This window comes from Streptomyces sp. NPDC048473 (assembly GCF_043200155.1).
Taxonomy (GTDB): Bacteria; Actinomycetota; Actinomycetes; order Streptomycetales; family Streptomycetaceae; genus Streptomyces.
The window spans coordinates 1-56,109 of sequence record NZ_JBICXE010000008.1 but is presented as its reverse complement, the minus strand read 5'-3'; the positions used below and the strand labels follow the sequence as shown (position 1 = coordinate 56,109).

Annotated in this window: 51 protein-coding genes and 1 pseudogene (1 of these 52 only partly in view); 25 read left to right on the top strand and 27 right to left on the bottom strand. The window is 69.3% G+C overall.

The genetic code is table 11. From position 1 onward, the window contains the following. From ACGFU7_RS16270 to ACGFU7_RS16245, 6 genes are all read left to right on the top strand, one after another. A protein-coding gene (locus ACGFU7_RS16270; RefSeq protein ID WP_393696279.1) for an ABC transporter substrate-binding protein crosses the window boundary here: on the top strand, positions 1 to 99 show its 3' portion. It extends 1,209 nt beyond the left edge of the window; only the last 99 of its 1,308 coding nucleotides appear in the window; its start codon lies off the left edge, out of view; it ends in the stop codon at positions 97 to 99. Next, positions 96 to 1,058 (top strand): carbohydrate ABC transporter permease, encoded by a 963-nt coding sequence (locus ACGFU7_RS16265; RefSeq protein WP_393696277.1) that lies wholly within the window; start codon positions 96 to 98, stop codon positions 1,056 to 1,058. The genes ACGFU7_RS16270 and ACGFU7_RS16265 overlap by 4 nt, the downstream gene beginning before the upstream one ends. Then, on the top strand, positions 1,055 to 1,930 hold the full coding sequence (locus ACGFU7_RS16260) for a carbohydrate ABC transporter permease (protein ID WP_393696275.1): 876 nt from the start codon (positions 1,055 to 1,057) through the stop codon (positions 1,928 to 1,930). Before ACGFU7_RS16265 ends, ACGFU7_RS16260 begins: the two co-directional genes overlap by 4 nt. Positions 1,931 to 1,939: 9 nt before the next feature. Continuing rightward, positions 1,940 to 6,037, top strand: a complete 4,098-nt coding sequence (locus tag ACGFU7_RS16255; RefSeq protein WP_393696274.1) for a hypothetical protein — start codon at positions 1,940 to 1,942, stop codon at positions 6,035 to 6,037. Positions 6,038 to 6,152: 115 nt separating this feature from the next. Beyond that, positions 6,153 to 6,419 carry a hypothetical protein gene (locus ACGFU7_RS16250; protein WP_393696272.1) on the top strand — a complete coding sequence of 89 codons (267 nt, stop codon included), beginning with the start codon at positions 6,153 to 6,155 and terminating at the stop codon, positions 6,417 to 6,419. Between the two features lie 62 nt (positions 6,420 to 6,481). Continuing rightward, positions 6,482 to 7,255 carry an IclR family transcriptional regulator gene (locus tag ACGFU7_RS16245; RefSeq protein WP_393696270.1) on the top strand — a complete coding sequence of 258 codons (774 nt, stop codon included), beginning with the start codon at positions 6,482 to 6,484 and terminating at the stop codon, positions 7,253 to 7,255. Positions 7,256 to 7,290: 35 nt separating this feature from the next. Here ACGFU7_RS16245 and ACGFU7_RS16240 read toward each other — a convergent pair whose 3' ends face one another. Further along, the gene (locus ACGFU7_RS16240; RefSeq protein ID WP_393696268.1) at positions 7,291 to 7,575 is read right to left on the bottom strand and encodes a hypothetical protein; all 285 of its coding nucleotides are present in this window, start codon (positions 7,573 to 7,575) and stop codon (positions 7,291 to 7,293) included. Between the two features lie 126 nt (positions 7,576 to 7,701). Between ACGFU7_RS16240 and ACGFU7_RS16235 the strand changes: the two genes are divergently transcribed. Next, positions 7,702 to 8,199 carry a cupin domain-containing protein gene (locus ACGFU7_RS16235; protein WP_393696266.1) on the top strand — a complete coding sequence of 166 codons (498 nt, stop codon included), beginning with the start codon at positions 7,702 to 7,704 and terminating at the stop codon, positions 8,197 to 8,199. A 434-nt stretch (positions 8,200 to 8,633) separates the two neighbouring features. Here ACGFU7_RS16235 and ACGFU7_RS16230 read toward each other — a convergent pair whose 3' ends face one another. Continuing rightward, entirely contained in the window at positions 8,634 to 9,089 is a 456-nt protein-coding gene (locus tag ACGFU7_RS16230) for an ABC transporter permease subunit (RefSeq protein ID WP_393696264.1), read from the bottom strand. Between the two features lie 231 nt (positions 9,090 to 9,320). Between ACGFU7_RS16230 and ACGFU7_RS16225 the strand changes: the two genes are divergently transcribed. Next, positions 9,321 to 10,325, top strand: coding sequence for a LacI family DNA-binding transcriptional regulator (locus ACGFU7_RS16225; protein ID WP_393696262.1), 1,005 nt, complete (start codon positions 9,321 to 9,323; stop codon positions 10,323 to 10,325). Between the two features lie 282 nt (positions 10,326 to 10,607). Next, the gene (locus ACGFU7_RS16220; protein WP_393696260.1) at positions 10,608 to 12,434 is read left to right on the top strand and encodes an alpha-L-fucosidase; all 1,827 of its coding nucleotides are present in this window, start codon (positions 10,608 to 10,610) and stop codon (positions 12,432 to 12,434) included. 353 nt (positions 12,435 to 12,787) lie between these two features. Here ACGFU7_RS16220 and ACGFU7_RS16215 read toward each other — a convergent pair whose 3' ends face one another. Both ACGFU7_RS16215 and ACGFU7_RS16210 read right to left on the bottom strand, forming a co-directional pair. Then, positions 12,788 to 13,255, bottom strand: coding sequence for a hypothetical protein (locus ACGFU7_RS16215; protein WP_393696258.1), 468 nt, complete (start codon positions 13,253 to 13,255; stop codon positions 12,788 to 12,790). A 73-nt stretch (positions 13,256 to 13,328) separates the two neighbouring features. Further along, positions 13,329 to 13,880 carry a hypothetical protein gene (locus ACGFU7_RS16210; RefSeq protein ID WP_393696257.1) on the bottom strand — a complete coding sequence of 184 codons (552 nt, stop codon included), beginning with the start codon at positions 13,878 to 13,880 and terminating at the stop codon, positions 13,329 to 13,331. 349 nt (positions 13,881 to 14,229) lie between these two features. Between ACGFU7_RS16210 and ACGFU7_RS16205 the strand changes: the two genes are divergently transcribed. Continuing rightward, positions 14,230 to 14,508, top strand: a complete 279-nt coding sequence (locus ACGFU7_RS16205) for a hypothetical protein (protein ID WP_393696255.1) — start codon at positions 14,230 to 14,232, stop codon at positions 14,506 to 14,508. A 294-nt stretch (positions 14,509 to 14,802) separates the two neighbouring features. On the opposite strand, the gene ACGFU7_RS16200 is transcribed toward ACGFU7_RS16205, so the two are convergent. From ACGFU7_RS16200 to ACGFU7_RS16180, 5 genes are read right to left on the bottom strand one after another with little or no spacing between them, the layout of a single operon-like run. Then, on the bottom strand, positions 14,803 to 16,965 hold the full coding sequence (locus ACGFU7_RS16200; RefSeq protein WP_393696253.1) for a trehalase family glycosidase: 2,163 nt from the start codon (positions 16,963 to 16,965) through the stop codon (positions 14,803 to 14,805). A 14-nt stretch (positions 16,966 to 16,979) separates the two neighbouring features. Next, the gene (locus ACGFU7_RS16195) at positions 16,980 to 19,013 is read right to left on the bottom strand and encodes a beta-galactosidase (RefSeq protein ID WP_393696252.1); all 2,034 of its coding nucleotides are present in this window, start codon (positions 19,011 to 19,013) and stop codon (positions 16,980 to 16,982) included. Then, on the bottom strand, positions 19,010 to 19,867 hold the full coding sequence (locus tag ACGFU7_RS16190; protein ID WP_393696250.1) for a carbohydrate ABC transporter permease: 858 nt from the start codon (positions 19,865 to 19,867) through the stop codon (positions 19,010 to 19,012). Before ACGFU7_RS16190 ends, ACGFU7_RS16195 begins: the two co-directional genes overlap by 4 nt. Then, on the bottom strand, positions 19,864 to 20,790 hold the full coding sequence (locus tag ACGFU7_RS16185) for a carbohydrate ABC transporter permease (protein WP_393696248.1): 927 nt from the start codon (positions 20,788 to 20,790) through the stop codon (positions 19,864 to 19,866). The genes ACGFU7_RS16190 and ACGFU7_RS16185 overlap by 4 nt, the downstream gene beginning before the upstream one ends. Before the next feature lie 4 nt (positions 20,791 to 20,794). Beyond that, on the bottom strand, positions 20,795 to 22,132 hold the full coding sequence (locus ACGFU7_RS16180) for an ABC transporter substrate-binding protein (RefSeq protein ID WP_393696246.1): 1,338 nt from the start codon (positions 22,130 to 22,132) through the stop codon (positions 20,795 to 20,797). A gap of 145 nt (positions 22,133 to 22,277) precedes the next feature. Here ACGFU7_RS16180 and gcvPA point away from each other — a divergent pair, with 145 nt between their 5' ends. The 8 genes from gcvPA (at position 22,278) to ACGFU7_RS16140 (ending at position 30,587) form a co-directional block, all read left to right on the top strand. Continuing rightward, the gene (gene gcvPA / locus ACGFU7_RS16175; RefSeq protein WP_393696244.1) at positions 22,278 to 23,669 is read left to right on the top strand and encodes an aminomethyl-transferring glycine dehydrogenase subunit GcvPA; all 1,392 of its coding nucleotides are present in this window, start codon (positions 22,278 to 22,280) and stop codon (positions 23,667 to 23,669) included. Beyond that, complete coding sequence (gcvPB, locus tag ACGFU7_RS16170; RefSeq protein WP_393696242.1) at positions 23,666 to 25,258, top strand: aminomethyl-transferring glycine dehydrogenase subunit GcvPB; 1,593 nt, start codon at positions 23,666 to 23,668, stop codon at positions 25,256 to 25,258. The genes gcvPA and gcvPB overlap by 4 nt, the downstream gene beginning before the upstream one ends. Next, complete coding sequence (locus ACGFU7_RS16165) at positions 25,255 to 26,688, top strand: ATP-NAD kinase family protein (protein WP_393696240.1); 1,434 nt, start codon at positions 25,255 to 25,257, stop codon at positions 26,686 to 26,688. Before gcvPB ends, ACGFU7_RS16165 begins: the two co-directional genes overlap by 4 nt. Before the next feature lie 38 nt (positions 26,689 to 26,726). Further along, a complete protein-coding gene (locus ACGFU7_RS16160; RefSeq protein WP_393696238.1) occupies positions 26,727 to 27,473 on the top strand; it encodes an SDR family NAD(P)-dependent oxidoreductase in 747 nt (248 codons plus the stop codon). A gap of 49 nt (positions 27,474 to 27,522) precedes the next feature. Then, positions 27,523 to 28,164, top strand: coding sequence for a GntR family transcriptional regulator (locus ACGFU7_RS16155; protein WP_393696236.1), 642 nt, complete (start codon positions 27,523 to 27,525; stop codon positions 28,162 to 28,164). 152 nt (positions 28,165 to 28,316) lie between these two features. Continuing rightward, the gene (locus ACGFU7_RS16150) at positions 28,317 to 28,583 is read left to right on the top strand and encodes a hypothetical protein (protein ID WP_393696234.1); all 267 of its coding nucleotides are present in this window, start codon (positions 28,317 to 28,319) and stop codon (positions 28,581 to 28,583) included. 170 nt (positions 28,584 to 28,753) lie between these two features. After that, positions 28,754 to 29,473 carry a lysophospholipid acyltransferase family protein gene (locus tag ACGFU7_RS16145; protein WP_393696233.1) on the top strand — a complete coding sequence of 240 codons (720 nt, stop codon included), beginning with the start codon at positions 28,754 to 28,756 and terminating at the stop codon, positions 29,471 to 29,473. Positions 29,474 to 29,537: 64 nt separating this feature from the next. Then, the gene (locus ACGFU7_RS16140; protein WP_393696231.1) at positions 29,538 to 30,587 is read left to right on the top strand and encodes an NAD-dependent epimerase/dehydratase family protein; all 1,050 of its coding nucleotides are present in this window, start codon (positions 29,538 to 29,540) and stop codon (positions 30,585 to 30,587) included. Between the two features lie 75 nt (positions 30,588 to 30,662). Here the strand turns inward: ACGFU7_RS16140 and ACGFU7_RS16135 are convergent, their stop codons facing one another. The 8 genes from ACGFU7_RS16135 to ACGFU7_RS16100 form a co-directional block, all read right to left on the bottom strand. Continuing rightward, a complete protein-coding gene (locus ACGFU7_RS16135; protein ID WP_393696229.1) occupies positions 30,663 to 32,240 on the bottom strand; it encodes an alpha/beta hydrolase in 1,578 nt (525 codons plus the stop codon). 157 nt (positions 32,241 to 32,397) lie between these two features. Next, positions 32,398 to 33,171: an urease accessory protein UreD gene (locus ACGFU7_RS16130; protein WP_393696227.1), complete on the bottom strand. Its 774-nt coding sequence runs from the start codon at positions 33,169 to 33,171 to the stop codon at positions 32,398 to 32,400. After that, complete coding sequence (gene ureG, locus ACGFU7_RS16125; protein ID WP_393696225.1) at positions 33,168 to 33,845, bottom strand: urease accessory protein UreG; 678 nt, start codon at positions 33,843 to 33,845, stop codon at positions 33,168 to 33,170. Before ureG ends, ACGFU7_RS16130 begins: the two co-directional genes overlap by 4 nt. 27 nt (positions 33,846 to 33,872) lie before the next feature. Next, positions 33,873 to 34,535 (bottom strand): urease accessory protein UreF, encoded by a 663-nt coding sequence (locus ACGFU7_RS16120; RefSeq protein WP_393696223.1) that lies wholly within the window; start codon positions 34,533 to 34,535, stop codon positions 33,873 to 33,875. A 13-nt stretch (positions 34,536 to 34,548) separates the two neighbouring features. Further along, positions 34,549 to 36,270, bottom strand: coding sequence for an urease subunit alpha (locus ACGFU7_RS16115; RefSeq protein WP_393696221.1), 1,722 nt, complete (start codon positions 36,268 to 36,270; stop codon positions 34,549 to 34,551). After that, a complete protein-coding gene (locus ACGFU7_RS16110; protein WP_393696219.1) occupies positions 36,263 to 36,574 on the bottom strand; it encodes an urease subunit beta in 312 nt (103 codons plus the stop codon). Before ACGFU7_RS16110 ends, ACGFU7_RS16115 begins: the two co-directional genes overlap by 8 nt. 15 nt (positions 36,575 to 36,589) lie before the next feature. Beyond that, on the bottom strand, positions 36,590 to 36,892 hold the full coding sequence (locus ACGFU7_RS16105) for an urease subunit gamma (RefSeq protein ID WP_393696217.1): 303 nt from the start codon (positions 36,890 to 36,892) through the stop codon (positions 36,590 to 36,592). A gap of 138 nt (positions 36,893 to 37,030) precedes the next feature. Then, the gene (locus ACGFU7_RS16100; protein WP_393696215.1) at positions 37,031 to 37,651 is read right to left on the bottom strand and encodes a TetR/AcrR family transcriptional regulator; all 621 of its coding nucleotides are present in this window, start codon (positions 37,649 to 37,651) and stop codon (positions 37,031 to 37,033) included. Positions 37,652 to 37,758: 107 nt separating this feature from the next. Between ACGFU7_RS16100 and ACGFU7_RS16095 the strand changes: the two genes are divergently transcribed. Beyond that, complete coding sequence (locus ACGFU7_RS16095; RefSeq protein ID WP_393696213.1) at positions 37,759 to 38,748, top strand: ABC transporter permease; 990 nt, start codon at positions 37,759 to 37,761, stop codon at positions 38,746 to 38,748. Positions 38,749 to 38,832: 84 nt separating this feature from the next. On the opposite strand, the gene ACGFU7_RS16090 is transcribed toward ACGFU7_RS16095, so the two are convergent. Beyond that, complete coding sequence (locus tag ACGFU7_RS16090; RefSeq protein ID WP_393696211.1) at positions 38,833 to 39,117, bottom strand: type II toxin-antitoxin system Phd/YefM family antitoxin; 285 nt, start codon at positions 39,115 to 39,117, stop codon at positions 38,833 to 38,835. Between the two features lie 695 nt (positions 39,118 to 39,812). Here ACGFU7_RS16090 and ACGFU7_RS16085 point away from each other — a divergent pair. After that, positions 39,813 to 41,156 carry an endonuclease domain-containing protein gene (locus ACGFU7_RS16085; protein WP_393696209.1) on the top strand — a complete coding sequence of 448 codons (1,344 nt, stop codon included), beginning with the start codon at positions 39,813 to 39,815 and terminating at the stop codon, positions 41,154 to 41,156. Between the two features lie 711 nt (positions 41,157 to 41,867). After that, positions 41,868 to 43,487 (top strand): polyprenyl diphosphate synthase, encoded by a 1,620-nt coding sequence (uppS, locus tag ACGFU7_RS16080; RefSeq protein ID WP_393696207.1) that lies wholly within the window; start codon positions 41,868 to 41,870, stop codon positions 43,485 to 43,487. A 20-nt stretch (positions 43,488 to 43,507) separates the two neighbouring features. Here uppS and ACGFU7_RS16075 read toward each other — a convergent pair whose 3' ends face one another. After that, entirely contained in the window at positions 43,508 to 44,152 is a 645-nt protein-coding gene (locus tag ACGFU7_RS16075; RefSeq protein WP_393696205.1) for a hypothetical protein, read from the bottom strand. Positions 44,153 to 44,709: 557 nt separating this feature from the next. After that, complete coding sequence (locus tag ACGFU7_RS16070; RefSeq protein ID WP_393696203.1) at positions 44,710 to 45,543, bottom strand: PIG-L family deacetylase; 834 nt, start codon at positions 45,541 to 45,543, stop codon at positions 44,710 to 44,712. A 623-nt stretch (positions 45,544 to 46,166) separates the two neighbouring features. Between ACGFU7_RS16070 and ACGFU7_RS16065 the strand changes: the two genes are divergently transcribed. Beyond that, positions 46,167 to 46,976 carry a hypothetical protein gene (locus tag ACGFU7_RS16065; protein WP_393696201.1) on the top strand — a complete coding sequence of 270 codons (810 nt, stop codon included), beginning with the start codon at positions 46,167 to 46,169 and terminating at the stop codon, positions 46,974 to 46,976. On the opposite strand, the gene ACGFU7_RS16060 is transcribed toward ACGFU7_RS16065, so the two are convergent. Continuing rightward, entirely contained in the window at positions 46,942 to 47,205 is a 264-nt protein-coding gene (locus tag ACGFU7_RS16060) for a hypothetical protein (RefSeq protein ID WP_393696199.1), read from the bottom strand. The two genes, ACGFU7_RS16065 and ACGFU7_RS16060, sit on opposite strands and share 35 nt — an antisense overlap. Before the next feature lie 674 nt (positions 47,206 to 47,879). Between ACGFU7_RS16060 and ACGFU7_RS16055 the strand changes: the two genes are divergently transcribed. Then, positions 47,880 to 48,464 (top strand): GNAT family N-acetyltransferase, encoded by a 585-nt coding sequence (locus ACGFU7_RS16055; RefSeq protein ID WP_393696197.1) that lies wholly within the window; start codon positions 47,880 to 47,882, stop codon positions 48,462 to 48,464. Here ACGFU7_RS16055 and ACGFU7_RS16050 read toward each other — a convergent pair. The 4 genes and pseudogenes from ACGFU7_RS16050 to ACGFU7_RS16035 all read right to left on the bottom strand — a co-directional run bounded on the left by ACGFU7_RS16050 (position 48,461) and on the right by ACGFU7_RS16035 (position 50,845). Then, positions 48,461 to 48,859, bottom strand: a complete 399-nt coding sequence (locus tag ACGFU7_RS16050; protein WP_393696195.1) for a hypothetical protein — start codon at positions 48,857 to 48,859, stop codon at positions 48,461 to 48,463. The two genes, ACGFU7_RS16055 and ACGFU7_RS16050, sit on opposite strands and share 4 nt — an antisense overlap. Beyond that, positions 48,856 to 49,317: pseudogene (locus tag ACGFU7_RS16045) on the bottom strand (transposase); the annotation flags it as partial. The pseudogene ACGFU7_RS16045 and the gene ACGFU7_RS16050, both read right to left, overlap by 4 nt. Positions 49,318 to 49,426: 109 nt before the next feature. After that, entirely contained in the window at positions 49,427 to 49,591 is a 165-nt protein-coding gene (locus ACGFU7_RS16040; RefSeq protein WP_393696193.1) for a hypothetical protein, read from the bottom strand. A 168-nt stretch (positions 49,592 to 49,759) separates the two neighbouring features. Continuing rightward, the gene (locus tag ACGFU7_RS16035; protein ID WP_393696620.1) at positions 49,760 to 50,845 is read right to left on the bottom strand and encodes an integrase core domain-containing protein; all 1,086 of its coding nucleotides are present in this window, start codon (positions 50,843 to 50,845) and stop codon (positions 49,760 to 49,762) included. Between the two features lie 300 nt (positions 50,846 to 51,145). On the opposite strand from ACGFU7_RS16035, the gene ACGFU7_RS16030 reads away from it, so the two are divergent. Then, entirely contained in the window at positions 51,146 to 51,580 is a 435-nt protein-coding gene (locus ACGFU7_RS16030; protein WP_393696191.1) for a transposase, read from the top strand. A gap of 120 nt (positions 51,581 to 51,700) precedes the next feature. Here ACGFU7_RS16030 and ACGFU7_RS16025 read toward each other — a convergent pair whose 3' ends face one another. Further along, a complete protein-coding gene (locus tag ACGFU7_RS16025) occupies positions 51,701 to 53,287 on the bottom strand; it encodes an MFS transporter (protein ID WP_393696189.1) in 1,587 nt (528 codons plus the stop codon). Between the two features lie 113 nt (positions 53,288 to 53,400). Between ACGFU7_RS16025 and ACGFU7_RS16020 the strand changes: the two genes are divergently transcribed. Beyond that, positions 53,401 to 54,300 carry a helix-turn-helix transcriptional regulator gene (locus tag ACGFU7_RS16020; protein ID WP_393696187.1) on the top strand — a complete coding sequence of 300 codons (900 nt, stop codon included), beginning with the start codon at positions 53,401 to 53,403 and terminating at the stop codon, positions 54,298 to 54,300. Between the two features lie 243 nt (positions 54,301 to 54,543). On the opposite strand, the gene ACGFU7_RS16015 is transcribed toward ACGFU7_RS16020, so the two are convergent. Continuing rightward, on the bottom strand, positions 54,544 to 55,896 hold the full coding sequence (locus ACGFU7_RS16015) for an MATE family efflux transporter (protein WP_393696185.1): 1,353 nt from the start codon (positions 55,894 to 55,896) through the stop codon (positions 54,544 to 54,546). Positions 55,897 to 56,109: the final 213 nt, after the last annotated feature.

The following is a 56,109-nucleotide window of genomic DNA, read 5'->3' as shown; positions in this document are numbered from 1 at the left end:
CCCGCCCATTTCGCCGCCGTACAGAACCTGCTCGCAGGAAAGACGGACGTCGACGGCGCCCTGGGACAGATGGACGAGGCCTACGGGAAGAAATCGTGACGCCCACGTCCGAGCAGACCGCCTCCGGCACGGTCGGCAAGGCCGGAGGCAAATCGCAGACCGGCTCCGGCCGCCCGGTCCGGCACCGCGATCACACCGCCCCGACGTGGATCTTCGTGGTCCCGGCGCTCGTCGTCTACGGCGTCGTCGTCCTGTACCCGAGCCTGGCCGGGGTGATGTACGCCTTCACCGACTGGTCCGGCATCGGCGGCTTCTCCTTCACCGGCCTGGACAACTTCCGCGCCCTGCTCGACGACAGCCGGGCACTGGAGTCCGTCGGCAACACGCTGCTGCTCACCATCGCCGTGGTCGTCGTCCAGAACGGCGTCGGCCTGCTGCTCGCGCTCGGTGTCCACGGCAACATCAAGTCCCGCGCGCTGCTGCGGCTGATCTTCTTCGCGCCCGCCGTCGTCAGCCCCGTGATGGTCGCGATCCTGTGGAAGTACGTCTACAACCCCGAGAACGGCGCCGGTCTCAACGGTGTTCTCGGCGCGGTCGGACTCGGCGGTCTGCGTCAGGACTGGCTCGGCGATCCCTCGCTCGCCCTGTGGTCCGTCGCGGCGATGGTCGTGTGGCAGTACGCCGGCTACTCGATGGTCGTCTTCCTCGCCGGTCTCCAGGGCGTACCCGCCGAACTCCACGAGGCCGCGAGAATCGACGGCGCCGGTTCCTGGCAGCGCTTCCGCCATGTCACCTGGCCGCTGCTGGCCCCGGCCCTGACGATCAACCTCATGCTGTCGACCATCGGCGGACTCAAACTCTTCGACCAGGTCTACGCCGCCACCAACGGCGGCCCCGGCACCTCCAGCGAGACGCTGTCGACCGTGCTGTACAAGGAAGCGTTCGTCTACGGGAAGTTCGGCTACAGCACCGCCGTCGCCCTCGTCCTCGCGCTGTTCGTCGCCGCGGTCTCCCTGGTCCAGCTCCGCTACCTGCGCGCGAGGGAGGTCACCGCATGAGCACCGCATCGACCCGCGGACCCGCGAAACAGAAACCCCGGCGCAGAGGCCGCAGGCCGCGGTACGGGCAGTACGCCCTCGAACTGGTCATGATCGCCGTCGCCGTCGTGTTCCTGTTCCCGGTCTACGCCCTGATCACCCTGGCGATGAAGGATCCCCAGCAGATCTCCGACTCGCCCCTCTCGCTGCCCTCCCCTCCCACCTTCGCCAACTTCGGCAACGCCTGGTCCTCCGCGTCGCTGGGGCCCGCCCTGCTCAACAGCACGGTCATCACCGCTGTGAGTCTGCTGCTCCTTGTCGTCCTGGGCTCCACGGGGGCCTACTACCTCGCGCGCCGCGCCCGCGGTATCGGCTACGGCCTGTACATCCTGTTCCTGCTGGGCATCGTGCTGCCGTTCCAGCTCGGCATGATCCCTCTCTACAAACTCGTCGACGACCTGGGCTGGCTCGGCACGTACCAGGGCATGGTGTTCTTCTACACGGGCATCCAACTGCCGTTCACCGTCTTCCTGTACACCGGATTCATCCGGGCCCTGCCGCAGGACTACGCGCAGGCTGCACTCATCGACGGCTGCAACCACCGGCAGGCGTTCACCCGGATCGTCTTCCCCCTGCTGCGCCCCATCACCGGCACCGTGATCATCCTGAACGCCGTGTTCATCTGGAACGACTTCTTCACCCCGCTGCTGTACCTGGGTGGCTCCGACAAGGAGACCGTGCCCGTCGGTGTGTTCGCGTTCGTCGGCCAGTACGTCTCCGACTACGGACTCGTCTTCGCCGGGCTGGTGCTCGCCGCTCTGCCGATCCTGGTGGTGTTCGTGGTCCTCCAGCGTTATGTGATCAAGGGCTTCGCGGGCGGTCTCAAGGGCTGAGGACATCTCATGACACACCCGGTGCACCCAGCACTCCCCCCGGGCATCGCGGCGGTACTCGCCGAACCCCCGCGCGCCTTCTCGCCCACAGCCATCTGGTGGTGGAGCGGGGAACGGCTCGACCGCGCACGGCTGCGGGCGCAGCTGGAACGGTTCACGGAGGGCGGTGTGCACAACCTCGTGCTCCTCAACCTGGCGCCTTCGGGACCCCTGTTCGGCTCCGACGCCGACGACCCGCCTTTTATGTCCGATGCGTGGTGGGCCCTGCTCGACGGCGTGTGCGACGACGCCCGCGAAGTCGGCGTCAGCCTGTGGTTCTACGATCAGCTCGGCTTCTCCGGTGCCGATCTCCAGGCGCGCCTCGTCGATGAACAGCCCGCCCATGCGGGCCGTCGGCTCGACCGCGTGCGTGCCGTCGTCGACTCCACAGCGATACGGACGGCAGAGCTGCGGTGTCCCCCGGACGGCCGGCCTCTCGCGGGCCGCGCCGAACCGGTCGACGCCGCCGGCCGGCCCGTCGGCCCGGCGGTCCCGGTCGCGGTGGACGACGGAGTCGTACGGGCGCCGGGCCCGGGACGCTGGCACCTGACACTCCATCATCATGCGAAGGTCGGCTTCGACTACCTCGGCGCCGAGGCGTGCGCGGCGCTGCTGGACCGGGTGCACGGGGAGTTCGAGCGCCGCCTCGGTCACCGGCTCGGCACCGTCGTCGTCGGCTCGTTCCAGGACGAGCTGCCGTCCCTGCCCACCTGGTCCACCGGTTTCGCCGACGCCTTTCTGCGCCTTCGCGGGTACGACATCACCGCACGGCTCGACGCCCTGTACGACGACAGCACGGATCCGGACGCCCACCGGATACGGCGCGACTATCAGGTGACCCGCGCCGAGCTGGCCGAGGAGGCGTTCTTCCGCCCGCTGGCCGCCTGGCACGACCGGCACGGCCTGCTCATCGGCTGCGACCAGCAGGACCCGGCCCGTGCCGGACACCCCGTCGCGGGCGTGGAGTTGTACGCCGACTACGCGCGCACCCACCGCTGGTTCTCGGCTCCGGGCTCCGACCACCATGGGGACGCCCGTATCCATTCCTCGCTCGCCCATCTGTACGGCCGTCCCCGCACCTGGATCGAGGCCTTCCACTCCACCGGCTGGGGCGGCACGCTGGAGGAGACGTTCGACTGGCTGCTGCCCTGGCTCCGCGCCGGTGCGACCCTCTACAACCCGCATGCCGTCTACTACACGACCAAGGGCGGCTGGTGGGAGTGGGCACCGCCCGCAACCGACTGGCGTCAGCCGTACTGGCGCCACCACCGCGTCTTCGCCGACGCCGTGACCCGGCTGTGCGCGATCCTGAGCCTCGGCCACCATCTGTGCGACATCGCGATCCTGCTGCCCACCACCACGGCCCAGGCAGGTACCGCTTTGGACGGGGTCACGGATGCGGCGGCGCGGGCTCAGTCGACGTATCTCCAACTCACCGGTGACATGGCCTGGTTCCATACCCGTCCGGGCGTCATGGACCGTCTCGGCCTCGACGCCGATGTCATCGACGACGCGTCCGTGGCGCGCGCCCGGGTAGCGCCGTCCGACGGCGGCGTACGGCTGAGGGTCGCGGACGAGGCATACACCACGATCATGCTGCCGGCATGCACAGTCCTGGAGCGGGACACGGCACATCGGCTCACCGAATTCGCCGCCGCCGGTGGGAAGTTGATCGCGCTCGGCACCCTCCCCGAGCACGTCATCGGCCCCGGCGCAGCCGGCGTGCTTGCCGAGCTGCGCGCGTGCTTCGCGGACGGCCGGGCCGTTTTCGTCCCCGCATCGGACGATCCCGCCGACTCGCTCGCCTCGGCGCTGGCGGGGGCGCACCCGGCGGTCCGGGCCCCGGTCCCCGCACTCGCGCGTCGTGTGGACGGTGCCACGGTGGTGTTCCTGACCGCCGCCGCCCCACGGGCAACGCGGGCGGCCGTCGCGGCTCCCGACGAGCGGGGCGCCGCATTGGGCTGGCTGGATGTCCGATACGACTTCGACCAGGGCCGCTACGCGCGCGCCGCAAGAGTGCGGGTGCGGGACGTGGCGGGCCCGGCCGTCCTGGTGGACCCGTTCGGCGGCGCTTCCCGGACGCTGCCGGTACGTCCCGCCGATGACGGTGCCAGGTCCGTCGAGGTCGATGTCCCCTTCGATACGGGCCCCGCAGCGGTGCTGGTCTTTCCGGCGCGGACCCGGGCGACGGCCACGACCGAAGCGTCCGGCGCACCCGGCCCGCCCGGCGCCGCACCGGCCGTCACCACCATCGAGATCCCTGCGGACGCGGTCTGGGACATGACGCTCGTGCCGACCCTCGACAACACCTGGGGCGACTTCGCCCGACCCGCGAGTGGCCCACCCACAGGCCCGGCCGTCACCGAGTGCCGGACCTTCCGCCACCGGGTGGAAGCGGCCGGAGAGGACGGCGTACGGGATGGTTGGGCCATGCCGGACGGCGCCGATGAGCTGGTCAGAGACACGGTCCACGCGACGTTCGGGCCGCACGCGGTCGTGCTCCGCGGCGGCCCCGGCCACGACGTCCTGTCGGTTCTCGAATGGTCCGACACCCTGGGTGTGCACAAGGATCCGATCCACCGTGCCGCCCTGGGGCCCAAGGGCCATGTGCCGGAGGAGTTCGTACATATCGGCCCCACCGCCGCCGGAGAGATGACGCGGCTGCGCGTGGAGCTGCTCCTCGACGAGGCCTTCGACGGACACCTCGCGATCGGGGCCGCGGCGACGAAGCGGGCCCGGCTCGACGGCTCCCCCGTCGCCCTGGACGACGGGGGCCACCTCGCGATGGGCCCGGCAGGAGTGGAGGCCGGCCGCCATCGGCTCGAACTGGAACTGACGCCTGATCAGGACGTGGATCTGCGGGCACATGTGGCGCTCGTACGTGATCCGGAGCGGTACCGGCGGCCGGAGTGGATTTACGCGTCCGGGACGATGGGCACGACGCTGCATCTCCCGGCCCGCCCCGGCCGGGCCGTCGTCCAAGTGGCCGCGCGCGTGACCTGCGTACTGCGCGTCAATGGACAAGTGGTGGGCAGGCAGGGCGGATTCGACCCCTACGCCGAACATACGATCCCACGCGTGCGACGGCATGACGTGGCGGCGGCCCTGCGCATCGGTGACAACGACATCACGGTGGAGACGTCCGGGGGCGGCGACCGCGCGGTCCTGGTGGACGCGGTTTTCGACGACGGGACCGGCGACCGTGTCACGATTTTGCACAGCGACGCCCGGTGGTGGGCCGAGAGTACGGCAGGACGCATGCCGGTCACAGTGCGACGCGAGCCGGTGGGTGACCCGGCCGCCCTGTATCTCCGCCGCCGCCCCCATCCGCTGCCGGGCGCCGCCTGGCTGGACCCGGACGCGGACGACGGCACGGTGGTGCCGGTCCGGTTCGCGGCCCCGGGGCGCCGGGAATCGGTGGAGTGGCTGTGGTGCGAACTGCCGCCCGGTGCCACCCGGTTGACGGCGCGCGTGCACGGCGAAACGACTGTCTTCGTGGACGGCTCCGAGTGCACTGCACCCGACACCGCCGTCGACCCCCGGGGCGTGCTGACTGTGACGGTCGACCTGTCGGCCGGTGGCCCGTCCGGGCCTCGAACCGCGGCCCTGCGCATCCGGACGCGCCCCGGGTACGAGGGTGGCGCCGCCCTGGCCGGTCCGGTGCGCTGCGAGGCCGGACCCGGGCGGATTCGCGTCGGTGACTGGGAGACGCATGGGCTCGCCGAGTACAGCGGCGGTGTGCGGTACCGCCGCGTGGTGACCGTGCCCGCCGACCTCGCCGCGGGGCATGTGTCGCTCGACCTCGGACGGGTCCGCGGGACGGCGGAGGTACGGGTCGGCGGCGCCGCCGCTGGGGTGCGGGTGTGCTCCCCGTACGTCTTCGATCTGACGGGCCTGGCCGGGCCGGGCACCAATACCCTCGACATCACCGTGTTCGGGACGCTGGCACCGCACCTGGACGCGACGAGCCCGACCCACTTCGTCTTCCCGGGGCAACGTGTCAGCGGCTTGCTGGGTCCCGTACGGCTGCGGGTCGGTGACTCCGACGGGGGTCAGGGGCAGTCTTGACACCGCCCTTGCCCACCCCGTCAAGAACGCGTGAAGAGATCACGGTGATCGTCGCGACCGGCTCCGCCGTGGCGGGATCCATGTCCATGCGACCTTCGTCCCGGTCCCCCCGCAGGTGTTCTTCGTCCGCTCGGTGGTCCTCGATCCGTTGGTCGGAGCGCTGGCGGGACTCGTGCGGCCGGAAGGCATCCGGTCGGCGAGTGGTGTGATGGTGGTGGCCGTCATCGCGCACTGGATCGTCAACCGGCCGCGGTCGCAGGAGGGTCCCGCGTGGCTGCTGCGTCCGGTCGGCCTGCTGCCGATCACGCTCTTCGGCCTGTTCGTCGCGTCCTCGGTCCCCTTGACTCGAGCCACGGCCATTGCCGGGCCAACCTCGCCATGAGTAGCCTGTGTTCGTCATATCGGGCGACTGTTGAAATACCGAACGCGAAGGAGGGGCCCTTCATGGGACGCCTCGTACCGGCCGTGACCCGGGCTCTGGACATACTCGAGCTCTTCCTGGAAGGCGACGGCACACTCTCCGCCCCCGACATCGTCCGCAAGCTGCAGTTGCCCCGCACCACGGTGCACGAACTGGTCACCACACTCGCCGTACGCTCCTACATCACCCCGGTGCCCGAGCGGCCGGGCTACTACCGCCTCGGTGTACGCCCCTACCAGCTGGGCAGCCGGTACGCGGAACAGCTCGACCTCGCCGCCGAGGGCCAGGCGGTCGCACGCTCCGTCGCCGAGACCTGCGACGAGACAGTGCACGTGGCGATCCTCGAAGACACACACGTCATCTACATCGCCAAGGTCGACTCCACGCACGCCGTCCGCATGGTCTCCGCCACCGGGCGTCGGCTGCCCGCGCACTGCACCTCTGTGGGCAAGGTGCTCCTCGCCTCGCTGCCCGAGAAGGAGCTCAGCTCGCGCGTGCCCGACGGTGCCGAGCTGGTCGCCATGACACCGCACAGCATCACCGATCCGGGCGCCCTGCGCGAGGCGCTCGCCGCCATCCGTGAGCGGGGCATCGCCGTCGAGAGCCGTGAGTCCAACCCTGACGTGAGCTGTGTCGCCGCGCCGGTCCGCGACCGCTCGGGTCGGGTCGTCGCCGCGCTCTCCGTCTCCGTACCGATGATCCGCTGGAGCGATGCCCGCCAGGAGGAACTGGCTCAGCTCGCCACGAAGGGCGCCGCCGATCTGTCGCAACGTCTCGGGTACCGGGACGGCAGCTGACGGCCTGCCTCGAGGCAGCCGTACAGGCAGGCGCCTCACTGGGCGAGGGACCGACCTGGGACTCCGGCACCCGACGGCTGATCTGCGAGGGCCTCGCAGGACATCCAAGTGGTCCGGAACTTGCGGCCCTTGGTGACGTCGGCCGGCACCGGGAACGGGCTCGGCACCCCGGTCGGCTCCGGCGGCAGCGCGAGAGTCTCCCAGGGCAGCAGGTAGGCGAACTCCCGCAGCCGCAGCCCTGTGGACAGCGCGAGTCCCCGACCGCAGCACTGCGGGCAGCTCCCTCCCGCGGAAGCCGGTGCAGCGGCGTTGTCGGCCATCGAAACCGGGGCGTGCCCGCCCGACCGTTCGGCTGGTGGGTGATCACTGTCCGGCAGAAGCCGCTGTGGCCTTCGACCAGGCACATGGCGTACGTTTCGGCGGGATCAAAAATTCAGGAGTAAGTGATGTCTCTCTTCATCCCGGACTTCGACGAAACCGTCGTCGTACGCGCTGCTGACGCCGAACTGACCGGCGCGGGCGGCCCGGTGACCAACCAGCTGCTCGTCGACAGCCCCGCCACGGGTGGCGCGCTCTCCACCATGCGAGTCACCCTCGGCAAGGGCGCGAACGGCGCCCGTCCGCACCACCACGGCAAGTCCGCCGAGATGTTCTACGTCCTCGACGGCACCGCCCAGCTACTGTCCGGCGACCAAGTGGTCACCGCGGAGCGCGGGGACGTGGTCGTCGTACCGCCCGGCATACAGCATGCCTTCGCCGCCGCGCCGGGCGAGATCGCGGACATGCTCGTCATCATCACGCCCGGGGTGGAGCGCTTCGAGTACTTCCGCCATCTTGAGCGCATCCACTACGGCAAGGTGCCGCCGGAGAGCCTCCTCGAAGTCCAGGAACTGTACGACTCCTATTTCGGGACCAGCGCGGTCTGGGATGCCGCACGCGCATAGCGATGCCGATGGCTGTCGAAGATCGCAACGACGGCCGTGACGTGCGGGTGGCCGCACGGGTTCTTCGAGTGTGACCAAGAAGTGGGCCCGTGCGGCCGTGCCTCATCCTGCCTTCACCGGCATCTCGCGTGCACATCTTGGCGGTTCGATCGAGGAGTTGGCCCCTGCGTGGCAGGCGCGGCGGGAGTCCGCGCCGCACCAGCGGCGGGGCGGGGAGCGTCGGCGTGCGGCCGGGGCCGCACGCAAACTCGAACCGGTCGTCATCGACCGGGTGCTGCCTACCCTGGTCCACCTGCGCACCCAGCTCCCGCACGCGCCGAGCTGTACGGAGCGGGCCGCTCCACCATCACCGAGGCCATCGGACAGGCCGTCCCCCGCACGGCGACCAGTGCGCCTGACGCGCCTACGCCCACCACCGCTCCCCCGCGCGGCGCTCAGCCCTTCGTCGCCCCGCCCGTAAGACCCTTCACGAACTGCTTCTGCAGGACGAGGTGGAGCACGAGCACCGGCAGCGACGAAAGGAACATCAGGCCGAAGACGCTCCCGAAGTCCGCCTGGTACTGGCCGATGGAGCGATAGATGCCGGTGGTGACCGCGGCGCCGTTGCCGGGGCCGAGGATGATCAGCGGATTCAGGAAGTCGTTCCAGATCCAGACTCCGAAGAAGATCACGGAGCTCGCGGTGGCCGGTCGCAGCAGCGGAAAGATGATGCGCCAGAACGTCGCGAACCAGCCCGCGCCGTCGATGGCCGCGGCCTGTTCCAGCTCGATCGGCACGCTGCGTACGAATCCGGCGAAGATGGCGGTGGCAGGGCAGCGGCTCGTTCGTCCCCGACCGATACGTGATCGCTCCCGTGAGCGCTCACGGGAGACTTTCAGCGCGCCGCCCATGGCCTGTCAAGAGGTCGCGCAGGAATGAATCAGAAGGCTACGAGGCGTATTGACAGCCTCGCCCGGGGTCAGAATCATGACTCGTTACCGCTCCCGGGACCGCTCCCGTGAGCACTCACAGTCCGTTTCATTCCTCTCGGGCCATCACTGAGCCACGGCGAACCGGATACGTTCCGTGTCCCGAATCCGGATCGTCGGCCGTGGTGAGCCCGGGTAAGAAGGGCAAGAGACTTGTCTGCTGTCAGCAAGCCACGACGCGTCACGATCGACGACGTGGCCCGCTCCGCCGGGGTGTCCCGGCAGACCGTGTCCCGGGCGATCAACGACAAACCCGAGATCGACCCGGAGACCCGGCAGCGTGTGCTCAATGTCGCCCGGGCGATGGGCTACCGGCCGAGCCGCTTCGCCCGCGGCATGGTCAGCCAGGGGGTCACCACGCTCGGGCTCGTCATCGCCGACGTCCTCAACCCCTTCTTCCCCGAGGTCGTGGCGGGCGTGATGGAGGCCGCCGACGAGCTGGGCTGGCAGGTCGCCGTCTACAGCACGGGACATGCCACGGAGCGGGAGTCCTCGGTCGCCGACACTGTGGCCGAACACGTCGACGCGTGCGTGGCGTTCATGCTCGACCCCGAGGCGATGGACCGTATCCGCGCCTCCGGGATCCCCTTCGTCCTGCTCGACCACGATGCCCCGCCGCCCTCCGTGGGCGGGATCCGCATCGACTTCGAGGCGGGGATCCGGCAGGCAATCGGCCATCTCGTCACCCGCGGCCACTCCAGGATCGCCATGCTGGACGACCGTGCGAACACCGACGCCAGGCTCCAGCACACCCGGCACGGCCTGTTCCTGAAGGTGGCGGCCGAGCAGGGACTGTCCATGGACGAGAGCTGTGTCCTGCCTGCCGAGAACTCCCTCGACGGCGGAGCCGAGGCCATGGACCGGCTGCTGGCCGAGCGCCCTGAGACCACGGCGGTCGTCGCGTACAACGACCTGATCGCCATCGGCGCCATGCGCAAGGCTCTGGCCCAAGGGTTGTCCGTACCCGGGGACATCGCCTTCGTGGGCTGCGACGGGCTGGCCCTGGGCGAGCTGGTCGACCCCCAGCTCACCACACTCCACATCGACAAACAGCACCTGGGACGTGCAGCGGTGCGCCAGGTGGAGGCGCTCATGTCGAAGAAGCGCCCCCACGAGACGGTGATCGTGCCCAACCTCGTGATCCGCGCATCCGCCTGAGCCAACGCCCGGGCATCAGAGGCCTGTTGGGCGGAGCGGCCGCCCCCTCCCGTACAGGTCCGTCCTGGCTCCGCTTCGATACCGGTACCAGCACCACGACCACGACGTCACCGCGCCAAGCAGTCGACGAGCGCGCCACAGCCATGCCCGCTTGACGACGCGCGCCGCGCCCGGGCTCGCACCGGGCCCCATCAAGTCCTCCGGGGAGAAGGCACCTCACTCCCCGGTGCCGTCCGGTTCATCCGACCGCTTCATCTCAGCGCATACGAGGAGCACACCCGCATGAGCACTATCGGCAGAAGAGGCTTCCTGGCCGCGAGTATCGCCGTGGCCGGCGCGACGGCCGGTCTCGGCGCCGCAGGATCCGCGTCCGCGGCCACACTCACCAAGCCGGCACCCACGCCGCCCCTGTACCAGGACCACCCCTGGCTGCACTTGGCGCGCACCGGATTGTTCCTGCACTGGGGCATGTTCACCAGCCCCGCCTTCACCGATGTGGCCGAATGGGAGGCGGACGTCACCGACTCCGGCTGGAACCCGGAGTACTGGGTCCAGGAGGCGCTCAAGCTCAAGGCCTCGTACATGGTCCTGGTGACCTTCCACAGCCGCCTGGGCTACGCCCGTGCCTGGCCCTCGCAGGTCCCCGGCAGCCCCTCGACCCAGCGCGACTTCCTCGGTGAGCTCATCGCGGCCGGCAAGAAGAGCGGCCTCAAGGTCATCTGCTACGTCACCGACGACCCGCAGTGGCACAACGAGACCGGGCACGAGTCCTTCGACTCGGCCGCCTACTCCGCGTACAAGGGCAGGACAGTCGACCTCACCACGCGCGACGGCTTCGGTGAGTACTCGTACGACGTCTTCATCGAGCTGATGAACAACTACCCGGACCTGGCCGGTTTCTGGATAGACAACGACAACGCCTACTGGGAGGACAACGGCCTCTACGAGCGGATCCGTGCCGAGCGTCCCGACATGACGCTCAGCAACAACAACGAAGACACCCCGATCATGGACATGGTCAGCCATGAACAGAAGACCGGGATGCTGCCCAACTACGACTACTCCGCCGCCACCTGGACGCCGCTGCCGCGACTGGCCGAGGGCTGCTTCACCGTCGGCGGCAACTGGTGGTACCAGGGCAAGAACAACACCGTGGATTACCCGTTGACGATCCGTCGGGTCATCAGCAACGCGGGCGCCTCGATCCGCTCACTGATCGCCGAAGGCGCCCAGCACAACGGCCGTTTCACCCCGAACATCGAAGCGTTCAACAACTTCGTGGGCGACTGGTTCGACCAGATATGGGAGTCCGTCGGGAACACCGAGGGCGGCGGCTACATGTACGGCGGCCTCCAGCCGGGATGGCTGAACGACGGCGCCTTCGCCGCGGTGACGGTCGCCCGCCACAACCCGAGGCTCCAGTACCTGCATGTCACCACCCGCCCGACGACCGACACCTTCTTGAAGGTCCGCGACAACGGCTACGAGATTGTCCGCGTGGAGGACCTGCGCACCGGCCGCAGGCTGCCGTTCGTCCAGGAGGACGGCACGGTGACGATCCGTTCGATCCCCGAATCGGCGTGGGACGAGTACGACACGGTCCTGCGCATCAGGACGACAGGCCGGCGCGACCACATCCTGTCGGGGGGCCACATCAGGGCGACCGCCACCGCCGAGAAGGCCGGCTTCCCCGCCTCGAACCTGGTGGACGACGACTTCACCACGTACTGGGACGCCGACAACACGATCCCGGTCACAATCACCCTCGACCTCCGCGAAATCCGCGAGGTGGCCTACCTGGCGGTCAACCAGCGCGAGTGGTCGCCCACGCAGAACCGCGAGACCTTCGGCCGCAAGGAGGACACTGCCCGGATAAAGGACTACTGGGTGGAGGTCAGTGACAACGGCAGGAACTGGCACACGGAGATCGCAGCCGCCGAGATGGAGAGTGCGAAGGCGGTGCGCTTCATCGACCTCAACACGAGGGCGCGCTACATCCGGCTGCACGTCGACAGCACGTGGGCACTGGAGACGGTCCCGGCGTACTACAAGAAGCTGGGGATCGACTCGATCGAGGTAGCCACGGGCAACCCGAGGAGCCACGGCTGACGCCTGGCCTTCTCCGTACCCCGGCCCCTCCCGGGGCCAGGTGCGCCCCGCCCACCGTTGCCGGCTACGGATACCGTCGGTGGGCGGGGCGCCGACCGCCGTCCATCCTCGGCATCACGTGACCGAGCCGGACTGGCCGAGAGGGCGACAGAACCCTGGGCGTGACGTCACACGTCGACGGCTCACGCCTCATCCAGCCCGACGACGATTGCGGGACAGCCGTACCCGCCTCCCGCGCCCCACTCTCGGTCGGCTCCGGGACCTGATCCCGGAATCCGCTGATGTCGTCCTGTCAGTGCAGGTCGAGCGGTTGCACGACCGTCAACGACGACGCGACGCGGCGGTTGTTGCCGTCACGTACTGAGCAGGCGGTTGAAGAACGAACGGTAGCGCTGAAGTGCTATCCGCAGGTCCTCGGTGAGGACCTCCTCTCCACGGCCCCATTGGCTCTCAAGCCCTTCCTTCCGGGATGCGAATGAACCGGCGAGCGACTGCATGACCTCGGCGACCAATGCATCGGCCGAACGGACGGCATCCTGCGGATCGTCGACGAATGCGGTCTGGATCGCCTTCCATCTGGTGTGGAACTCCTCGGCCTCCTCGGGCCCGAGGAGTGGCTCGTTCTCCTTAGCCTGTTCCGGCGCCGAAGGCTGCGGTGTGCCGGCCGCCGGCCCCGCCGACGCGGCCTCATTCCCGGAGGCCGGTGACTCGCTGCCTCGACCTGCCTCGGCACCTTCCCGAGGACCGGCAAGATCCTCTGTACTCAGGCCTTGCCTCGTCGCACCACCGTGGTCGTCTGTTCCTCTGTCTTCACGCTGCATGTTTCTCCACCTCGTCCGGCAGCAGCTCCGTCGGGCACTCGCTCCTTGCCTTCCGTCACCGTGGACGCCATGGTCACGTGCGCTGCGTCCCCGGCTTTTCGCCGTTGCTGAGCAGATCATCGAAAAGCGCGCGATAGTGCACCATCGCGCTCCGCAGTTCCTCAGTGGTCGTTCGCTGGCCGCTGGTCCGTGTGTTGACCTCGTGGGCCGAGCGGTAATGTTCCAGCGTGCGTCCGTGTTCGACGGACAGGTCCTTCACCTGCTGCTCGTACCCCTCGGTCGGGTAACCGCGTTCCCTCATGAGCCGGGTCACCAGTTGATCCGCCTCTCCGACAGCCTCTTCGGGGCTGTCGACGAAGTGTTCCTGCACGCCGTTCCATTGCTGCGCGTACTGTTGCCGGGCCGTCGGGGTCAGCGCTTTCACGTCGAGCTCGTCATGGCGTTGTTCACGCTCGCGCAAATCGCGCTCTGCCGCCATGCGGCTGTCCCCGGATTCAACGGTGCGCTCGTATTCCGGCCCGAAGCGCTCCCGGAGCTGTCTGCGCCGAATGGCAAGCCGCAAAACCAGCGCGAGCGCAATAAGCACCACTACGACGACGATGGCAATAATGATTCCTGTGGACACCTGGCCCTCCATTCAGGTCAGCCATGATCCCGCGATCGGCGGCTGCCCCAGGGGCGTTGACTCAAACGCGCGCATCCCTCGGTCAGGAGCGATTGTCCCCGGCGAGCCGCCCGCAAGCCGATTCGACTGCGCTTGATCGGTCATCGCGGTCGCCCTTTCCAGAGGGAAATGGCGTTCGACTCCACCTCGGCCAGTCTACGTGCGGTTTACCCACATCGCTGAAGAAGAAATTCCTTGCCCCGGTGACCGACCTCGGAAAGGAGGAGTCCGTCCTTGTGGGGAGGCCACCGGGTCCTCCGGTCAACGGTGGGCCGAACCGGAAAAAAACCGCCACGCCCGAGGTCACGCCGTGTATTACATCGACTACGCATCCAGTGCGCATGAACTCACCGGCCCAGTCGACTCGACGCAGTGTGTTCGAGCGACAGGGCCGGCCGAGACGGAAGGCCTCGACGCAGACGGTTTCGACTCCGTCCACCCGAAGTGCTTCCGCCACGAGAACGGGGTCGAGCAGCGGGTCTTCGATGAAGATGCGGCGTACGACAAGGTATTGCGTGCGCTGTCGTCGTTCACTCCGCCGGGGCGCGAGGAGGTTGCCCAACGCCGCCACGAGAGCCAGGCCCTGTGACCGCTCGGTGCTGCCCCCGCGGTCGGCTTCGGATGCGCCTGGTACGCCGCGCGCCGCCGCAGGGATGGTGAACTCGCAGCCGAGGCGCGTCCCAGGCGTACCCGGTGGGTCGTGGAGGGCCACGACGCCGGCGAGCGGCTGCCGCTCGCCGCCCCGGTGACCATGCGGTGCAGACGCATGGTGCCTCCTGTGAGTGAGAGAGGTGGCAGTAGCGTCCCGGGGCGGAACAGCGACAGTTCACGCACGGGGGCGCCCGCCGAGCGGCACCCCGTGCGGACGACGGCCGTCTGCCTCCTACTTCTCTCTTGTCAGCATCGGCAACAACAGCGCGGCGGACCAGCTGAAGTTGGGCGCGTTGAGCGGAGCCCCTGTGGTCGGGTCGTAGTTCTCCATGATCGGTCCGTTGCCCGCGAGGCCCGACGCGTGGGTGAGGAGCTGGTCCGTCAGGGCGTCCGCATCTTTGGCGTAGCCGTAGCGGCGCAGGCCTCCGAGGGCGAAGTATGCCTGGTCGAGCCAGACGGGGCCGCGCCAGTATGCGGTCGGCGAGAAGTAGGGGGAGCTCTTCGCCACGGTCGGGAACGGGACGGTGGTGGCGAACTCCCCCGGGTCCGTCAGCCTGTCGCGCACGGCACGGGCCTGCGCCTCGGACGCTGTGCCGGTCCACAGCGGGACGGCGCCCTCGATGCCGCGTCCGCGGGCCGTGAGCGGTGCGCCGGTGCCGAGCGCGGTGTCGTGGAACCAGCCGTCCGCGGGGTCGTACATCGTCGTGCTGACGGCGGCGGACGTGGCGGCGGACCGCTGCTTCCACCGCTTGGCGTCGGCGCCGCGGCCCAGCGTGCCCGCGATGCGCGCCAAGTAGCCCTGGTCAGCGGCGAGATAGGAGTTCAGGTCGACGGACTCCTGGTTGAGGGAGTAGCCGAGGAGTGTTCCGTCGGCCGCTTGGTTGGCGACGATGCCGGTGCCGAGGGCGGCGTCGAAGCGGGGCGCGTTGTCCATGCCGCTCTCCCAGGCCGCGGCGAGGCGCCGCTCCTCGGGCGAGCTGTTGGCGGGGTCGACGGTGGCGCCGTACTCGGCGAGGCCGTCGTGGTCGTGGTCGCGGTTGCGGTACCACCAGGCTTGGTAGGCGGCGAGTTTCGGGTACATCTCACGCAGGAAGGCCTTGTCCCCGGTCTTCGCGTACACCTCCCAGACTGCCCAGGCGGCCAGCGGAGGCTTGGAGTTGCGCTCGTTCCAGTTGCCGCCGCCGCGCGAGGGGTCGTTGTAGAAGATGACGTCGGGGATCATCCCGGCGTCCTGCGGGCGGGTCGTGGAGTCCGGGCTTATCTGCCAGTCGAACATGGCGCGGATCTGCGACTCGGCCAGGTCGGGCGCGAAGCGTGCCGTGCCCACAGCCTGCTTCCAGGTGTCCCAGGCCCAGATGCCACCGGTGAACCACTTGTAGGAGATCGACGGCGTGATGCCGTCGTGTTTGATCTGCCCTGCAGCGCCTCGCCAGTTGGTGACGAGAGTCTCCAGCGACTTCACGGCCGTACGCCGCCGATCCGCCGGCACGCCCTGGGTCACCCCGGCGACATAGCCCCGCCAGCGCGCGGCGGAGGCGGAGACGACGGCATCGGGGTGTGCGAGTACGTCACGGACCGTCGCCTTCTCCTTCGCGCGCTCGGCGGCGGTAAAGGTGTAGGACTCGGTCCAGTCGAAGCTGTGCGAGCGGCCCGGTGCGAGGGTCACCGGTTCCACGGCCTCGGTGCGGTACGTGTCGCCGTCCACCGTTGTGCGGACGGCACCCTTGTGCGTGACGTCGAAGCGTTCCGTGCCGTCGGTCAGGTAGTCCCAGGTCTCACGGACCTTCGCGAAGCCGACGCCGACACCGGAGCCGGTGGCGGTCAGCGAGGGCGCGTCGCGCATCGGCCGGTCGGCGGGCCGCAACAGGCTGCCCGTCCAGTCGGCACCCAGCGTGCGGGGCGCCGGGCCGGTGTTGCGGACCTCGGCCCGCACCAGGGCGCTGCGGTCGGTGGCGAAGCGGAGTTCGAGGGTGAGGCGCAGGCCGCGGCCGAGGTCGTACGACTGGAGGAGCCGGCCCGGGAGCGAGGTGAAGCGTGGCGCGCCTCCCCCGGCCAGGTCCAGGGTGCGGCCGTGTTCGGTGAGGCGGATGCGGCTGAAGGACTTGCTGAGCCACCAGGGGTATTCCTGTGCGATGTAGAGGGGCCCGGAGAAGCCGCCGTAGGCATCGTTGTCTCCGGCCTTCGGCAGGGCGTAGGCGTGCCAGGCTCCCCGGTCGGCGAAGACGGTGACGGGGTTGTTGTCCTCGTCATCGCCGGGCTGGGCGGCAGCGGGGGTGCCGTGCAGGTCGAGGACGTCGGCGTACGAGGAGGGGGGCTTCGGGTGCGCATGGGCGGCGGCCGTCTGCGGTACGGCGAGGGCGCCGCCGGCGAGGAGGAGTGCGGTCAGGGCGCACATGAGCCGGTGTCTGGTCACTGGTCGGTCTCTCCAAGGGAGTCGGTGGCGATGCGCAGGACTGCGACGCCGAGCGGGCCGAGGCCGATGTGGTCGCGGACGGCGGCTCCGGTGAGCAGGTCGGTGCCGCCGGCCGCGTAGGGGCCGGTCAGTTGCGTCCGCGTGTCGTGGTCACTGTGATTGAGGACGAAGAGGTACGTGCCCTGCGTGCCGGAGCGCACGGTCGCCTCGACTCCCTCGGGGACGTCGAGCACGGGGTGTACGCCCGCTGTCCGCAGCACGTCGTCGAGCACGGCTGCGATGCCGTCGCCGAGGTGGGCGCTCACGTACCACGCGGTGCCGGCGCCGTGGGGATGGCGGGTGACGGCGGGGCGGCCGGTCAGTGCTCCGGACGCGTACGAGTCGACGACCTCGGTGTCCAGGGCGTCGGGTTCGATCCACTCGCTCCACCGGGTGGCCTCGGCACCGGAGTCGAGCCGCACCGCCTCACCGTCGGGGATCGGCCAGAACTCGTCGACGGACACGCCGAGTACGTCCCGCAGCGGTCCCGGCGCGCCGCCGTCGTGGATGTGGTCGTGGCCGTCGACGACGCCACTGAAGGGGCCGCACACGAGGTGGCCGCCGCCTCGTACGTAGGCGGAGATGCGTACAGCGTTCTCGGGCCGCAGAAGGTGGAGGTTGGGCGCGAGCACCGCCCGGTAGCCGTCGAGGTCCGCGTGCGGGGGCACGAAGTCGGCGGTGACGGCGCGGGCGTGGAGAGCCGCGTACCAGGGGCGCAGGAGGTCGGGCCAGCGCATGCGGGCGCAGGGGTGGTCGTCGGCCTCGAGGGCCCACCAGGAGTCCCAGTCCAGGACGATCGCCACGTCGGCCCGGGTGGTGGCGCCGGTGACTTCGCCGAGCCGGGCGAGTTCGGCGCCGAAGCGCACGGTCTCGCGCCAGCCACGGGAGACGGTGCCGCGGTGCGGGAGCAGTGCGCTGTGGTACTTCTCGGCGCCGGCGCGGGAGGCGCGCCACTGGAAGTACATGATGCCGTCGGCGCCGCGGGCCAGGGCCTGGAGGGACCAGAGCCGTTGCAGGCCGGGCTTCTTGGGGACGTTGACCGGCCGCCAGCTGACGGCGGACGGCGCCTGTTCGAGGAGCAGCCAGGGCCGGCCGCCCTTGAGGGAGCGCATCAGGTCGTAGGTGAGGGAGGCGTTGACGTGGGCGCGCGGGTCGGCGGGGTCGGGGTAGGCGTCGTCGGAGACGAGGTCCTCGTGCTCGGCCCACTTCCAGTAGTCGAGTGCCTTGAACATCGACATGAAGTTGGTGGTGGCCGGGATGTCCGGGCTGAGTTCCCGGAGTGCCTCGCGCTCGGCGCGGTGGCATTCGAGGAGGGCGTCGGAGCAAAAACGCCGCCAGTCCAGGAGCTGTGTCGGGTTGACGGGTCCCGGAGCGGTGCGCGGCGGTTCGATCTCGTCGTACGTGCCGTAGCGCTGCGACCAGAAGGCCGTGCCCCAGGCGTGGTTGAGGCCGTCGATCGTGCCGTATCGGTCGGTGAGCCAGGCGCGGAAGTGGTCGGCGGAGCGTGCGCAGAAGCACTCGGTGACATGGTCGCCGTACTCGTTGTGGATGTGCCACAGAGCGAGGGCCGGATGGTGTGCGTAGCGTTCGGCGAGGGCACGGGTGAGGCGGAGGGCGGCGGCGCGGTACTCGTGCGAGGACGGACAGTAGTGCTGGCGCGAGCCGAATTCGAGGCGTACGCCGTCGGCCGTGACCGGCAGGATCTCGGGGTGGGCGCGGACCAGCCACGCGGGCGGTGACGCGGTCGCGGTGGCCAGGTCGACGGCGATGCCGTGGGCGTGCAGCAGGTCGAGGAGCCGGTCGAACCAGGCGAAGTCCCATGTGTCCGAGCCGGGTTGGAGCCGTGCCCAGGAGAAGACGCCGACAGTCACCATCGTGACGCCGGCCTCGCGCATCAGCTTGGCATCCTCGGCCCAGACGTCCTCGGGCCACTGTTCGGGGTTGTAGTCACCGCCGTAGAGGACGCCCGGGACGCGGGTCAGGCGGCTCATCCCTTCACCGCCCCGCCGAGGAGTCCGGCCACGAACTGCCGCTGGAAGAGAAGGAAGAGGGCCATCAGCGGAAGGGTGGCGAGGAGTGAGCCGAGCATCAGTCCCGAGTAGTCGACATGGGAGAGCCCCGTGAGGGTGTTGAGCGCGACGGGCACGGTGTATTTGTCCTCGGAGTTGAGCATGAGCAGCGGCCAGATGAAGCTGTTCCACTGCGCCATGAACGTGAAGATGACCAGGGCGCCGAGCTGCGGGCGCACGCAGGGCAGCACGACTTGGTAGAAGGTGCGCAGCTCGCCGGAGCCGTCGATACGGGCCGATTCGAGGAGCTCGTCGGGGAAGTCGACGAAGCCCTGCCGCATCAGCAGGATGCCGAAGGAGTTCGCCAGGAACGGCAGGACGACCGCTTGGTAGGAGTCGATCCAGCCGACGCTCGCCATCATCTGGAACAGCGGCACGAGCAGCACCTGGAACGGGATCATCATCGTGGCGAGCACGGCGCCGAGCAGCAGACCCCGGCCGCGGAAGCGGTACTTGGCGAGACCGTAGCCGCACATGGCGGAGATCAGCGAGCTGAGCGCGGTGTGCACGACGGCGATGCCGACGCTGTTGAGGAGGACCCTCCCGAAGCCGATGGTGTCCTGGAGCCGCGCGAGGTTGTCGAGCAGACGGCCGCCGGGCAGAAACGGCGGCGGCGAGCGGAACAGGTCCGACGTGGAGTGCGTCGCGGCGATCGCCATCCAGAGGAACGGCACCAGGCTGACGACGGCGCCGGCCGCGAGGAACAGGCGTACGGCGTAGCGGCCGGCACGTCTGGCCGGGTGGACACGTACGGGGGTCTGCTGGAGGGCGGTCACCGGCGGCGCTCCCTTCCGAAGGCGACGTACTGGAGGGCGGAGATCGCGGCGATGAGGGCCACGACGACCCAGGCGATGGCGGCGGCGTAGCCGAAGTCGAGTTGCTGGAAGCCGACTTTGTAGAGGTAGACGACCGGGGTGAGGGTCGCGTCGTCGGGGCCGCCGCGGGTGAGGACGTAGTTCTCGTCGAAGAGCTGGAGTGTCCCGATGGTGGAGGTGATCACGCAGAACAGGACGACCGGGCGCAGCTGCGGCAGGATCACGCGGGTGTACGTGGAGAGGGTGGCGGCGCCGTCGATGGAGGCGGCCTCGTACTGCTCCTTGCCGATGGACTGGAGTCCGGCGAGCAGGATGACGGCGTTGTAGCCGGTCCAGCGCCAGGTCAGGGACGCGATCAGCGAGACGCGTGCCCAGGTGGGGCTGTTGAGCCAGTCGACCTGGCCGATGCCGACGGCGCCGAGTATCTGGTTGACGAGGCCGCCGTCGGTCTTGAGGAGGACCTGGAAGACGACGGCGTACGCGACGAGTGTGGTGACGGCGGGCAGGAAATAGACCGCTCGCCAGGTGCCGCAAAAGCGCAGCCAGGACTGGTTGAGCAGGACGGCGAGGACGAGTGCCAGGCCGATCATCACGGGGACCTGCACGACGAGGATGATCCCGGTGTTGAACAGGGACTCCAGGAACGCGGGGTCGTTGATCATGCGCCGGTACTGGTCGAGTCCGACCCAGTGGGTGGCGCCGGCGTCCTCGGTGGTGAAGCTCTGCAGGAGGCTCGCGCCCAGTGGATAGGCGAAGAAGAGCGCGAAGAGGGCGGCTGCGGGTCCGGCGAAGATCCAGGCGGTGGGGCGTCGGCGCGTGCGGCGTGCCCCGGCCGGGGCACGGGCGGGGGCGACCGGCCGGTCGTAGGTGGTGTGGACGGCCATAGGGCTACTTCACCCTTTCGCGGCCGGTGGCCGTGGCGAGCTGCCGCGCGGCCGAGTTCAGGGCGGCGCGCGGGTCCTTGCCCCGGAGCATCACGCCGGTGACGGCGGAGATCATGATGTCGGAGGCCTTCGCATCGTCCTTGTTGTTCTCGACCGGCGGGATGTTGCGGGCGAGCCGGGCGAACACGTCGAGGGCCGCCTGCCCGCCGAAGTACTCCTGCTTCGCGCTCAGATACGGGTCGTCGAGCGCGGGAAGATAGGCGGGGAACAGGCCCTCGCGCTTGAGCATGGAGACCTGGTTCGCCTTGCCGGTGAGCAGGAACTGGATGAACGCCCAGGCCAGACGGGGGTTCTTGCTCTGCCCCGGGACGCAGAGCGTGGAACCGCCGATGTTCGAGGTGCGGATGCCGTCGGCGGTGAATCCGGGCAGCGGCACCACCCCGAACTTTCCCTTCAGCTCGGGCATCTCGTCGTTGAGCGTGCCCGTCCACCAGGCGGCGGTGGGCGTGGTGGTGGCCTTGCCCTGCTTGGTGCCGGTGACGAGCCCGTCCCAGCCCTTCTCGTAGTCGACGAGACCCTTGTCGTGCAGGGTCTTCATCAGCGTCAGGGCCTTGACGGCCTCCGGGGTCTCGACCGCGACCCGGCCACCCTTGAAGTAGGACTGGCCCTGCTGCTGGAGCAGCATCGGCAGGATCCCGGCGTCCGTGGAGTCCATGATGAGCAGCTTGCGGCCGGTGGCCTTCTTGATGCGGACGCCCGCCTCTACGTAGTCGTCCCAGGTCAGCAGCGACTTGGGGTCGACTCCGGCGGCGCGGAAGTGGTCCGTGCGGTAGTAGAGCGCGCAGGGGCCGATGTCCCAGGGCAGGGCGAAGACCGCGCCGTCCTTGCCGGTGACGGTGCGCCACGCGGCGCGGTCGAAGTCGCCTCCGTAGCGGCCGCCGAGGCTCGTCAGGTCGTAGAAGCCGCTCGGGAAGTTGCCTATGTAGCGCGGCATGTAGCTGCCCTCCACCGTGAGGACGTCGGCGAGGCCCGAGCCGCCGCGCAGGCCCACGGTGATCTTGTCGTAGGCGTTGTCGTAGCCGATGTCGACGACGTCGACGGTGGTGCCGGAGTGGCGCTCCTCGAAGGTGCGGGCGAAGCGCTTCATGGCCTTGGCGGCCACGTCCCACGACCAGACGGTGATCTTCCCGCTGACCTTTCCCCCTTCGTCATCCTTCTCGCCGCCGATGTCACGGGCTTCTCCGCCGCCCGCGCCGCCCATGGCGCATCCGCTGACCAGTGACGATGCCGCGGTCGCGAGACCTGTGGTCAGAACAACCCGTCGGGTGGGCCTTGTTGACACTCTTGCCTCCTGGAGCCTGAATGCCTAATGCTGTATTCAGAACACTGAATGACGGAGCTCGCCGTCAAGAGGTGTACACCCAAAGACTTTTGTTGCTGTGGTTCATGACTGACCTGACTGAGTCGGCTCACGCGAAAGGCGCGGCATGACGTCATCCCAGGACTCCGTCCACCCCTACGCCCACCCCTACATCCCGAATGCGGTCCCGGCCGTGCGGCAGGCGATGCTCGACGAGATCGGCGCGGTGAGCGTCGAGGACTTCTACGCCGACATCCCGGACGCCATCCGGCTGCACCGCCCCCTCGACCTGCCGGCCCCACTGCGTTCGGAAGCCGAACTCACCCGCCACATGGAGGAATTGCTCGGCCGCAACACCTCGACGCGGCAGGCGCTCAGCTTTCTCGGCTCCGGCTGCTACCAGCACCACGTACCGGCGGTCGTGGACGAGGTGGTCAACCGCAGCGAGTTCCTCACGGCGTACGCGGGCGAGCCCTACGAGGACCACGGCCGCTTCCAGGCGCTGTGGGAGTACCAGTCGATGATGGCCGAGCTGCTCGACGTCGAGATCGTCAACGTCCCGGTGTACGACGGCTTCCAGGCCTCGGGAACCGGCCTGCGCATGGCCGGCCGGATCACGGGCCGCCGCCGCGTGCTCGTCGCCACCGCGATCGACGCCGACAAGCTCTCCCGCATACGTGACTACGTGCGCCCCGACCACGACGTGACGGTGGTCCCGGTCGACCCGGACACCGGCTGCGCCGACCTCGACGCGGTGCGTGAAGCGCTAGCCGCCGGCGACACGGCGGCGGTGTACGCGGACACGCCCTCCGCGCTCGGCATCGTCGACGAGGCGCTGCCCCGCCTCGCCGAACTCGCCCACGAAACGGGGGCGTTGTTCGTCGTGGGCTGCAATCCGCTCACGCTCGGCGTGCTCGCGCCGCCCTCCGCGTACGGCGCCGACATCGCGTGCGGTGACATCCAGCCGCTCGGCCTCCATCAGAGCTTCGGCGGCGGCAACGCGGGCTTCATCGCCACGCGCGACGAGGAGATGCTGGTCGCCGAGTACCCGTCACGCCTGTTCGGCCTCGTGCCGACGACCGTCGAGGGCGAGTACGGCTTCGGCGACGTCGCCTACGAGCGGACCTCGTTCGCGCTGCGCGAGGAGGGCAAGGAGTGGGTCGGCACGGCCGCCGCGCTGCACGGTATCGGCGCCGGGGTCTATCTCGCACTGATGGGACCACAGGGCATGCGGGAGATCGGCGACACGATCCTCGCGCTCACCGCGTACGCCCGCAGGCGCCTCGCCGAGGTACCCGGCATCGAGGTCCCGTACGGCGACGCCCTGCACTTCGCCGACTTCACCGTCCGCTACACGGGCGGCAGGACCGCCGCCGAGATCCGCGCCGGCCTGAAGGAGCGGGGCATCTTCGGCGGCGTACCGACCGGCGGGCACGAGGCCGCGTACTGCGTCACCGAAGTCCACACCAAGGCCGACATCGACCGGCTCGCCGCAACCCTGGAGGAGATCGTCAAGTGACCGCCCCGCACGCGCCCGTGTCCGTCTCCCCCGAGGAGGCGCGCATCGCCGGCAAGCCGCGCCTCCGCCGATTCCAACAGGCCTCCTGGGACGAGAAGCTGATCTTCGAGCTCGGTTCGCCGGGCGAGCGAGGCGTCCTCGTACCGGCCGCAGACCCGTCCATCGGGAAGGCCGAGATACCCGCCGCCCTGCGCCGCGCCGAACCGCCCGCGCTGCCGGAGATGTCCCAACAACAGGTCCTGCGCCACTACTTGCGCCTGTCGCAGGAGAATCTGGGCGCCGATCTCAACATCGACGTCGGCCAGGGCACCTGCACCATGAAGTACAGCCCCAAGGTCAACGACCAGTTCGTCCGTGACCCGCGGATCGCGGCGCTGCACCCCCTCCAGGACGAGGACACGGTCCAGGGCGTCCTCGGGATCATCCACAGCCTGGAGCAGCTCCTGAAGGAGATCTCCGGCATGGACCGGGTCTCGCTCCAGCCGGGCGCCGGCTCCGCCGCGATCTACACGAACGTCGCCATGATCCGCGCCTACTTCGCCGCGCGCGGCGAGCTGGAGGAGCGCGACGAGGTCATCACGACGATCTTCTCCCACCCGTCGAACGCGGCTTGCGCGAAGACGGCGGGCTTCAAGGTCATCACGCTCCACCCGGACGCGGACGGCTACCCGGACATCGAGGCCCTCAAGGCGGCGGTCGGCCCGCGCACGGCGGCGCTCCTCATCACGAACCCCGAGGACACGGGCATCTACAACCCGCGCATCGAGGAGTTCGTACGGATCGTGCACGAGGTGGGCGGCCTGTGCTCGTACGACCAGGCCAACGCGAACGGCATCCTCGGCATCACGCGCGCCCGGGACGCGGGCTTCGACCTGTGCCACTTCAATCTGCACAAGACGTTCTCGACGCCGCACGCGTGCGGCGGTCCGGCGGCGGGTGCGTGCGCGGTCTCCGAGGACCTCGCCCCGTATCTGCCGCGCCCCACCGTCGAGTTCGACGGTTCGTCCTACCGCCTGGACGACGACCGGCCCGATTCGGTCGGCAAGATGCGGCCGTTCTACGGCGTCGTGCCGAACCTGGTCCGTGCCTACGCCTGGATCATGTCGCTCGGCGCGGAGGGCCTGCGGGCCGCCGCCGAGACGGCTGTCCTCAACAACAACTACCTGCTCCACAAGGTCCGGCAGATCCCTGGTGTCTCCGTCCCTTACGCGGCGGGGCACCCGCGCGTCGAGCAGGTCCGCTACAGCTGGGAGCAGCTCCACGAGGACACCGGCCTGCACTCCGAGGACATCGGCCTGCGCGCCGCGGACTTCGGTACGCACTACTGGACCAGCCACCACCCATACGTCGTGCCGGAACCCATGACGCTGGAGCCGACCGAGTCCTACACGCGCACCGACCTCGACGAGTACGCGGCGATCCTCGCGGAGATCGCCCGTGAGGCGTACGAGGACCCGGAGACCGTACGCACGGCGCCGCACCGCTCGACCATCCACCGGGTCCGCCCGGAAGCCCTGGACGACCCGGCGACCTGGGCGGTGTCCTGGCGCGCCTACCGCCGCAAGGTTCTCGGCGAGGCCGGCCGGTGACGAGGATCGGCCTGGTGGTCAACCCGGTCGCCGGCCTCGGCGGCCGGGTGGGTCTGGGCGGTACCGACGGCCCGGACCGGACCCGCGTGGCACTCTCGCTGGGCGCACGCCCCTTGGCGGGGGCGCGTGCCGCTGCGGCCCTGGGTGAACTGGCGGCGCGTTCAGCCCAGTTGACAGGGGGGGTCAGCCGTCCTGCGTGGGACGAACGAGGCAGCGAGTCGACAGCGGCGGCGCATCCCGCGCCCAGCCGGCGCACACAGGTGAGCGCCGCTTCGACGGCCTCCGCGCCGGATGGGCGTGCCGATGCGTCGGAGGGCACGGCGTACGCCCCCGCAACCACGCGGGAGCGCACGCCACACCCCGTGCCCGGCCGCCGGGCCGACGCCACCGGGGATCCCGCGCCGAACGAGCTCAGCGACACGCAGGCCGGGGCGGCGGCCATCGCTCCGGTCGGTCACCCGCCGGGCTCCGGACTCCTCGTCGTGACCGCCGCCGGTCCCCTGGGCGCTGACTCCGTCGCCGCCGCAGGGCTTGCAGGGCGGATCGTGTACGCCGCCGGGGCCGGGCGGGACACCTCGGCCGCGGACACGGCCGCCGCGGTGCGGGCCGTCGTCGCCGAGGGCGTCGACCTTCTGCTCTTCGCCGGCGGCGACGGCACCGCGCGGGACGTGCTCGGCGCCCTCCGCCACGTGCCCTGCCCGGTCCTCGGCGTACCGACCGGCGTGAAGATGCACTCGGCCGTCTTCGCCATCAGCCCGCGCGCCGCGGGTGAGGTCGCGGCGGCGTGGCTCGCCCGCAGGAGCACCGTTCGGCTGCGGGACGCCGAGGTGATGGACCGGGACGAGGACGCCCTGAGCGAGGGCCGCGTCGCCTCACAGCTCTTCGGGTGGCTGCGCGTTCCCGACATTCCGGCCCGCGTACAGCAGCGCAAGACCGGCAGCACCGCCGCCACGCCAGAGGCGGTCGGCGGCATCGCGACCGACGTCGCCGAGCGCGTCGGGGACGGCCTGCTCGTGCTCGGCCCCGGCAGCACCACCCGGGCGGTCGCGGCGACGCTCGGCGCGGACGTCTCCCTCACGGGGGTCGACGTGCTCCGCCTGCGGCCCGGCCACCGGCCGCGAATTGTGGCCCGCGACGCGGGCGAGGACACCCTCCTCTCCATCGGCCCGGCCTGGATCGCCCTCTCCCCCATCGGCGGGCAGGGCTTCCTCCTCGGCCGCGGCAACCAGCAGATCTCGCCGCGCGTCCTGCGCGTGGCGGGCGGCCGCGAGCGCCTGCTCGTGCTGTGCACGGAACAGAAACTGGCCGCGCTCGGCGGCCGCCCTCTTCTCCTCGACACCGGCGACGACGCGCTCAACGCGGAGCTGTCCGGGCACCTGCCCGTCATCACCGGAAGGCGGCGCACGTCGCTGTACCGCCTGGCCGGATGACCCCTCATGCCTCCCGTCGCACCCAGAAGGAGCCAAAGATGATCTCCCTTGACGGCAAGCGTGCCATCGTGACCGGCGGCGGAGCCGGAATCGGCCGCGCCACCGCCCAGGTCCTCGCGGAGCTCGGCGCCCGCGTGGTGATCGCCGACATCGACACGGACGGCGGCGAACGCACCGCGAAGGACACCGGAGGGACCTTCGTACGCTGCGACGTATCACGGCGCGCGGACTGCGAGGCCGTCGTGCACACGGCGCAGGAGCAGTTCGGCGGCGTGGACGTCCTCTTCAACAACGCCGGAATCATCCGCCGCTCCACGGTCTGCGAGATCACCGAGGACGACTGGGACCTGGTGATGGCTGTGAACATCCGCTCGGTGATGCTGATGAGCCGCCTCGTGATCCCCGGGATGGCGGCCCGGGGCGGCGGCTCCGTCATCAACACCGGCTCCGGATGGGGCATCCGCGGCGGCGGCCGAGCGATCTCGTACTGCGCGTCGAAGGGCGCCGTCGTCAACATGACCCGCGCCATGGCCATCGACCACGGCCCCGACAACATCCGCGTCAACTGTGTCTGCCCCGGTGACACGGCGACCGGGATGCTCGCCGAGGAGGCCCGCCAGCTCGGCGAGAGCTCCGACGCGTTCTACGCCGACGCCGCCGACCGGCCGCTCGGCCGGATCGGCCAGCCCCGCGACATCGCCCAGACCGTGGCGTTCCTCGCCTCCGACGCCTCGGCGTTCCTGAGCGGGGCGATCATCCCGGTCGACGGCGCCGGTACCGCGTGACCCGCCGGTAGCGGATAATCGACCGGACCGAAGGGGAGGGCAGCCTCACATGCCAATCGAAAACCGCCCGCTGCGCGAACAGGTCAAGGAGGAACTGATCAAGCGCCTCGGGCGCGGCACGATCGCGACCAGCGAGCCGATCAACGAGGGGCAGCTCGCCACCGAACTCGGCGTCAGCCGTACTCCGCTGCGCGAGGCACTGATCACGCTGGAGCGCGAGGGCGTCATCACCAGCGAGCGCGGCAAGGGCTTCCGCTTCACGCCGCTCAGCGCACAGGAGTTCCGTGACCTGTCCGCGATCGTCGCGACGCTGGAGGCGCTCGCCCTGGAGTCCAGCGATCCCGGGCACCTGACGGCGACAGCCCCCCGCCTCCTTGAGGAGGCGCGTGCGTTCTCGGCCCCGCAGGCGCCGCACGACGTCATAGAGCGTTACGACGACGCGTGGCACGACCTGCTCCTGTCCGGCTGCACGAACAACCGCCTGATGAAGCTGATCACCTCCCTGAAGGTGACAATGCACCGCTACGAGCGGGTGGCCCTGGGCGACCAGGACATCCTGGAGCGTTCGGCGGTGGAGCACGAGCGGATCGCCGAATGCCTGCAGCGCGGCGACCTCGACGCGGCCGTCGCGGCGCTCAAGGAGAACTGGAACAGCGGGATGCACCGGATCCTGGAGCATCTGAAGGACTGACCACGGACGGCGGGACCCTGACGGGGACAGCGGAGACACAGTGGTGCGGGTCGAGACGCCAGAGCTTGACCCGCACGGCTCCTCCGGGATCCCCTCACCGTGAAACGGAACCCATCCGTCGACCCGACGCGCGGCCCAGGGACGGTGACCGCATGACTCTGCAGATCAGCGCCACCAAGCTGCGGCGTCTGCGCGGGGCCGCAGACCTCGATCCAGCTCCGGTGCTCCGTGAGTTCTCCTCGCCTCGGTCGAAGGCCTCGCTCGCCCGTGTCGACATCCTTGTCACCGGCTGGGGATGCCCGCCCCTCACGGCCGGGATCCTGGCACTGGCACCACGCCTGCGTGCCGTTGTCCATGCCGCCGGATCGGTCAAACACCATGTCACGGCGGCCTGTTGGGAGCGGGGAATCGCAGTGTGATCGGCCGCTGCCGCCAATGCCGTCCCCGTTGCCGAGTACACGGTCGCCGTCCCTACCCGAAGACGGTTACACGGGACGACAACTGCACATAGGCTGTCGTCCCCTCAGGTGTCCGCTGACCTGGCAGAATGCAGCCCTGGAGCCGATCCGGCAGAGCTAGGAGCCGCCCCGTGTTCTATTACGTGCTCAAATACGTCATTCTCGGGCCGCTTCTACGGTTGTTCTTCCGCCCCAGGATCGAGGGCCTGGAACACATCCCGGAAGACGGTGCGGCCATCGTCGCCGGTAACCATCTGTCGTTCTCCGACCATTTCCTGATGCCCGCGATCATCAAGCGGCGCATCACGTTTCTCGCCAAGGCGGAGTACTTCACCGGGCCGGGAGTGAAGGGGCGGCTGACCGCAGCCTTCTTCCACAGCATCGGGCAGATTCCGGTGGACCGGTCCGGCAAGGACGCGGGGCAGGCGGCGATCCGCGAGGGGCTCGGGGTGCTGGGCAGGGGCGAGCTGCTGGGGATCTATCCGGAAGGCACCCGTTCACACGACGGCCGGCTCTACAAGGGCAAGGTCGGCGTGGCCGTGATGGCGATCACGGCACAGGTGCCGGTGGTGCCGTGCGCGATGGTCGGTACGTTCGAGATCCAGCCGCCGGGACAGGTCGTCCCGCGCATCAAGCGGGTCACCATCCGCTTCGGTGAGCCGCTGGACTTCTCCCGTTACGCCGGTCTGGAGAACCAGAAGGCGGCAATCCGGGCGGTCACCGACGAGATCATGTACGCGATCCTCGGCCTCTCCGGACAGGAGTACGTCGACGAGTACGCGGCCAAGGTGAAGGCCGCGCAGTCCGAGCAGGCCCGGCAGCCGAAGAAGTTCCCGAAACTGCGACGCTGACGGCGAATCCGCGCTGGGTGAACTCCGCTGGTCCGGGCGACGGCCTCGTCCTAGCGTGCCTCTCATGAGCAAGAAGAACGCATGGGTTCTGGGAGCGACGGGACAGATCGGGCGAGTGGCCGTGCAGGCGCTCGTCGAGGACGGCTGGGAGGTGACGGCCGCTTCTCGCGGCGGCGGCCGCGACGCGCGGTGGGACGGCGCGGTGCGCACGACGGCTCTCGACCGGGACGAGGACGGGGCACTCGCGGCGGCGCTGGGTGACGGTTGTGACGTCCTGGTCGACATGGTGGCGTACGGAGCGGATCACGCCCGGCAGCTGACCGGCCTCGCGGACCGGATCGGTTCGGCAGTGGTCATCTCCAGCGGTGCGGTGTACGAGGACGACCGGGGGCGCAGCTTCGACACCCAGGGCGAGCCCGACGGAGCCCCGCGGTACCCCGTGCCGGTCCCGGAGTCACAGCGCACGGTGCCGGCCGGCGATGCCACGTACGGGACGCGGAAGATACAGCTGGAGCAGGATCTGCTGGCGGCGGGGGACGCGCTGCCGGTGACACTGTTGCGTGCGGGGGCGATTCACGGGGCGTACTGCCGCTCGCCCCGTGAGCTGTACTTCGTGAAGCGGCTCCTGGACGGCCGCGCGCGGCGGGTGCTCTCGTACGGCGGGACGTCCCGTTTCCATCCGGTCCACGTCTCCAACCTGGCCGAGCTGATCCGGCTCGCCGCCGGGCGGCCCGGTTCGCGGGTGCTCAATGCCGGGGATCCGCAGGCGCCGACGGTCGCGGAGATCGGCGAGGCCGTCGACGCGGTGCTCGGCGGGAGGACCGAGACCGTGCTGATGGCGGGCGCACCCGGGGATGACGGCGTCGGCTCGACGCCGTGGAGCACCGCCCATCCCATCGTGTACGACATGGCGGCCGCCGAGCAGGAGCTCGGGTACCGGGCCCTGACGGGCTATGCGCAGTCGCTTCCGGAGACGGTCGAGTGGATCGCCGCGCAACTGGAGGGCAAGGACTGGACGGATGCCTTCCCCGTCATGCTGCGGGCGTACGGGAAGAAGCTCTTCGACTACGCGGCGGAGGACGCCTGGCTGGAGACGTACGGCCGGAAGGCGTGAGGCGGAGCCCGTACGCGAGAACGGGCGGCCGGAGGTTCGAGACCGCCGGCCGCCCGTGCCCGTGAGATGTGACCGTTACGGCGTCGGTGTGGCGTGCGGGGCGCACGTCACGTCGCTGCGGTCGGTCCTGCCGGTGAGCAGGTAGGTGTCCACCCGCTCGTTGATGCAGGGGTTGACCAGGCCGGTGACACCGTGCGAACCGGCGTCCCGCTCGGTGATGAGGCGCGATCCCTTGAAGCGCTTGTGCAGTTCGACGGCGCCCTGGTACGGGGTGGCGGCGTCACGCGTGGACTGCACGATCAGCACCGGCGGCAGGCCCTTGCCGGTCTTCACGTTCAGCGGGGTCTGCTGCTTGGCCGGCCAGGTCGCACAGGGCAGGTTCATCCAGGCGTTCGCCCACGTCATGAACGGGTAGTCCTTGTGCAGCCGGGTGTTGTCGCGGTCCCACTTCTGCCAGCTGGTGGGCCACTTGGCATCCGCGCACTCGACCGCCGTGTACACGGCGTTGCCGTTCTCCGAGGAGATGTTCCCCGCGGTGTCCGACATGTCCGGGCCCGCGGCGTCGACCAGTGCCTGGGTGTCGCCGCCCAGGTAGTCGCTCCAGGTCTGGGCCACGAGCGCCCAGGTGGAGTCGTAGTAGGGCGCATTCTGGAAGAAGCCGGTGAGCTCGGCGGGGCCGACAACGCCACCGATGGGGCTCTTCTTGGCGGCGGCGCGCAGCTTCAGCCACGCCTGCTCGACCTTCTCGGGGGTGTTGCCGATGTGGAAGGCGGAGTCGTTCTCGGCGACCCATGCCTTCCAGTCGTCCCAGCGTCCCTGGAAGGCGATGTCCTGGTTGAGGTTGGCCTGGTACCAGATGTTGTCCTTCGCCGGGTTGACGACACTGTCGACAACCATGCGGCGGACATGGGCCGGGAAGAGCGTGCCGTAGACCGCGCCCAGATAGGTGCCGTAGGAGACGCCCAGGTAGTTGAGCTTCTTCTCACCGAGGGCGGCGCGGATGACATCCAGGTCGCGTGCGGTGTTCGGCGTGGTCATGTGCGGCAGCATGTCGCCGCTGCGTTCGGCGCAGCCGTCCGCGTACTCGGCGGCGAGCTTGCGCTGGGCGCGCTTGTCGGCCTCGGAGTCGGGTACGGGGTCGGCCTTCGGGGCCTTGACGAACTCCTGGGGATCGATGCAGGAGATCGGCGCGGAGTGGCCCACGCCCCGCGGGTCGAAGCCCACGAAGTCGTACGCCTTCGCCGTATTCGTCCAGAGGGGGTTCTTGTTGGTGATCCGGGTCGGGAACCGCAGCCCCGAACCGCCGGGGCCGCCCGGGTTGTAGATCAGGGCGCCCTGTCGCTCGTCCTTCGTGCCGGTGCTGACGTGCCGGTCGACGGCGAGCTTGATCTGCTTGCCGTCGGGCCTGGCGTAGTCGAGCGGCACGGTCACCCAGCCGCACTGGATGGGCTTGGCTATGGCCCAGTCGGCCGGGCAGTCCTTCCAGTCGATGCCGGACCTGGCCGCCCGTGCCGCGGCGAGCTGAACGCCGCGCGCCTCGGAACCGTGGTGGTGGCGGCCTTCGGCGGTGGCCGCCGGTGCGGTCACCGCGCCCGCGATGAGCGTGCCCGCGATCAGAGCGCCGGCCGAGCCGAGCACTGCTGTGCGTCTCAAGTGGAACCTCCCCCATATCTGAAGCGCCGCCGGTGGCGGCGCGGTTCATTCGGGACCTCCCGCGGATCGTGTCGTCTGTGAGGTTCCTGAGAACAGGTCACACACCCACTTCTTTACCGAATCGATAACCGGACACCCGTGTCCCGCTGAGCGGTATTCACCCTGCCGAGGTGTCGAATACGTCGTTCAGCGCGTCGTCCAGGACCCTGCGCAGCAGGCGCGCATCGGGGGAGACCGCTGTCACCAGCACGGCCGGACCGGCGAGCGGGGTGAGGACGGCGGTCGGTCCCAGCAGGCGCGCTTCGGGGCACTTTTCCTCGAACGACGGGTCGACGACGAGGAGTTGGCCGACGGCCCGGTGGCCGCCCAGGACAGCCGCGCCGTCCCAGCCGCCGGGTGCTCCCGGCCCGTACGCCACCTGCTGGTCGATCAGCGGACGGCCGGCGCGGTGCACCGTGAGGCGGCTGGTGAGGGTGCCGGTGCTCTCGCCGTGGCGGCCGAGGACCTGCTCTTCGCGCAGCACCAGCCGTGCGGTGGAGGCGAGTTCGACCCGCGTGGTCATGTGCAGGACGCTGCCGTGCGCCGAGATCAGCTGCTCCGGAAGCCAGCGCAGCTCGGCCCGCTCCCCCACGTTCAACTCGATCTCGTACGTGGCAGGTTCGGCGGCCTTTGCCGGTCCGGGCAGGGCGACGGTCGCCGCCGCCGAGTCGACGGTGAGCCGGGCGCCTTCCTCGACCTGCGCCTCGATGGCGAGCCGGTCACCGCCGAGCGGCGCGCTCATGGCGCCGACGACGGTGACACGGGCGTACGGGCCGTTCGCGGCCCGGGTCCGGCGCAGGGCGAGCGGTCCGTCGCTCTCCAGCACGGGGAGCGAGGTGACACCCCGGCTGTCGAGGACCGCGGTGATACGGGCGGTGGCCTGGACGCTCATGCGGTCCAGGCGGCGAGCTGCCCCCGCACCCAGTCCGCGACGGGCCCCACGCCTTCCTCGGAGGTGAGCGAGGTGAAGGCCACGGGGAGCGGTCCGCGCTGCTGTGCGGCGTCGTGAGCCATTCGGCCGAGATCGGAGCCGACGTACGGGGCAAGGTCGGTCTTGTTGATGACGAGCAGGTCGGAGGTGGTGACGCCGGGGCCGCCCTTGCGCGGGATGTCGTCGCCGCCCGCCACATCGATGACGAAGATCTGGGCGTCGACCAGGCCCTTGGAGAAGGTGGCGGTGAGGTTGTCGCCGCCGGATTCGACCAGGATCAGATCGAGCGGTCCGACGGTGTCCTCCAGGTCCTCGACGGCTTCGAGGTTGGCGGAGATGTCGTCCCGGATCGCGGTGTGCGGGCAGGCGCCGGTCTCCACGGCCTGGATGCGCTCGGGCGGCAGGACGGCATGGCGCTGCAGGAAGGCGGCGTCTTCGCGGGTGTAGATGTCGTTGGTGACCACGGCGATGGACAGCTGGTCGCGCAGGGCACGGCAGAGGGCGGCGACGGTCGCGGTCTTGCCGGAGCCGACCGGTCCGCCGAGTCCGATGCGCAGGGCGCGGCGGGTGCCGTCGGGGCGGGCGGCATCGGCGCTCACTGCGGCGGGGCCGTGCTGGGCGTGGTCGAGATGCATGAGGTTCGGCTCCTGGTTCTTGCGGGTCTACGAGGCGAACAGGCGGACCGGCCAGGCCGCGTGCGCCTCGGCGGTGATGTCGAGGAGAGGGGCGGAGGCGGCAGGCAGCGCGTCGATGGTTCCGTGCGCCGCGGCGGCGGCCTGTTCGGCGATCCGGTCGAGTTCGGGTGCGAGGCGGGCGAGGACGGCGGTGGCCTCGAAGGGGTCGAGAGAGAGCAGACGGACGACGGCGGTGGCCGGTCCGCTGACGGTCTCGTAGGCGACGCAGTGCGCGGCGTCCTGGGGCCCGAGTCCCGCCGCGCGTGCGGTGAGGCCGAGCACGACGGGCTGGTGGGCGCCGCGCGGCCGGGCCCGGGCGAGCGCGGCGAGTTCGGGGCTGGGCCAAGTGGCGCGGGCCGCCCGCATCAGCTGCCGGCCGAGCTTGCGCGCGACGGCCCGCAGCGCGGGTGACGGGGTGCGGGCATCGGCGGCCTCGTCGAGCGCGAGCGGGTCGTGGCCATGGGCGGCCGCCGCGGCAAGTGCGGCGGCCGTGAGGCCGGTGGTGTGGAGGCGGCCCCGGCAGAACTCGGCGAGGTCCTCGGCGTTACGGATGCGTCCTTCCTTCACGGCCGGTTCGGCGCCGCCGGAGTGGGCGTGGCCACCGGCGGGGAACCGGCCGTCGGCGAGGACGAGCAGAGCTGCGCGGCTCATCACATGGTCCGCATCAGAAGAGGAAGTAGCGCTGGGCCATGGGAAGTTCGGCAGCCGGTGCCGGTTCGACCGGTTCGCCGTCGATCGTCACGGCGAAGCTGTCGGGGTCGACATGGACCTGCGGCAGTGCGTCGTTCTCGCGCATGTCGGCCTTGGTGACACCGCGCGTGCTGGTGATCGGCACGAACCGCTTCCCGAGACCGAGGCGCTCGGGCAGCCCGTCCTCGATCGCCGCGTTCGCAACGAAGTTGAAGGAGTTGGCCGCAGGGGAGCGGCCGACCGCGCCGAACATCGGTCGGGGCAGAACCGGTTGCGGGGTCGGGATGGAGGCGTTGGCGTCACCCATCTGCGCGTACGCGATCTGGCCGCCCTTGATGACGGTCTGCGGTTTGACGCCGAAGAACGCCGGTTCCCACAGCACCAGATCCGCGAGCTTTCCCGTCTCCACCGAACCGATCTCCCGGTCGAGTCCTTGGGCAACCGCCGGGTTGATGGTGTATTTGGCGACATAGCGACGCACCCGGTGGTTGTCGGCCCGCCCGTCGCCGGGCAGTGCGCCGCGGCGCCTCTTCATCACATGGGCGGTCTGCCAGGTGCGCAGGACGACCTCGCCGATGCGGCCCATCGCCTGGGAGTCGGACGAGATGATCGAGATGGCCCCGAGGTCATGGAGGATGTCCTCGGCCGCGATGGTGGACGGCCGGATACGCGATTCGGCGAAGGCCAGATCCTCCGGCACGGCGGGGTTGAGGTGGTGACAGACCATCAGCATGTCGAGGTGTTCCTCGATGGTGTTGACGGTGTGCGGCCGGGTCGGGTTGGTGGAGCTGGGCAGGACGTACGGCTCCGAGACGACGCTGATGATGTCCGGGGCGTGCCCGCCGCCCGCGCCCTCGGTGTGGTACGCGTGGATGGAGCGTCCGGCGATGGCTGCCAGGGTGTCGGCGACGAATCCGGCCTCGTTGAGGGTGTCGGTGTGGATGGCGAGCTGGGCGCCCGTCTCCTCGCAGACACTCAGGCAGGCGTCGATGACGGCGGGGGTGGCGCCCCAGTCCTCGTGGATCTTGAATCCGAGTGCACCGGCGCGTAGTTGGGAGTGCATGGCCTCGCGCGACATCGTGTTGCCCTTGCCGAGCAGACCGATGTTGACGGGGTACGCCTCCAGCGCCTCGAACATCCGGGCAAGGTGCCATGGGCCCGGAGTGATGGTGGTGGCCTTGGTGCCCTCGGCCGGTCCGGTGCCGCCGCCGACCAGGGTGGTGGTCCCGGAGGAGAGCGCCTGGTCGATCAGGGTCGGCGAGATGAAGTGGACATGGGCGTCGATGGCGCCCGCGGTGAGGAACTTGCCGTTTCCCGCGATGATTTCGGTCTCGGGGCCGATGACCAGGTCGGGGTGGACGCCGTCCATGGTGTCGGGGTTGCCGGCCTTGCCGATCCCGGTGATCCGGCCGTCGCGGATGCCGATGTCGGCCTTGACGATGCCCCAGTGGTCGATGATCACGGCGCCGGTGATGACGGTGTCCGGGGCGCCTTCGGCGCGGGTGGTGCGGGCCTGGCCCATCGACTCGCGGATCACCTTTCCGCCGCCGAACACTGCCTCATCTCCCGCGAGTCCGGGGCCGCCCGAGCGGTCCTCCTCGATCTCGACGAGCAGATCGGTGTCGGCGAGCCGGATGCGGTCACCGGTCGTGGGGCCGAACAGGTCGGCGTAGACCGCGCGGTCGAGTTCAGCCATCGAGGGCACCTCCGGTTTCGCCGCGCAGGCCGGGGACGATGCGCCGTCCGGCGAGGGGGACGAGCTCGATGTCGACGGGTACGCCGGGTTCGAAGCGCACGGCGGTCCCGGCGGCGATGTTCAGCCGCAGTCCGCGGGCCGCCGAACGGTCGAAGTCCAGGCCCGGGTTAGCCTCGGCGAAGTGATAGTGCGAACCGATCTGGACGGGCCGGTCGGCGGCGTTGAGAACGGTGAGGCGGGTGACGGACCGGCCCTCGTTGAACGGCACGGGCCCGTCCCCGTACAGGATCTCTCCGGGAATCATCGGTGACACCTCCCGTCAGACGATCGGCTCGTGGACGGTCACGAGCTTGGTGCCGTCCGGGAAGGTGGCCTCGACCTGGACGTCATGGATCATCTCGGGCACGCCGTCCATGACGTCCTCGCGGGAGAGCACCTTGCGGCCCGAAGCCATCAGTTCGGAGACCGTACGGCCGTCGCGGGCGCCCTCCAGCAGATGGGTGGTGATCAGCGCGACCGCCTCGGGGTGATTGAGCCGCAGCCCGCGCTCCCGACGCTTCTGAGCCACATCGGCAGCAACATGGATGAGCAGACGTTCCTGCTCATGCGGGGTCAGTTGCATGCTTCCACCTCACAGTCCTGTGCCCAGTACCGGCCCTGGGCGCAGCGAGACACTAGCCGCCTTCAACGGACTGTTGAATGTCGAACCGGTGTCTCGCGGCAAGGTATTGCACGTTAGAGCCGAAGTTTTTCCGGCGCGTTAACTGATCTTTTGCAGATCCATGGACATCAGGCCGCGCAGGCCGTTTTCCAGCACTTCGGGTTCGGCGTCACCGAAGAGCGCCATCTGGACGAAGAACCCCTGCGCGGCCGCCATCATCGCCCGCGCCACATGATCGGCGGGTACGTCCGCCCGCATGACCCCCGCCCTGCGGTATCCCTCGACCACATCCGCCCAGACGACGCGCATGGTGCTGTACCCGTCGTCGAAGGTGGCGGCCAGGCGTTCATTACGCATGGTCTCGGACCAGACCTGCACGATCAGAGCGGCGAACTGCCGACCGTCCAGACCGCACACCTCCCCCGAGAACAGCCCGCGCAGCACCCGGCCCAGCAGCACATCGGGGGTCGGCGGCGGGGTGGCGTCCGCGGCCTCCTGGAAGGCCCGGCGAATACTGCTGAACGCCTCATCGGCGATGGCCGCGATCAGATCCTCCTTCCCGCTGAAGTAGCGGTAGACCGCACCGGCCGACAGGCCGACCTCCTTCAGCACCCCCTGCATCGACGTGCCATGGAAGCCGTCGCGCGCGAAGCAGCGCGCCGCGCCGTCGATGATCTGCCGGCGGCGGGCGTCGAGGTGTTCCTGAGATACACGGGCCATGCCCGAAACCTAAAACGAACGTTCCTTCTTGACAAGCTCCGACACCGACGGGACAGTGTGGCCCTTACGTAAAACGAACGATCCTTCTCTTTGAATCGAGGCCTCTCGTGTCCGCTACCCCGAACCGCCGCATGGTGGCGGTCATCCTGCTGATCCCCGTGGTGGTGATCCTCGCGCTCTGGGCCTTCGCCTGGCCCGCGGCCCGGATCGCGCCGCATGATCTGCCCGTCGGGGTAGCCGGTTCCGCGCCGGACGCCGATCGGCTCCAGCAGCGGTTCGAGCAGCGCGAGGGCGCCTTCGAGATCCACCGTTACGCCTCCGAGGCCGATGCCCGCCGCGCGATGGAGGACCGGTCCGTATACGGCGCGGTCGTGGTCACCCCGCAGGGCCCGCAGTTGCTGACCGCATCCGCGGCAAGCCCGGTGGTGGCCCAACTGCTGCGCGAGGCGGTCACGGCCCAGGCCCCCGAGGGCGCTCAGGTGCGGGTCACGGATGTGGTGGCGGCGCCCGCCGGGGATCCGCGCGGCAGTGCGCTCGGCGCGAGCTTCCTGCCACTGGCGATCGCCGGCGTCCTCTCGGGCTCCGCGGTCACGATGCTGCGACTGCGCGGGGGACGGGCCGCGCTGGCACTCATCGGCGTGGCCACACTGGTCGGCATCGGCGCGGCCGCGCTCACCGACAACTGGCTCGGCGTGATCACCGGCGGCTGGTGGCCCGAGGCCGGGACGCTGGGACTCACCGTCCTGGCCATCGGCGGGACGGTGGCGGGCCTCGCCGCCCTGATCGGTCCGCCCGGCATCGGCCTCGGCGCCCTGCTGATGGTGCTGCTCGGAAACCCGTTCTCCGGCGTCACCAGCGCGCCCGAGCTGCTGCCCCGGCCGATCGGGACGATCGGACAGCTGATGCCGCCGGGTGCGGGCGGCTCACTGCTGCGGTCGGTCGCCTTCTTCGACGGCAGCGGTGCGGGCGGTGCGCTGCTCACGCTCACCCTGTGGGCGGCGCTCGGGCTGACGGCCGTACTCATCGGCGGCCGACGCCGGGACCGGCCTCCGGCCGCGCCCGCCGCCAGCACCCCGGAGCCGGCCCTGGTGGGCTGACCCCCGTTCGAGCCTGCCGTGCACCCCCGCCTCAACGGGCAGGGGTGCACGGCATTTCCGCGTTACGGGACGTCAGCTGGGCGCTCAGCTGCCCGGCTCTCGGTGCCCCTTGTGTTCTGCCGCGATGCCGAAGCGCCGCCGTTCGCCGGGAGCGGACACGGATGAGCCGATCGAGGAGACCGAGCTGATCACCTGCTCCTCTGCAGCCGCCTCGTCGCTTTCGAGTCGCTCCAGGTCAGCGGCCGAAACGAGCGCCACGAGCGGCTTGCCGTGCCGCGTCACGACGACTCGTTCGCCGCCGTAGACGACGCGGTTGATCAGTTCGGCGAGCTCAGCTCGGGCTTGCGTCACCGGAATCTCGTAGGCCATGCTCCCTAGCCTATGTAATGTCCACCTGGTCCGCCGTGGTACATGGTGACAGCGATTATCCAGGTCAGAGGCTCTCGCGTGCTCCCGTGCGCTCTCGTCTGTGAGAGATGTGTGAGACGAGGTGAGACGAAGAGTTTTCTGGTCGCACTGAATCCTGGCAGGTCTCAGCAGGGATCGACACCTCACATGACGCGATCGTGCTGGTGCAGCCAGACGTCCTGGCCGTGAGATCTCCCGGCCAGCCCGAAAGCGTCGGCGGGCGGGCTCACCGAGACCGACATACCACGCGCACAGCCTCGGTCTGCTCCCACAAGCAGCGCGGCCCGCGCCCGCCGCCGTCGCCGCGTGTGCCCTGTTCTCCCGAAGATGCCGCGAAGCGGCAAGTAACTCGTCCGAGCGGTCTCGGTGTCGGTGGTGGTCCTGCAGGTCGCCTGCAGTGTCCTTCGAGGATCTGCCGGTGACGCTGTCCTGCCACTTTGGGTCGCCGCGGGACTCTGTTGCTCAATTCGTCCGAGCTCGGGGACCGCTGATGCGCGAGGGCGACTTGCCCGGTTCTTGACGTTCTGGTGGTGAGGCTACGGGCACGCGAGGTGCTGACGAACCAGATGCTCAGGAATATGGAGTTGCGGGCGGCGGCCCGGCTGGCCGAGGCGCCTGGGATCCGTTGCCGCGTTGCAGGCCGTTAGCCTGTCGGTATGTCAGAGCGTGTCATGCCCGGTCGCACGGACGGCCTGATCACCCTGGTTGCCGCGGACGCTCTGTGGGTCGATTTGACGGCCGGCAGTGCTGTGCCGACGGCTTCTGGGGCATTCACCTGCTCTCCTGCCCGTGCCCAGGTGAGGTACGTCCTGCTCGGCGGCCATGCGGTGGCGACGGTGAGGGCGAGCAACGGTCAGTGGAGTGTTCCGGAAGTTGAGGTACGCCGGGCGGCCGCGGAACTGAACGCGGTTGGGATGGATCGGCAGGACCTGGTCCGCATCGGGCCGTTTCGTGGGGCGCCGAGGCAGGAGTGCAACGAGGAAACGCCGCTGCGTTGGCGCCAGCGCATCAAGGGGGAACTGCAGGAGCTGGGCGACCCCGAGCGGGCAGCACGACGTGAAGTCGGCCGGCCGTACCATCTGGCGGGGATCGACTGGCGACAGATACTCGTGGAGCAGACCCGCGACGGGACGCAGCGCACGTGGTGGCTGCCGCGCGCTGTGGTCAGGCTGCTGGACGCGGCCGAGCACGCCGAAACGCAGTGGGTGCAAGCCGCGCAGACCCGCCAGGCAAGCGCAGCCGTCACCGAGCCGCCCTCCCACCCCCGGCAGGCCCGAGACGCCGGCGGTCGGCAGACGACGAGCCCCGAGGGCCCCACCGCCTCACTGCGCCCGTACAACAAAGAGCTGGAAGGCCAGCTGTACTCGGTGCTCAGCAGGAAGCCCGGTACCTCCCGCAGGGTGGCTGGGTGGGCGTGCGCCGTCTGCCGCACTGCGCCCGCCACCGTGCTCGACCACTGCCACGAACACGGCTACGTCCGCGCCCCCGTCTGCCAGTCCTGCAACACACAGGAACGCCCCGACCACCTGTACACCAATGACATCCGCGTGGCGAACCGCTACACACGCCTCTTCCACACCGACACCGACGACTGGCTCCGCCACTGGCACCGCTGCCCCGGCTGCCGCGCACGCACCACCCTGCCCCTGCCGCACCTCGCCGCATGGACCGCCCACATAGCCTGCCGATCGCTGCGCCCGACCCACCGCGCCCCCCGCGGGCGCAAGCCCTGCGGTGTCCTGCGCGTGTCCTGGACAGGCAGTCGGAACGCGCCCCGTTCCTGCCTGCTCACTGTCGCCGTCGACTTCTGCCCCTCCGGCGAGCACCGTGTCCTGGCGCGAGTCCCCTACCGCGAAGCCGCCGAGCGGTTTCGTACCTGGTTGGCCGAGACGGCCCCTGCCGTGGCCGCCGCGGCCGGTCCTGACCGCCTGGACGGCCTCCCTGCCCAGTTCCGGCCAGTCATCGCGGACACCAGCGGCGAGGACCTAGAACTGTTTTGAGCGGGCACCGGGAGACCCGACACCCCATCGTCACCTCGCAGCTGCTGGCCCCCGACACGGTCACCCCGCACGCCCCAGCGAAATGCGCAGCAGAGTCCCGCGGCGCAGTGTGCGTCACAAGATCGGCGCGCTGCTTGTCACCAAGGGTGCCAGGAACGGGTCACTGCAACGGACCGTCGCGTTCTGCCCGATCAGCCTTCGCTGTCGGTTTGTTGATCGATACGGTGAGAGGTGATTGGGTGACGACAGGTGATGAGGAGTCAGATTATCCAGCACCTATCCAGCACGGGAAAAGGCTAGGGGTCCGACCCCGGAAGTCGAAACCTACTGACCCGCATGTTTGCCAGATCAGCGACGTGGCGCTATGTCACCCATCAACAGTGAAGCGGAATGTCGGTTCCTGATGCGCGCTGAATGCGCATATCCCGGCCTCAGTGCGCACTGACTCCGGACAGTAGCTGCCCATGGTGACCCCTTCTGGTCTTTCAGGGCATGGCGAAGCCGGTGGCGATGCACCGGCAGGGGGCCATCAATCTCGTCACCTCCGGCTTCTTGCCAGTGGTTTGTCGCCTCGACCGGCACCGGGCGGCCGACGTGTCGTTAGTGACGGTGGCGGCCCCCGGCCATGGGTCGGTGAGCAGGCGCCGCTGCCTGCCGCGCTGCTGGAGTCGCGGTCTCATACCGGCAGCGCGATCGAAGGGGAGGTACGGAATGTCAGAGAGCGAGGCGTCGTTCGCCGATTCGCCCGAACTGCGTGCGTCCTATGAGTTGTGCGCGGCTGAGATCAGGCAGTTCCTGACGCCGATGTGGAAGGCGACCGAGGTGCTGCCCGCCGCGATCCGTCCCCACGTCCTGGCCGTGAACGGCTTCACGGTGCGCAGCGACCGCATCGCTGATGAGGGAGGAACGCCGCAGGTCCGCGAGGAACGGTTCGCCCGGTGGCGTTCCGACACTTTGGAGGAGCTGCGCACCGGGCGCAGCGAGCATCCGCTGCGGCGGGCGTTCGTGAACACGGTGCAGCGGTGGGAGATCGCCCACGCGCTGGTCGAGGAGTTCCTCGACACCATGCAGGCTGACTGCGTCTCTGCTCCCGTCTTCGAGACGTTCACGGAGCAGCGGCGCTATATGCGGGGAATCGCGGGGACGACCAACGAGATGTGGATGTCGCTGCTGAATGTGAGAGGGCCGGAGGCGTTGGCACTGGCCTCGGTACTGGGTGAGGTGTGCCAGCTGGTGGACAACTTCGAGGACCTGCCGCTCGACCTCGCTGTCGGCCGGTGCTATATGCCGCGCGCCGACCTGCGGCAGCTGGGGTTGGAGGTGAGCGACCTCCAGCGCGGTGAACGGCGTGAGGCACTCGATGAGCTGGTGGACATCCAGCTCGGGCGTTGGCGTGACCTGCTGGAGCAGGCGATGCCGGTGGCCTGGATGGTGAGTCCCGAGTACCAGCCGTTCCTGCACACGGTGCTTCTCGGCGCGTGGATGCAGTTCGACGAGGTCACGCTCCGGAAGTCCCGGGTCTTCGCCGACGGCATGGAACCACTGACGTCGACCGGTGCGGCGCAGCGCCGCCCGCCATGGCCGGTGGTGGGCGCGGTGCCGGGCCATGTCGCGGTGATCATGGACGGCAATCGGCGGTGGGCCACACGGCAGACCCTGCCTGTCTCGCGGGGCCATCAAGCGGGCGGGCAGGCCGCGATGCGCGTGGTCAACGCCGCCCTGCGGCTTGGGGTCCGGCACCTGAGCATCTATGCGTTCTCCACCGAGAATTGGGACCGCTCCCAGGAGGAACTGGCCGCCCTGTTCGACACCATGGCCGACGGGATCGCCCAGGGCACCGAGTGGCTGCACGAACTGGGCGTACGGGTGCGCTGGTGTGGACGGCGTGACCGCGTCGATCCGTCACTCGCCTCCGCCCTGACGCTGGTGGAGAGCCTGACGTCGAACAACGATGTGCTGTCGCTGACCCTGTGCATCGACTACGGCGGGCGGGACGAACTGACCGACGCCGCCCGTGCGCTGGCCGCCGAGGCGGTGGCGGGGACGATCCGGCCCGAGGACATCGGCCCCGCCGACCTGGCCCGGAACATGTACGCGCCCGGCCTTCCCGACGTCGATCTGCTGATCCGCACCTCCGGCGAGCAGCGCATCAGCAACTTCCTGCCCTGGCACCTCGCCTACGCCGAGCTGATCTTCGACCCGACCCCCTGGCCCGACTTCGGCCTGGCGCAGCTACGGGAGGCCCTCACAACGTATGCCGGCCGCCGGCGCCGCTTCGGAGGCACCCTTCCCAGTCCTGCCCGACCGGTGGGGCCGGCCCCGGCTCCCTGAGCCGGAGCCGGCCCCCGGCGCTACGACTTCGGCGGGGTGTACACACCCTCCGCGGTCACGTGCGCCAGCACCGTGTCAGCGGTGAACACGGGCCTGCCGAAGGTGGCGGCGTACACCTCCAGCAACTCGGGGGTGGCGTGCAGCGGCACCTTGTTGATCCGGACCTTCAGCGGCTGGCCCACCGGTACATTGCCGGTGGTCAGCAGGCCCTCGGACAGAACGCACCGGAACACCGAGCGGTGCCCGATGTCGACACCGTTGACCACGCACTTCCCCGACGCCAACCCGTCCTTCAGGGCGCTCTGCAGGCTGACGACCCGGGCGTTTCCAGCGGGCGTGCGCACCGCGATCCCGCCGTCGAGCACACCGTCACCCTCAGCCTTCGGTAGGCTCTTCAGCGAGGGATCGCCCTTACCCGACCGCACGGGGAACCGCACCGCCGAACCGCTGTGGTCCTTGATCAGCTCGGCCGGAGCCACTGCCTCGACCACGGCTCCCAACCGGTCCAGCTCCGCCTGGACCTGCTCGGTCCACCGAACCTCGACCCAGCCCTCGGAAATCGTGCCCCACTTCTCATCCGCAGCAGCAGACGCCGTCCCCGTGAACTGGGCCAGCAAAGGTGCGGCCAAGGCCGCACCCAGAACCGTTCGACGATTCGTACTCATCGGTGTGCCCACCATCCTTCCTCGGGGCCGCAGCACACGACCCGAGGGAAATCATCCGCCCGCCGGGATTCCCGGGTCGCGAAACTGGTCGGGCAACACCCGGAAGGGGGACAGGCCGCATCACCAGGTGTACCTGACCTCGAACCTCGTCCCGGACGGTGGCAGCAGCGCCCAGACGCCTACCGACGTGCGCACCACCCTGCTCTTCGCGGAGCGAACGGTGAACCTGGTGCTCGGCTACGCGCAGAACACCGGGCGACCACACCGACAGGAGCCTGAAGGCCCAGACCTCATCGAGGCGCCCGGAAACATAGCCGATCATCCCCGGTTGGCCGAACCGGTATTCATGGAGAGCACTGATCACTCAACGCCATCGACATCCGCTTCGAGAAATGCCTAATTGCGCATCACCCACCAACCGCACCGCTGCTCACCAAGTCCGAAGTCCGGCGTTTCTGCAGGACGCGGTGCTCACCAGTGCTGTGCTGGCCGCCACCCGACTGGCAAACTGTCCAGTCCACGCCGGCGCCAACGCGGTAATGACGACACACAGCGGATCAGCGCAGTCCGGCGAAGAGATCGTTCTCGGGTACGGCCGCGCCGGTGGCGTCCTTGACACGTACGAAGGTCTCCATGCCCATCAACTCGCCGAACCTCTCCTTGCCCATCTTGAGGAAGAAGATGTTCTCGCCCTGGCTGGCGTGCGCGGCCAGCGCATCGAACTTCTGACCGCTGAATGCGGTGGTGTCCACCCACGTGGTGATCTCATCGTCGGGCAGGCCGATCTCGGCCATCGCGGCGGCCTCGGCAGGATCCGGTTCCGGCATGTCCCCACGAAACTCGCGCATGGTCTCCCCGAACCGCTGCATCATCGAGCGGGGCACCGTCGTCCAGTACACCTTCGGTGTCAGCGCGGTCATCTCCAGCGCCGCCATCGTGATGCGGTGGGCCTGGATGTGGTCGGGGTGGCCGTAGAAGCCGTTCTCGTCGTAGGTGACGACCACATCGGGTCGGTAGTGCCGCATGAGTTCCGCAAGTCGGGCAGCGCCTTCCTCCACGGGGGTCTGCCAGAAGGATCCGGGGGCGTCGTTGCTCGGCCAGCCCGTCATCCCGGAGTCGGCATAGTCCAGCATCTCCAGATCGCTGACCTTCAGGACGTCACAGCTCGCCTTGAGTTCTTGACGGCGCATCAAGGCAACGGCCGCCGGATCGTGCCCGGGATCGCCCGGCTTGACGCCCCCCGTTCCGTCACCGCAACCGCCGTCGGTACACGTCACGAGAACGGTGCGGATGCCTTCCGCCGCGTACCGCGCGAGGACCCCTCCGGTTCCGGTGGCCTCGTCGTCGGGGTGGGCGTGTACTGCCATGAGCGTCAAGGGCCGGTCAATCATGAAACAGTCCTCCTGCAAAAATACGTCTTGGTCCGAGTGCGCGGCGGGCGTACCGCGATCCTGGGGCCCGGATCCCGGCGGGGCGGACGACCTTGCAGTCTCCGTGTTCCCCGCCCGTGCGGAGCCGGTCCCTCGGTCGATGCAACCGTGCCGACCCGACCGGCTGTTCCCGTCGCAGCCAATTTGCTTTCCAGGCATCGGAGTTTCAACGCGAACGCGGTACAGGCGCGACCTGCACGTCGCAGCGCCACGTCGGCCTCCGCCCGCCGCACCAAGCCGCCAGTCAACCCAGTCCATTCCCCCAAACACGACCCAGTTGTCCAAAGCCCGCCGGCCGAAGGATGATGTGGACAGACTCTGCGGGTACATCGTGAGCCCGTGCGCGCGATATGGCCGCAGTCAGCTTCAAGACTTCGCCGGTGCCGCCCGCATCCTGGCCAACGCACCCTCGCCTGTCTCCATCACACTGCCTCGTCGGTCGGTTCCATGATCTCCGTACACGGCGCTGACGTCTCATCGAAACGAACCGCCTCAACAGCCGGGCGCGCAGGAACAAATGTCGGGTCTCATCAATTTGCGCCGAACCGCCCTCATGGCAGGTCTTGTTCACCCAGCATTGATCAATGGACATGGTCGACTTGGGCGCGGTCGCAGCCCTTCTCTCCGTTCCCACTGCCTTAGTCGCAGCGTGGTGGACCAAGCGCAGCGCAGAAAGTGCAACGTCTGCCGCGCTCCTCGCCGGGCGTATCCAGGCCGACACGGCCATCTCGGCGGTACAGACCCAGAGCCTCCTCCAGCGGGATCAGCAACGGCACATTGCACTCGACAGCGCGTGCATGGAGTTCCTGAGCGTCTCCGACACCCTGGTAGGTGTGGTGAAGCGACTCCCGAACCTCGATCACGATGAACGCCAGGGGCTCGTGGCCAAGCACGCTGTCCCGATGGAAACCCGATACGCCTCACTGGAACTCCTCGCCCCTCCTGATGTCCTTACGGCCGCAGAGTTCCTTCTCTCGCAATGCCGCCTCTTGGAGCGCTGCGCGCTCGATCGCGCGGTACTGCGCGCGACGATCAGCGCCCTGGAAGCAGGCTGGTGTCCCGGCGGCCCAGAAGATTGCACCGATGATCGTCATAGCTCGGCTTACGTAGCCTGGGAATTTCTCGTCGGGTGGGCGCGCAAGGACGCGGAGGAAAGAAGGCACGACCGGGATCTTCTGGACTACTGCCTCCGCGACAGCGCCACCCTCACCGAAATGCAAGTAGCTCAGGCTCTCTCCCTAGTCGACCGTTGCCCGGCCATGTGGGAGCAACTGATCGGTGGATGGGTCCGGGACCCGCTCATCGAACGCCTCGAATCCCGCCGTAAGGATTTCGTCACTGCCGCCCGCGCAGCCAGCCTCACAGCACCGCCGGGCCCTCTACGTTGCGGGTGACGGCGCCGGTGGCGTTGTCCTCGACGATCCACCGCGGGCTGTCGGAGTCGCAGTCGTAGTGGTTCGTCCTGGACCCCAGTTGGGTCCAGGTTCCCGAGGTCTTGTCCTCCACCGTCCACGTGCGGAACCGCAGTGCGGAGTCGAGGTCCCAGGTCTGCCGCTGGGTCGCTGTCGTCTGCTGGCGTGCGACGTCGTTGGCGAAGTAGCCCGCGGTGACGGATCCCGGCATGCCGGTCGTCCGGCCGAAGGCATCGTAGGTGAAACCGGCGCCCACCCGGTCGTGCCCCCGGTGATCGGGCAGTCCGCGCCCGGGACTCCCTTCACCGTGTTCACCGAGGTCCGGTTGGTACGGGCGTCGAAGCCGTACGCCCGCCGGGTGCACACCGTCGCGGCGGTATCGAGCACCTTGCCGCCCAGGCCGTGGAGGACCAGCGACGGCGCGAGCCCGGGCCCTCGCCTCGGTGGTGAGGTCCGCGTGCAGAGTGCGCGCCGGCCCGTACGCGGTGTGTGCGAAGGTCCCGCGCGCGGAGCGCGCCGGGCCCGTCGTTGCGGACCCTGCTGACATACGCGGACGCCTCGGCCCGCCCGAGAGGATCACGCAGCGTTGAGCTGTCGGTGTTCCCGTGGTGAGTTAAGAGGGCGTTAAGTCCGTTTCTAGTAGTGAGCCTGGTCCGGGTTGGGTGAGGAAGCCTTGGCGTCCGAGGCGGCTGCGTGTGACGTTCATGTCTGGGCCGTCGGTGGGCAGGCCGAGTAGTCGCTCCGTTCGCAGACCCTGAATGCCTGGTCGGGGTGCTGGTTGAAGGCATGCACGATCTGCTGGTGGCGGTGCCTTGGTCGTGAGGGCCGGACCGGGATCGGATATTCGGTGTTCTGCCCACCTCATGAGGACACAAGATGGTGCGCATGACTTTGGCCACCCCCATACTCCACACCGCTCGCCTGCGACTGCGCCCCTTCACCGACGCCGACGCGGACGCCCTCTTCGCGCTGCACAGCAGCACCTACGTGATGCGCTACTGGGACTCCCCGCCGTGGAGCGAACGGGCCCGCGCCAAGCGCTTCATCGCGATGTGCCGGAAGATGGCGGACGAAGAGACCGGAGCGCGGGTGGCCATCGACCGTGCTTCTGACGGGGCCTTCGTCGGCTGGTGCGGTCTGACCGGATGGAACCCGGACTACCGCAGCTCGTCGTTGGGCTACGTCCTCGACGATGCGATGTGGGGCCACGGCTACGCGACGGAGGCCGCGCGCGCCGTGCTGCAGTGGGCATTCGACACACTGGACCTGAATCGAGTTCAGGCCGAGACCGATACGCGCAACGTGGCATCTGCCCGGGTCCTGGAGAAGATCGGATTCATGCGTGAAGGGACGTTGCGGGAAGACTGCGTCGTGAACGGCGAGGTATCCGACTCGTGGGTGTTCGGGTTGATCAGGCGAGAGTGGCGGCCGGCGGCCGTGCCAATTCCAGCCCGCTACGACCGGCGTTAAGTCCGTTTCTGGTAGAGACCGCGTCGGGGTTGAGTGAGGAAGCCTTGACGGGTGAGGCGTCCAAGGCGGCTGCGGGTGACGTTCATGGCCGGGTCGTCGGTGGGCATGCCGAGGAGTTCGTGTAGATCACGGACCCGGAACGCCTGATCGGGGTGGGTGTTGAAGGCGTTCAGGATGACCTGGTAGGCGGTGGTCAACTCAGGCGGTTCGGATTCGATCCCGGTCGGGGCGAGTTCCGCAATGACCTTCCGGGTCGTAACGAGTTCCGCCAGACGCGCCTCGGTCTCGGCCAGAGCAGCGTTCAAGTGCTCGATCTGGTTGCGCAGTTCGCCGGCCCGGGTGGCGGCCTCGTCCTGCCGGGCCTGGAGATCTGCCAGGAGTTCGATGACATTCACGCGGCCGCCACCAAGTCATCGCGCCAGGCTGGTGCAGGCGTGGTGAGGCGGCGGGCCATGTTCGCGGTGGATGCCCAGTAGACGCGTGAGGCGGCATTGTCGGGCCGGTGGTCGTACTCGCGGGCCAGACGCCGGTGCAACATCAACGTGCCGTTGACCTGCTCCACCGCCCATCTCATCGGTTGCGGAATGAAGCCCTTGCCCTGGTCGGCGGGGTTGCGGCGGACGACGTCGACGGTGATGTCGAGCATCGCGCCATGGATGACGACCTCGTCCTTGAACCCCTGGTCCACCAGGGCCTTCTCCAGGCGGTTCCCGCACCGTTCGGCGGCCTGGTCGAGCAGGGCCCTGCCGGCAGCGTTGTCGTGGGCCGAGGCGGCCAGCACGACGACGCCGATGATCAGCCCCAGGACATCGACGGCCAGTCCCCGCTTGCGGCCCGGAGTCCTCTTACGGGAGCATGGCCGTGCCGGCCCGAGCAGGCAGAAGTCCTCCCGGGCAGGAGGAATCGCGGCCGAGGACCTGGAGGAACTGACGGAGGAACACGTCGAGTCCATGGTCGCCTCGCTACTTGTCGGCGCCCGCAGGCGTGGCGGCCAAGCCGGCACAGGACTTCGCCCCTCGACGGCCCAACACCTCGGCCAGCCGCTCACGACTCGCCACCTGCGTGAGGCCGCGTACTCCCTGCAGCGGAAGCTGGAGCTGCGGAAGGTCCAGCTCTACGACGCGCATCACTCATGCCTCACGTTTCTTGCCGTCAACGGCGTGCCGGACGTCGTCCTCGCCGCATGGGCCGGGCATGCCAACGCCACCTTCACCAAGCGGGTGTACGTCCACCCGAGCCACGAGGACCTCCGCGTCGCCTCGGACCTGTGCCGTTCAGAAACTCATCGCTGCTGGTCAAGCCGCGTATCTGTACTCATTGATGACGCCGCCCAGTACTCGGGTGCGGAGGAGTCGATGCGCGGTCAAGTCGGTCGAGGGCGCCGGGTGCTCCTGGGCGAGGGGAGGAAGTTGCCCCCGGGCCTGGTAGGGGCGATGGCCGTTGTAGTGGAAGGCGTAGACGTCGAGCACGCGTCGAGCGTGGGCTTCGTTCAGGATCAGCAGGTGGTCGAGGGCCTCGCGCCGGAGTGTCCCGATGACCCTTTCGCAGTGCGCGTTCATCCGTGGGGCCCGCGGCGCCGTCGTCAGGGTCTCGATGCCCTCGGACGCGAAGACCGCGTCGAAGGACTCGGTGTACTTGCGGTCCCGGTCGCGGACCAAGAAGCGCAGCGACTCCAAGCGCAGGCCCAGGTCGACGGCGAGGTTGCGGGCTTGCTGGACCGTCCACTGCGCGGTCGGATGCGCGGTCACACCAGCGATGTGCAGGCGGCGCGTGCCGTGCTCGAGGAAGACCAGCGCGTAGACCCGGCGAAGATCGACCAGGTCGATGTGCAGGAAGTCGCAGGCGATGACGCCGTCGGCCTGCGCCGTCAGGAACTCTCGCCGCGTCGGCCCACCTCTACGGGGAGCAGGGCCTACTCCGGCAACAGTCAAGATCTCCCTGACCGTGGAGGCTCCGACCCGATGTCCAAGCCGCGCGAGCTCGCCTTGGATCCTGCGACACCCCCAACGCGGATTCTCTGCGGCCAGCCGCAGCACCAGCTCTTTGATCGCCTTCGTGGTCGGTGGCCGGCCGGGCCTGCTCCGGCGCTTGCTGTAGTCCCACCGGCGCGCCACGAGCCTTCGATGCCACGCCAGCACGGTGCCCGGAGTCACCGGGAACACCTGCGCCCAACGACGCCGGGGTATCAGCGAGGACAACGCCGCGAACCACAGCCGGTCCGCCGGCTCGTAACGCACCGGACCTGCAAGTTGCCTGCGCAGCACCGCGTTCTCGTGCCGCAGGACAAGAAGTTCGGCGTCCTTGGCCACCTGCCGACGCAGCAGCAACACCGGGACCGACAACAGCTTCCTCGTCACCCGATAGACCAGCGAGACAATCACCCGCGGCATCGTCCCACGCGACCCTGAGCGCCACCAAACCCCCTACGACCTGCAGCAACGCATTTCTGAACGGCACAGGGTCTATGAACGGCACCGGCTGTGGTCGGCCGACGGGACGTGGGAACGGCTGCTCCAGCAGGTCCAGGCCGCGGCCGACGCCGCGGGCGAGATCGACTGGGACGTCTCGGTGGACTCCGCCATCGTCCGGGCGCATCAGCACGCTGCCGGCGCCCGAACCGATCCGCCGCAGGCCCCCGCGCCAAAGGGGGCCGAAACAGCAGAACACCAGGGCGAAACCGCATGGCAGAGCCTCCACGCCCGCCTGGTGGAGGTGGTGCGGGAGGTGAGGGCCTGGGCCGCTCGCGCGGCGGGTTCACCAGCAAGCTCCACCTGAGCGCGGACGGCCGCTGCCGCCCGCTGTCCCTGATGGTCACGCCCGGGCAGCGGGCGGACTGCACCCAGTTCAAGCCGGTGCTGGAGAAGATCCGCGTTGCGAAGTCCGGCCCGGGCAGGCCCCGCACGAAGCCGGACAGTGTCGCGGCGGACAAGGCGTACAGCAACGGGCCCTGCCGCGAATACCTGCGACGACGCGGCATCCGCCACACCATCCCGGAGAAAACCGACAGTCAGGCCGCCCGCCTGCGCAAAGGATCACGCGGCGGACGACCACCCGGCTTCGACGAAGAGAGGTACAAGAAACGCAACACCGTCGAACGAGCAATCAACCGACAGTAAGGATGGGTGATGGCACCGTCCGACGGCCTGACTCTCCAAACGACAGTGGAGCGTTGCGATGAGTCACAGGTGTCTTTCCGGTCAGTGGACGCGTTGCGGTATTGGCGGCGTTATGGCAGTTCATTGGCGCGAGCCAGCGCGGTGGGGTGCGAGCGCGAGGTAGGTCAGGACCGCGCCAAGCGTGGACAGGACCGCGAGGATGAGGCCGAGGGTGTGGAAGGCACTGGTGAAGCCTGCGGCCAGGGCTGCGTGATGCGGTCCGGCCACCTGGCCTTGGACGGCCTGCCCGGCGATTCGAGTCGCGGAATCGGAGGGTATGCCGCTGCCGCTCAACCGGGCGGCGGTGAGCGTGGTGAGCAGGGCTGCGGCACCGGCGACGGCGACGGACTCGCCTGTGATGCGCATCGTGTTGAAGATGCCTGCTGCGGCTCCGGCGTTCTCGACCGGGACAGTGCTGACGGCGGCGTTGTCCATGACCCCGAACGCCAGACCCACGCCGGCGCCGAAGGGCAGGAGAGGAAGCGCCAGTGCCAGCCATGATCCGTTGCTGTGCAGAGTTGCCAGGAGCAGGGCGCCGGCCACGATCAGTACGGAAGCGCCGGTCAGCACCGCTCGCACGGAGGTGCGCGCGGCCAGATGGCTGGCGGCGAGCGGCAAGAGCAGAACCGGGGCAGTCATCGGCAGCAGAAGCAGGCCGCTGGCCAAGGTGGTGCGATCAGCGACGCCTTGGAGGTAGGCGGGCAGGTAAACCAGCAAAACGACAAAGCCGAGGGTGACCGTGAAGGGCTGGCAGACCACCGCGAGGAACTCGGGCCTGCGGAACAGGCGGACGTCGAACATCGCGCGGTCGGCCAGGCGGATCTCCAACCCAGCGAACAGCGTGACCAGCGCCACTGCCGCGGCGAGAAGCAGTAGGGTACTCGGCGCGCTCCAACCTGCGGCTGCGGCCTGAACGAAGGCGAAGGACAGGCAGGCCAGCCCGGCGGTGAAGGTGACCAGCCCGGCCACGTCGAGGGCAGGCTGGTCCGGGTTGCGGGATTCCGGAGCCCGGGTCGCGCACAGCCATGCGGGTATGGACATGGCCGCGACCAGGAGGAAAACCGACCGCCAGCCGGCTGCTTCGATCAGGGCCCCGGCGACCAGCGGTCCCATCGCCAGACCCGTACCGAAGGAGGTACCGAGGATCCCAAAGGCCAACCGTCGGCGCCGCCCGGAGGTGGAGTGGGCCAGCACCGCCGCCCCCGAGGCCAAAACCGCCGCCGCACCGCATCCCTGGACCGCCCTGGCCGTGTCGACTACGGCCATCGAAGGCGCCAGCGCGACCAGCAGAGATATCGCGCCGACCAGTGCGATGCCGGCCAACAGCACGCGGCGCCTGCCGACCCGGTCCGCGAGGCCGCCGGCCGCGAGCGGCAAGGCGGCGAAGGTGATGTTGAAGGCATTCAGCATCCACTGCGCAGTGCCGACCGAGGAGTGCAGGTGTGCCGCCATGCTCGGTAGCGCCACTGCGGCTCCGGTCACGGAGAACGGCAGCATCATGCTGGCGGAAGCGACCGCGACCACCGTGGGCCAGTAGTCACGCCTGCTGTCGTCCGCAGGTCGGATCGGGGCCGGTCCGAGGGACGGGGCGACTCCGGGGCCGCTCGCGCTACGAGTGCGATCCGGATCGGGACGGCCTGGGCCGTCGAGAGAGGAGGGAGTGGACATGCCCTCGATCGTTCGCGAGGGCCATCGGTTGATGAAGAGACCGCGGTTCCCTGGGAATGACAGGGCCACCATCCGACCGCCGCGCCCCTGGCGACGCCCACATACTGGGGCGTATGGCCAACACGAGCATGATTGTCAACAGCCTCGGCGACTACCTCCGGGCCCGGCGGGCCCTGGTGTCACCCGCAGACGTGGGCCTGCCTCCGACCGGCCGCCGCCGCGTGCCCGGCCTGCGACGCGAGGAGGTCGCGGAACTGGTCGGGCTCAGCACCGACTACTACGTACGCCTGGAGCAGGGTCGCGCCGACCGTCCCTCCGATGAGGTCCTTGACGCACTCAGCAGGGCACTGCGGCTCGGGCCAGCCGAACGCGCCCATCTGTACGACCTGGCCCGGCCGCCCCGTCGTGCCGACACGACGGCAGCGGTCGCTGGGCGGGGTGAGGTGCTGCGTTCCGCGCTACGGCAGGTCGTCGAGGCCATCCCGACCACCCCAGCCGTGATCATGAACGACCGCAACGATGTCCTGGCCTGGAACCAACTGGCAGCCGCGCTGATCGCTGACTTCCCCAACCTCGCGCCACGCGAGCGGAACATGGCCCGCCGGATCTTCCTGGACCCGGACGCGCGACAGATCCACCTCGACTGGGACGAAGCCGCGCGCACTACGGTCGGCATACTGCGCATGGCTGCCGGACGCCAGGCGCACAACCCGGAACTCGTGCGCCTGGTCGGTGAACTATCACTGGGCAGCGAGACCTTCCGCCAGCTGTGGGCCAGCCACCACGTTCACGAGAAGACCCATGGACCCAAGCGCTTCCGACACCCCACCGTCGGAGACGTCACGCTGAATTATGAGACCTTTCAGGCCCCCGGCTCCGCTCACCACCTCCTCGTGATCTACACGGCCCCGCCCGGCAGTCCCGCCGAGGAGGCCCTGAATTTCCTCGGCAGCTTCACCGCCTCCAATACGGCTACCCCCTCGCGCCCTCAAACAAGGACCGAGGCGAGCTGACCCAACCCGACCTGTACCGCTACTCTCCAGTGCCGTGCCCTCGTAGGCGTCAACAACGTCCTGCCCCACAACAGGTGTTGCGGGGCAGGACGTTCGTGACACCGGATCGGGCAGACGTTCGGGCTCGGGGGCCCTCTCCGGTATGTCGGTTGGCGGTGGAGACTGACTTGATGTCCTGGCTATTCCCCGTGCGTGAGGATCTGCAGTGCGTCGGCGGAGCTGGAGTCGTTGGGGGAGGGGATGTCAGCCGGCGAGGCCGGGCTGCTGGGCCGCGAGGCGTCTGCTGTGCCGGTGGAAGATGACGGCCTTGGTGATCGCCTGGAGGAGGTTGGCGCAGATCAGCGCGGACCACAGGGCGGTGAGCCCGCCCGCGTCGGCCACCGGGACGGCGCTCAGGCACAGCAGGCCGAAGAAGACGGCGGTGGAGACCATGCTGGGGAAGGTCCGCTTCAGCCCGAGCATGCCGAAGCCAGCGATCGCTTGGAGGGCGTCCGTGAGCACGACGGCGAACACCAGCGGGAGCTGGTCCTCCAACTGCGGCCTGAGGGAGGGGTCGTTGCTGAAGAGCGGGACGATCCAGTGGCCGAAGACCACGAGGACGAGGCCGAGGGTGCCGACACCGCACAGCGCGACGCCGCCGCCGGCGAGGACGCTGCGCCGGGCCTCGGCGACATCGGCGTCGCGTGCCGCGCCCGCCACGATGGGCACGGTCGCCTGTCCGATCGCCACGGCGAGGGTGTAGATCAGGTTGACCAGGGTCTCGGACACGCCGTGCACAGCGGCCTGTTCGGTGCCGAGGCGAGCGGCGGCGAACGTCAGCACGCCGAGAACCACGAACTTGATCAGCACGGTGCCGGCGAGTGGGATGCCGACCCGGGCCAGCCGGAACACCTGCGGGAGGTCCGGGCGGCCCGGGCGCAGGGACTGGCCGGCCAGCACCGGGAACCGGTGCAGGGCCAGTTGGACCCGGCAGGTGGTGACGAGGCTGGACACCAGCATGGCGATGCCCGCGCCGTTCAGGCCCATGGCCGGCAGCGGGCCGGTCCCCGCGATGAGCCCGACGGAGAGCAGCACCGCAACCGCGGTGCCGACGAGTCCGGCCCGCATGACGAGCTTGCCCTGGCCGAGGGCGACCAAGACGGAGATCGCGGAGGCGCCCACCGACGTCGACAGCACGGCGACGGCCAACAGGTAGGGGAACGCGCCGAGATGGTCGAGCGTGGACTCGGGGACGCCGGTCACGCGTCCGATCAACGACACCCCCGCCACGGCGAGGGCGCCGAGCAGACCGACGATGAAGCCCAGCCACATGCCGTTGCGGACCAGGGGTGCCATGCCGTCGGGGTCGTCCTCGTGCTGGCTGACGAATGGCATGACGCCGCGCAGGACGCCGGTGACCGTGGCGGTGGCCGGGCTGTAGACGGCGATGGTCACGGCGAACGCGGCGAGCGAGGACGTCGCGTGTCTGCCGAGGAGGGCGGTGTCCACCAGAGCTCCAGCGGACGAGGCGACCATCGTGAGGTAGAGCGGCAGCGCGTTCGTGGCGATCCGGGTGAAAGGAGTCTGCCGCCGCTCGGTCGTGGCGGTTTCGGTCATGAGACTTCCTTTCGGTTCGGACCGCTTGCTTTTTGCTCCCGTGCCTGGGCAAATGACGTGGATATCACGTTGGCGAGTTCCCCTTCCGAACCGAACAGACGGCGTTGTCACGTTGTTGGGTGTGTGGGTGTCTGACGGTGCGTCGGGGCATGGTGGTGCCGGGTTTTGGGGCTGTGTTCAGGCCGTGGTGGGCTGGCGGGCAGCGCCGCTGAT

What these genes read in the sequence shown, in the direction of transcription:
- ACGFU7_RS16230 (WP_393696264.1), bottom strand. Translation starts at nt 9,089, where the DNA reads ATGGGCGGCGCGCTGAAAGTCTCCCGTGAGCGCTCACGGGAGCGATCA.
- ACGFU7_RS16245 (WP_393696270.1), top strand. Translation starts at nt 6,482, where the DNA reads ATGGGACGCCTCGTACCGGCCGTGACCCGGGCTCTGGACATACTCGAG.
- ACGFU7_RS16200 (WP_393696253.1), bottom strand. Translation starts at nt 16,965, where the DNA reads ATGTGCGCCCTGACCGCACTCCTCCTCGCCGGCGGCGCCCTCGCCGTA.
- ACGFU7_RS16015 (WP_393696185.1), bottom strand. Translation starts at nt 55,896, where the DNA reads ATGACCGAAACCGCCACGACCGAGCGGCGGCAGACTCCTTTCACCCGG.
- uppS (WP_393696207.1), top strand. Translation starts at nt 41,868, where the DNA reads ATGTCAGAGAGCGAGGCGTCGTTCGCCGATTCGCCCGAACTGCGTGCG.
- ACGFU7_RS16070 (WP_393696203.1), bottom strand. Translation starts at nt 45,543, where the DNA reads ATGATTGACCGGCCCTTGACGCTCATGGCAGTACACGCCCACCCCGAC.
- ACGFU7_RS16150 (WP_393696234.1), top strand. Translation starts at nt 28,317, where the DNA reads ATGACTCTGCAGATCAGCGCCACCAAGCTGCGGCGTCTGCGCGGGGCC.
- ACGFU7_RS16185 (WP_393696248.1), bottom strand. Translation starts at nt 20,790, where the DNA reads ATGGCCGTCCACACCACCTACGACCGGCCGGTCGCCCCCGCCCGTGCC.
- gcvPA (WP_393696244.1), top strand. Translation starts at nt 22,278, where the DNA reads ATGACGTCATCCCAGGACTCCGTCCACCCCTACGCCCACCCCTACATC.
- ACGFU7_RS16075 (WP_393696205.1), bottom strand. Translation starts at nt 44,152, where the DNA reads ATGAGTACGAATCGTCGAACGGTTCTGGGTGCGGCCTTGGCCGCACCT.
- ACGFU7_RS16140 (WP_393696231.1), top strand. Translation starts at nt 29,538, where the DNA reads ATGAGCAAGAAGAACGCATGGGTTCTGGGAGCGACGGGACAGATCGGG.
- ACGFU7_RS16235 (WP_393696266.1), top strand. Translation starts at nt 7,702, where the DNA reads ATGTCTCTCTTCATCCCGGACTTCGACGAAACCGTCGTCGTACGCGCT.
- ACGFU7_RS16085 (WP_393696209.1), top strand. Translation starts at nt 39,813, where the DNA reads ATGTCAGAGCGTGTCATGCCCGGTCGCACGGACGGCCTGATCACCCTG.
- ACGFU7_RS16220 (WP_393696260.1), top strand. Translation starts at nt 10,608, where the DNA reads ATGAGCACTATCGGCAGAAGAGGCTTCCTGGCCGCGAGTATCGCCGTG.
- ACGFU7_RS16105 (WP_393696217.1), bottom strand. Translation starts at nt 36,892, where the DNA reads ATGCAACTGACCCCGCATGAGCAGGAACGTCTGCTCATCCATGTTGCT.
- ACGFU7_RS16155 (WP_393696236.1), top strand. Translation starts at nt 27,523, where the DNA reads ATGCCAATCGAAAACCGCCCGCTGCGCGAACAGGTCAAGGAGGAACTG.
- ACGFU7_RS16020 (WP_393696187.1), top strand. Translation starts at nt 53,401, where the DNA reads ATGGCCAACACGAGCATGATTGTCAACAGCCTCGGCGACTACCTCCGG.
- ACGFU7_RS16240 (WP_393696268.1), bottom strand. Translation starts at nt 7,575, where the DNA reads ATGGCCGACAACGCCGCTGCACCGGCTTCCGCGGGAGGGAGCTGCCCG.
- ACGFU7_RS16065 (WP_393696201.1), top strand. Translation starts at nt 46,167, where the DNA reads ATGGACATGGTCGACTTGGGCGCGGTCGCAGCCCTTCTCTCCGTTCCC.
- ureG (WP_393696225.1), bottom strand. Translation starts at nt 33,845, where the DNA reads ATGCATCTCGACCACGCCCAGCACGGCCCCGCCGCAGTGAGCGCCGAT.
- ACGFU7_RS16060 (WP_393696199.1), bottom strand. Translation starts at nt 47,205, where the DNA reads ATGCCGGGATCCGTCACCGCGGGCTACTTCGCCAACGACGTCGCACGC.
- ACGFU7_RS16040 (WP_393696193.1), bottom strand. Translation starts at nt 49,591, where the DNA reads ATGCGCGTCGTAGAGCTGGACCTTCCGCAGCTCCAGCTTCCGCTGCAG.
- ACGFU7_RS16215 (WP_393696258.1), bottom strand. Translation starts at nt 13,255, where the DNA reads ATGCAGCGTGAAGACAGAGGAACAGACGACCACGGTGGTGCGACGAGG.
- ACGFU7_RS16055 (WP_393696197.1), top strand. Translation starts at nt 47,880, where the DNA reads ATGACTTTGGCCACCCCCATACTCCACACCGCTCGCCTGCGACTGCGC.
- ACGFU7_RS16090 (WP_393696211.1), bottom strand. Translation starts at nt 39,117, where the DNA reads ATGGCCTACGAGATTCCGGTGACGCAAGCCCGAGCTGAGCTCGCCGAA.
- ACGFU7_RS16025 (WP_393696189.1), bottom strand. Translation starts at nt 53,287, where the DNA reads ATGTCCACTCCCTCCTCTCTCGACGGCCCAGGCCGTCCCGATCCGGAT.
- ACGFU7_RS16260 (WP_393696275.1), top strand. Translation starts at nt 1,055, where the DNA reads ATGAGCACCGCATCGACCCGCGGACCCGCGAAACAGAAACCCCGGCGC.
- ACGFU7_RS16195 (WP_393696252.1), bottom strand. Translation starts at nt 19,013, where the DNA reads ATGAGCCGCCTGACCCGCGTCCCGGGCGTCCTCTACGGCGGTGACTAC.
- ACGFU7_RS16110 (WP_393696219.1), bottom strand. Translation starts at nt 36,574, where the DNA reads ATGATTCCCGGAGAGATCCTGTACGGGGACGGGCCCGTGCCGTTCAAC.
- ACGFU7_RS16255 (WP_393696274.1), top strand. Translation starts at nt 1,940, where the DNA reads ATGACACACCCGGTGCACCCAGCACTCCCCCCGGGCATCGCGGCGGTA.
- ACGFU7_RS16130 (WP_393696227.1), bottom strand. Translation starts at nt 33,171, where the DNA reads ATGAGCGTCCAGGCCACCGCCCGTATCACCGCGGTCCTCGACAGCCGG.
- ACGFU7_RS16030 (WP_393696191.1), top strand. Translation starts at nt 51,146, where the DNA reads ATGGCAGAGCCTCCACGCCCGCCTGGTGGAGGTGGTGCGGGAGGTGAG.
- ACGFU7_RS16115 (WP_393696221.1), bottom strand. Translation starts at nt 36,270, where the DNA reads ATGGCTGAACTCGACCGCGCGGTCTACGCCGACCTGTTCGGCCCCACG.
- ACGFU7_RS16160 (WP_393696238.1), top strand. Translation starts at nt 26,727, where the DNA reads ATGATCTCCCTTGACGGCAAGCGTGCCATCGTGACCGGCGGCGGAGCC.
- ACGFU7_RS16120 (WP_393696223.1), bottom strand. Translation starts at nt 34,535, where the DNA reads ATGAGCCGCGCAGCTCTGCTCGTCCTCGCCGACGGCCGGTTCCCCGCC.
- ACGFU7_RS16100 (WP_393696215.1), bottom strand. Translation starts at nt 37,651, where the DNA reads ATGGCCCGTGTATCTCAGGAACACCTCGACGCCCGCCGCCGGCAGATC.